This window comes from Clostridium sulfidigenes (genome assembly GCF_052067195.1).
GTDB classification, from domain to species: domain Bacteria; phylum Bacillota; class Clostridia; order Clostridiales; family Clostridiaceae; genus Clostridium_J; species Clostridium_J sulfidigenes.
Genome location: NZ_JBQHQR010000013.1, coordinates 57,672 through 115,342, shown reverse-complemented (window position 1 = coordinate 115,342; position 57,671 = coordinate 57,672). Strand labels below are relative to the sequence as shown.

At 29.2% G+C, this 57,671-nt stretch carries 57 protein-coding genes and 1 other annotated feature (1 of these 58 only partly in view); of the genes, 43 read left to right on the top strand and 14 right to left on the bottom strand.

Annotated elements, in window-relative coordinates; all coding sequences use genetic code 11:
- Window positions 1-79: 79 nt before the first annotated feature.
- From ACTNBA_RS14630 to ACTNBA_RS14540, 19 genes are all read left to right on the top strand, one after another.
- On the top strand, window positions 80-673 hold the full coding sequence (locus ACTNBA_RS14630) for a GNAT family N-acetyltransferase (protein ID WP_441074960.1): 594 nt from the start codon (window positions 80-82) through the stop codon (window positions 671-673).
- A 19-nt stretch (window positions 674-692) separates the two neighbouring features.
- Window positions 693-1,382 (top strand): 5'-methylthioadenosine/adenosylhomocysteine nucleosidase, encoded by a 690-nt coding sequence (locus ACTNBA_RS14625; RefSeq protein WP_441074959.1) that lies wholly within the window; start codon window positions 693-695, stop codon window positions 1,380-1,382.
- Window position 1,383: 1 nt separating this feature from the next.
- Window positions 1,384-2,265 (top strand): aminoglycoside 6-adenylyltransferase, encoded by an 882-nt coding sequence (locus ACTNBA_RS14620; protein WP_441074958.1) that lies wholly within the window; start codon window positions 1,384-1,386, stop codon window positions 2,263-2,265.
- Window positions 2,266-2,485: 220 nt separating this feature from the next.
- Window positions 2,486-3,283: a class I SAM-dependent methyltransferase gene (locus tag ACTNBA_RS14615; RefSeq protein ID WP_441074957.1), complete on the top strand. Its 798-nt coding sequence runs from the start codon at window positions 2,486-2,488 to the stop codon at window positions 3,281-3,283.
- A gap of 30 nt (window positions 3,284-3,313) precedes the next feature.
- Window positions 3,314-3,835: a GNAT family N-acetyltransferase gene (locus ACTNBA_RS14610; RefSeq protein WP_150845741.1), complete on the top strand. Its 522-nt coding sequence runs from the start codon at window positions 3,314-3,316 to the stop codon at window positions 3,833-3,835.
- A gap of 147 nt (window positions 3,836-3,982) precedes the next feature.
- Entirely contained in the window at window positions 3,983-4,240 is a 258-nt protein-coding gene (locus tag ACTNBA_RS14605; RefSeq protein ID WP_441074955.1) for a S66 peptidase family protein, read from the top strand.
- Between the two features lie 47 nt (window positions 4,241-4,287).
- On the top strand, window positions 4,288-5,364 hold the full coding sequence (locus ACTNBA_RS14600; RefSeq protein ID WP_441074954.1) for a hypothetical protein: 1,077 nt from the start codon (window positions 4,288-4,290) through the stop codon (window positions 5,362-5,364).
- A 168-nt stretch (window positions 5,365-5,532) separates the two neighbouring features.
- The gene (gene cutA, locus ACTNBA_RS14595) at window positions 5,533-5,865 is read left to right on the top strand and encodes a divalent cation tolerance protein CutA (protein ID WP_441074953.1); all 333 of its coding nucleotides are present in this window, start codon (window positions 5,533-5,535) and stop codon (window positions 5,863-5,865) included.
- 48 nt (window positions 5,866-5,913) lie between these two features.
- Entirely contained in the window at window positions 5,914-6,411 is a 498-nt protein-coding gene (locus ACTNBA_RS14590) for a GNAT family N-acetyltransferase (protein WP_441074952.1), read from the top strand.
- Window positions 6,412-6,472: 61 nt separating this feature from the next.
- Window positions 6,473-7,012, top strand: a complete 540-nt coding sequence (locus ACTNBA_RS14585; RefSeq protein WP_441074950.1) for a GNAT family N-acetyltransferase — start codon at window positions 6,473-6,475, stop codon at window positions 7,010-7,012.
- Between the two features lie 153 nt (window positions 7,013-7,165).
- Complete coding sequence (locus tag ACTNBA_RS14580) at window positions 7,166-7,699, top strand: GNAT family N-acetyltransferase (RefSeq protein WP_441074949.1); 534 nt, start codon at window positions 7,166-7,168, stop codon at window positions 7,697-7,699.
- Between the two features lie 80 nt (window positions 7,700-7,779).
- Window positions 7,780-8,352, top strand: coding sequence for a GNAT family N-acetyltransferase (locus tag ACTNBA_RS14575; RefSeq protein WP_441074948.1), 573 nt, complete (start codon window positions 7,780-7,782; stop codon window positions 8,350-8,352).
- Between the two features lie 39 nt (window positions 8,353-8,391).
- Window positions 8,392-9,153 (top strand): GNAT family N-acetyltransferase, encoded by a 762-nt coding sequence (locus ACTNBA_RS14570; RefSeq protein ID WP_441074947.1) that lies wholly within the window; start codon window positions 8,392-8,394, stop codon window positions 9,151-9,153.
- Between the two features lie 141 nt (window positions 9,154-9,294).
- Window positions 9,295-9,858, top strand: a complete 564-nt coding sequence (locus tag ACTNBA_RS14565; RefSeq protein WP_441074946.1) for a GNAT family N-acetyltransferase — start codon at window positions 9,295-9,297, stop codon at window positions 9,856-9,858.
- Between the two features lie 24 nt (window positions 9,859-9,882).
- Window positions 9,883-10,404: a GNAT family N-acetyltransferase gene (locus ACTNBA_RS14560; RefSeq protein WP_441074945.1), complete on the top strand. Its 522-nt coding sequence runs from the start codon at window positions 9,883-9,885 to the stop codon at window positions 10,402-10,404.
- A gap of 56 nt (window positions 10,405-10,460) precedes the next feature.
- Entirely contained in the window at window positions 10,461-10,985 is a 525-nt protein-coding gene (locus ACTNBA_RS14555) for a DNA topology modulation protein (RefSeq protein WP_441074944.1), read from the top strand.
- Between the two features lie 30 nt (window positions 10,986-11,015).
- Window positions 11,016-11,771: a nucleoside phosphorylase gene (locus ACTNBA_RS14550; RefSeq protein WP_441074942.1), complete on the top strand. Its 756-nt coding sequence runs from the start codon at window positions 11,016-11,018 to the stop codon at window positions 11,769-11,771.
- Window positions 11,772-11,847: 76 nt separating this feature from the next.
- Complete coding sequence (locus ACTNBA_RS14545; protein ID WP_441074941.1) at window positions 11,848-13,230, top strand: TldD/PmbA family protein; 1,383 nt, start codon at window positions 11,848-11,850, stop codon at window positions 13,228-13,230.
- Window position 13,231: 1 nt separating this feature from the next.
- Complete coding sequence (locus ACTNBA_RS14540) at window positions 13,232-14,527, top strand: metallopeptidase TldD-related protein (RefSeq protein ID WP_441074940.1); 1,296 nt, start codon at window positions 13,232-13,234, stop codon at window positions 14,525-14,527.
- Between the two features lie 57 nt (window positions 14,528-14,584).
- Here the strand turns inward: ACTNBA_RS14540 and ACTNBA_RS14535 are convergent, their stop codons facing one another.
- The 3 genes from ACTNBA_RS14535 to ltaE all read right to left on the bottom strand — a co-directional run bounded on the left by ACTNBA_RS14535 (window position 14,585) and on the right by ltaE (window position 17,101).
- Window positions 14,585-14,719 carry an OadG-related small transporter subunit gene (locus ACTNBA_RS14535; RefSeq protein WP_341349072.1) on the bottom strand — a complete coding sequence of 45 codons (135 nt, stop codon included), beginning with the start codon at window positions 14,717-14,719 and terminating at the stop codon, window positions 14,585-14,587.
- On the bottom strand, window positions 14,719-15,849 hold the full coding sequence (locus ACTNBA_RS14530) for a sodium ion-translocating decarboxylase subunit beta (protein ID WP_441074939.1): 1,131 nt from the start codon (window positions 15,847-15,849) through the stop codon (window positions 14,719-14,721). The genes ACTNBA_RS14535 and ACTNBA_RS14530 overlap by 1 nt, the downstream gene beginning before the upstream one ends.
- Window positions 15,850-16,072: 223 nt before the next feature.
- On the bottom strand, window positions 16,073-17,101 hold the full coding sequence (gene ltaE, locus ACTNBA_RS14525; protein WP_441074937.1) for a low-specificity L-threonine aldolase: 1,029 nt from the start codon (window positions 17,099-17,101) through the stop codon (window positions 16,073-16,075).
- 196 nt (window positions 17,102-17,297) lie between these two features.
- On the opposite strand from ltaE, the gene ACTNBA_RS14520 reads away from it, so the two are divergent.
- From ACTNBA_RS14520 to ACTNBA_RS14510, 3 genes are all read left to right on the top strand, one after another.
- On the top strand, window positions 17,298-17,699 hold the full coding sequence (locus ACTNBA_RS14520) for a hypothetical protein (RefSeq protein WP_441074936.1): 402 nt from the start codon (window positions 17,298-17,300) through the stop codon (window positions 17,697-17,699).
- Window positions 17,700-17,762: 63 nt separating this feature from the next.
- Window positions 17,763-18,722: a ribonuclease Z gene (locus ACTNBA_RS14515; protein WP_441074935.1), complete on the top strand. Its 960-nt coding sequence runs from the start codon at window positions 17,763-17,765 to the stop codon at window positions 18,720-18,722.
- Window positions 18,723-18,869: 147 nt separating this feature from the next.
- A complete protein-coding gene (locus tag ACTNBA_RS14510; protein WP_441074934.1) occupies window positions 18,870-19,973 on the top strand; it encodes a hypothetical protein in 1,104 nt (367 codons plus the stop codon).
- 147 nt (window positions 19,974-20,120) lie between these two features.
- Here ACTNBA_RS14510 and ACTNBA_RS14505 read toward each other — a convergent pair whose 3' ends face one another.
- Window positions 20,121-21,467 carry a Na+/H+ antiporter NhaC family protein gene (locus tag ACTNBA_RS14505; protein ID WP_441074932.1) on the bottom strand — a complete coding sequence of 449 codons (1,347 nt, stop codon included), beginning with the start codon at window positions 21,465-21,467 and terminating at the stop codon, window positions 20,121-20,123.
- A gap of 213 nt (window positions 21,468-21,680) precedes the next feature.
- On the opposite strand from ACTNBA_RS14505, the gene ACTNBA_RS14500 reads away from it, so the two are divergent.
- The 10 genes from ACTNBA_RS14500 (at window position 21,681) to ACTNBA_RS14455 (ending at window position 33,482) form a co-directional block, all read left to right on the top strand.
- Window positions 21,681-22,841 carry a GerMN domain-containing protein gene (locus tag ACTNBA_RS14500; protein WP_441074930.1) on the top strand — a complete coding sequence of 387 codons (1,161 nt, stop codon included), beginning with the start codon at window positions 21,681-21,683 and terminating at the stop codon, window positions 22,839-22,841.
- Window positions 22,842-23,172: 331 nt separating this feature from the next.
- Window positions 23,173-24,609, top strand: coding sequence for a Na+/H+ antiporter NhaC (gene nhaC, locus ACTNBA_RS14495; RefSeq protein ID WP_035135290.1), 1,437 nt, complete (start codon window positions 23,173-23,175; stop codon window positions 24,607-24,609).
- A gap of 16 nt (window positions 24,610-24,625) precedes the next feature.
- Window positions 24,626-25,834: a M20 family metallopeptidase gene (locus ACTNBA_RS14490; RefSeq protein ID WP_441074928.1), complete on the top strand. Its 1,209-nt coding sequence runs from the start codon at window positions 24,626-24,628 to the stop codon at window positions 25,832-25,834.
- 143 nt (window positions 25,835-25,977) lie between these two features.
- Entirely contained in the window at window positions 25,978-27,531 is a 1,554-nt protein-coding gene (locus ACTNBA_RS14485) for an amidohydrolase (protein ID WP_441074927.1), read from the top strand.
- Between the two features lie 17 nt (window positions 27,532-27,548).
- Complete coding sequence (locus ACTNBA_RS14480; RefSeq protein ID WP_441074926.1) at window positions 27,549-28,757, top strand: AfsR/SARP family transcriptional regulator; 1,209 nt, start codon at window positions 27,549-27,551, stop codon at window positions 28,755-28,757.
- Window positions 28,758-28,901: 144 nt separating this feature from the next.
- Window positions 28,902-29,136, top strand: a binding site (T-box leader).
- Window positions 29,137-29,310: 174 nt separating this feature from the next.
- Window positions 29,311-30,600: a dicarboxylate/amino acid:cation symporter gene (locus ACTNBA_RS14475; RefSeq protein WP_441074924.1), complete on the top strand. Its 1,290-nt coding sequence runs from the start codon at window positions 29,311-29,313 to the stop codon at window positions 30,598-30,600.
- A 273-nt stretch (window positions 30,601-30,873) separates the two neighbouring features.
- A complete protein-coding gene (locus ACTNBA_RS14470; RefSeq protein ID WP_150845762.1) occupies window positions 30,874-31,311 on the top strand; it encodes a LytTR family DNA-binding domain-containing protein in 438 nt (145 codons plus the stop codon).
- Between the two features lie 12 nt (window positions 31,312-31,323).
- Complete coding sequence (locus ACTNBA_RS14465) at window positions 31,324-31,770, top strand: hypothetical protein (protein ID WP_441074923.1); 447 nt, start codon at window positions 31,324-31,326, stop codon at window positions 31,768-31,770.
- A 10-nt stretch (window positions 31,771-31,780) separates the two neighbouring features.
- A complete protein-coding gene (locus ACTNBA_RS14460) occupies window positions 31,781-32,668 on the top strand; it encodes an ABC transporter ATP-binding protein (RefSeq protein ID WP_441074921.1) in 888 nt (295 codons plus the stop codon).
- Window position 32,669: 1 nt separating this feature from the next.
- Window positions 32,670-33,482, top strand: coding sequence for a DUF2705 family protein (locus tag ACTNBA_RS14455; protein ID WP_150845765.1), 813 nt, complete (start codon window positions 32,670-32,672; stop codon window positions 33,480-33,482).
- A gap of 226 nt (window positions 33,483-33,708) precedes the next feature.
- Here the strand turns inward: ACTNBA_RS14455 and ACTNBA_RS14450 are convergent, their stop codons facing one another.
- From ACTNBA_RS14450 to ACTNBA_RS14440, 3 genes are read right to left on the bottom strand one after another with little or no spacing between them, the layout of a single operon-like run.
- Complete coding sequence (locus tag ACTNBA_RS14450; RefSeq protein ID WP_441074920.1) at window positions 33,709-34,869, bottom strand: ABC transporter permease; 1,161 nt, start codon at window positions 34,867-34,869, stop codon at window positions 33,709-33,711.
- Window positions 34,856-35,971, bottom strand: a complete 1,116-nt coding sequence (locus ACTNBA_RS14445; protein WP_441074919.1) for an ABC transporter permease — start codon at window positions 35,969-35,971, stop codon at window positions 34,856-34,858. The genes ACTNBA_RS14450 and ACTNBA_RS14445 overlap by 14 nt, the downstream gene beginning before the upstream one ends.
- 14 nt (window positions 35,972-35,985) lie before the next feature.
- On the bottom strand, window positions 35,986-36,918 hold the full coding sequence (locus ACTNBA_RS14440; RefSeq protein WP_441074917.1) for an ABC transporter ATP-binding protein: 933 nt from the start codon (window positions 36,916-36,918) through the stop codon (window positions 35,986-35,988).
- A gap of 153 nt (window positions 36,919-37,071) precedes the next feature.
- Here ACTNBA_RS14440 and ACTNBA_RS14435 point away from each other — a divergent pair, with 153 nt between their 5' ends.
- From ACTNBA_RS14435 to ACTNBA_RS14420, 4 genes are all read left to right on the top strand, one after another.
- Complete coding sequence (locus ACTNBA_RS14435; RefSeq protein ID WP_441074915.1) at window positions 37,072-38,160, top strand: sensor histidine kinase; 1,089 nt, start codon at window positions 37,072-37,074, stop codon at window positions 38,158-38,160.
- Window positions 38,138-38,764, top strand: a complete 627-nt coding sequence (locus ACTNBA_RS14430; RefSeq protein ID WP_441074913.1) for a response regulator — start codon at window positions 38,138-38,140, stop codon at window positions 38,762-38,764. The genes ACTNBA_RS14435 and ACTNBA_RS14430 overlap by 23 nt, the downstream gene beginning before the upstream one ends.
- Before the next feature lie 125 nt (window positions 38,765-38,889).
- The gene (locus ACTNBA_RS14425) at window positions 38,890-39,489 is read left to right on the top strand and encodes a hypothetical protein (protein WP_441074911.1); all 600 of its coding nucleotides are present in this window, start codon (window positions 38,890-38,892) and stop codon (window positions 39,487-39,489) included.
- A gap of 276 nt (window positions 39,490-39,765) precedes the next feature.
- A complete protein-coding gene (locus ACTNBA_RS14420; RefSeq protein WP_441074909.1) occupies window positions 39,766-40,245 on the top strand; it encodes a hypothetical protein in 480 nt (159 codons plus the stop codon).
- Window positions 40,246-40,372: 127 nt separating this feature from the next.
- Here the strand turns inward: ACTNBA_RS14420 and ACTNBA_RS14415 are convergent, their stop codons facing one another.
- The 3 genes from ACTNBA_RS14415 to ACTNBA_RS14405 form a co-directional block, all read right to left on the bottom strand.
- Window positions 40,373-41,749 (bottom strand): MATE family efflux transporter, encoded by a 1,377-nt coding sequence (locus ACTNBA_RS14415; RefSeq protein ID WP_441074908.1) that lies wholly within the window; start codon window positions 41,747-41,749, stop codon window positions 40,373-40,375.
- A gap of 345 nt (window positions 41,750-42,094) precedes the next feature.
- Complete coding sequence (locus ACTNBA_RS14410) at window positions 42,095-44,263, bottom strand: AraC family transcriptional regulator (protein ID WP_441074906.1); 2,169 nt, start codon at window positions 44,261-44,263, stop codon at window positions 42,095-42,097.
- 181 nt (window positions 44,264-44,444) lie between these two features.
- The gene (locus ACTNBA_RS14405) at window positions 44,445-45,596 is read right to left on the bottom strand and encodes a double-cubane-cluster-containing anaerobic reductase (RefSeq protein WP_441074905.1); all 1,152 of its coding nucleotides are present in this window, start codon (window positions 45,594-45,596) and stop codon (window positions 44,445-44,447) included.
- Window positions 45,597-45,828: 232 nt separating this feature from the next.
- Between ACTNBA_RS14405 and ACTNBA_RS14400 the strand changes: the two genes are divergently transcribed.
- Window positions 45,829-47,001 (top strand): MalY/PatB family protein, encoded by a 1,173-nt coding sequence (locus ACTNBA_RS14400; protein ID WP_441074903.1) that lies wholly within the window; start codon window positions 45,829-45,831, stop codon window positions 46,999-47,001.
- Between the two features lie 47 nt (window positions 47,002-47,048).
- Here ACTNBA_RS14400 and ACTNBA_RS14395 read toward each other — a convergent pair whose 3' ends face one another.
- Entirely contained in the window at window positions 47,049-48,521 is a 1,473-nt protein-coding gene (locus tag ACTNBA_RS14395) for a S41 family peptidase (RefSeq protein WP_441074902.1), read from the bottom strand.
- A gap of 247 nt (window positions 48,522-48,768) precedes the next feature.
- Here ACTNBA_RS14395 and ACTNBA_RS14390 point away from each other — a divergent pair, with 247 nt between their 5' ends.
- The 4 genes from ACTNBA_RS14390 to ACTNBA_RS14375 all read left to right on the top strand — a co-directional run bounded on the left by ACTNBA_RS14390 (window position 48,769) and on the right by ACTNBA_RS14375 (window position 53,633).
- Window positions 48,769-49,443 (top strand): response regulator transcription factor, encoded by a 675-nt coding sequence (locus ACTNBA_RS14390; RefSeq protein ID WP_035135324.1) that lies wholly within the window; start codon window positions 48,769-48,771, stop codon window positions 49,441-49,443.
- A 139-nt stretch (window positions 49,444-49,582) separates the two neighbouring features.
- Window positions 49,583-50,593 carry an ATP-binding protein gene (locus ACTNBA_RS14385; protein WP_441074901.1) on the top strand — a complete coding sequence of 337 codons (1,011 nt, stop codon included), beginning with the start codon at window positions 49,583-49,585 and terminating at the stop codon, window positions 50,591-50,593.
- Between the two features lie 273 nt (window positions 50,594-50,866).
- Complete coding sequence (locus ACTNBA_RS14380; RefSeq protein WP_441074900.1) at window positions 50,867-51,634, top strand: ABC transporter ATP-binding protein; 768 nt, start codon at window positions 50,867-50,869, stop codon at window positions 51,632-51,634.
- On the top strand, window positions 51,624-53,633 hold the full coding sequence (locus tag ACTNBA_RS14375) for an FtsX-like permease family protein (protein ID WP_441074987.1): 2,010 nt from the start codon (window positions 51,624-51,626) through the stop codon (window positions 53,631-53,633). The genes ACTNBA_RS14380 and ACTNBA_RS14375 overlap by 11 nt, the downstream gene beginning before the upstream one ends.
- A 185-nt stretch (window positions 53,634-53,818) precedes the next feature.
- Here the strand turns inward: ACTNBA_RS14375 and ACTNBA_RS14370 are convergent, their stop codons facing one another.
- The 3 genes from ACTNBA_RS14370 to ACTNBA_RS14360 all read right to left on the bottom strand — a co-directional run bounded on the left by ACTNBA_RS14370 (window position 53,819) and on the right by ACTNBA_RS14360 (window position 56,446).
- Window positions 53,819-54,481, bottom strand: coding sequence for an ATP-binding cassette domain-containing protein (locus ACTNBA_RS14370; protein ID WP_441074898.1), 663 nt, complete (start codon window positions 54,479-54,481; stop codon window positions 53,819-53,821).
- 16 nt (window positions 54,482-54,497) lie between these two features.
- Entirely contained in the window at window positions 54,498-56,057 is a 1,560-nt protein-coding gene (locus ACTNBA_RS14365) for an ABC transporter permease (RefSeq protein WP_441074897.1), read from the bottom strand.
- Window positions 56,058-56,242: 185 nt separating this feature from the next.
- Window positions 56,243-56,446, bottom strand: a complete 204-nt coding sequence (locus tag ACTNBA_RS14360) for a hypothetical protein (RefSeq protein ID WP_441074896.1) — start codon at window positions 56,444-56,446, stop codon at window positions 56,243-56,245.
- 184 nt (window positions 56,447-56,630) lie between these two features.
- Here ACTNBA_RS14360 and ACTNBA_RS14355 point away from each other — a divergent pair, with 184 nt between their 5' ends.
- Window positions 56,631-57,239 carry a non-canonical purine NTP pyrophosphatase gene (locus ACTNBA_RS14355; protein ID WP_441074895.1) on the top strand — a complete coding sequence of 203 codons (609 nt, stop codon included), beginning with the start codon at window positions 56,631-56,633 and terminating at the stop codon, window positions 57,237-57,239.
- Window positions 57,240-57,256: 17 nt separating this feature from the next.
- A protein-coding gene (locus tag ACTNBA_RS14350) for an NAD-dependent epimerase/dehydratase family protein (RefSeq protein ID WP_441074893.1) crosses the window boundary here: on the top strand, window positions 57,257-57,671 show its 5' portion. 554 nt of this gene lie beyond the right edge of the window; the window shows 415 of its 969 coding nt (coding positions 1-415); the start codon lies at window positions 57,257-57,259; the stop codon falls past the right edge of the window.

Here is a 57,671-nt window from a genome sequence, read left to right as displayed (position 1 = left end):
TGATTATTTACTAGAAGTAATTTTAAAATTATAAGATAGTTCGAACTTGCCTAATTAAAAAAAAGAGGAGTGATACTAAGTGACAAGTCATAATATTATGCATGAAATGAAAATTGACAAGTCGTGCTTTGATATATTTCCAGAATTGGAATCTGATAGATTAATATTTAGAGAGGTAAATCCAGAAGATGTAGAAGAGATATTTAAGATTTATAGTGATCCTGAAGTTGCTAAATATGATTGGTTTACACCCATTAATACTAAAGATGATGCACTATCCATAATAAATCATTACAAAAATGAATTTAAAAATAAAGAAGAGATTACATGGGGTGTGGCAAGAAAGAATGATAATAAAATCATTGGCTATTGTAGCTTAGGGAGCTTTGATGATGCTTCAATAAGAAGCGAGATTGGATATGGCTTTAATCGTGATGAATGGAATAAAGGATATGCAACTGAAGTTATAAAGGTTTTGGTGAAATTCGGATTTGAAGTAATGAACTTTAATAGAATAGAAGCTACTGTAACACTTAGTAATGAAGCTTCTGTAAAAGCTCTAAAAAAAGCAAACTTTGTTCAAGAGGGTATTTTTAGAGAAAGAACCATTATGAAAGGTGAGTTTGTGGATGATATTGTATTAGCTATATTAAAGAAGGATTATTCTAACTAAATAATTAGGGGATGAGTTTTTGAAAATTGGGGTTATTGGACCAACGGAAAATGAAATTATGCCTTTTATTGAGGAGATTTCTAATAAAAAGGTAGAAAGTGTTGCAATGCTAACATTTTATAGTGGTATATACAAAAACAGTGATGTTGTTGCATTGTATTGTGGGGTTTGTAAAGTTAATGCAGCTATTGCAACTCAAATATTAATAGATAAATTCAATGTTACTCATATTATTGTAACAGGGGTAGCAGGAGGAATAGATAATATATTAAATATTGGAGATACTGTTATTTCAACAGAAATAGCATATCATGATGTGGATAAAGGTATCTTGACTGAGTATCATCCATGGATGGAAAGTATATATTTCAAAGCAGACAGTAAACTGATTGAATTATGTAGAGAAATGATAGATAAAAATACATTCACTCAAAAAATATTCTTTGGAAGAATTGTTACTGGAGAAGCCTTTATAAGTGATAATGGTCGTACTGAAATAATTTCTAAATATCATCCACTTTGTGTAGATATGGAAACGGCAAGTATTGCTCATGTGTGTTACGTGAATAATATTCCATTCATAGCAATAAGGTCTATAACAGATACAGAAGATCAGTGTGGGGTAGAAGTATTTGAAAAGAACTGTGTATCAGCATCAAATAACTCAATTAATATGGTTAAAAAAATATTAGAAATGAGGTGGATATAACATGAGAACTGAAAAGGAAATGTTTGATTTAATATTAGGTGTTGCAAATAGAGATAGCCGAATTAGAGCTGTTTATATGAATGGTTCTCGGGCAAACCCTAATGTGAAAAAAGATATTTTTCAGGACTATGACATTGTTTATGTAGTTACTGAAACAGAATCTTTTCTGAGAGATGAAGGATGGACAAGTGTTTTTGGTGAGCCAATTATTTTCCAAGAACCTGATAAGCTTGATAAAATGCAAGGAATAGATGTTGATTTTAAAAATGGTTATACTTATTTAATGCAGTTTACAGATGGAAATAGAATTGACTTGCATATTCAGCCTATGGAAATGCTAATAAAGGAATATGGAAAAGATAAGTTAACTGTTCCTTTACTTGATAAAGACAGCTGTTTACCACAAATACCATCAACAACTGATGAAGATTATTGGGTTAAAAGACCTACCTATGGACAATATTTTAGTCGATGTAATAATTTTTGGTGGGTAGCACCATACTGTGCAAAGGGACTTTGGAGGGAAGAAATTCTATTTACAATAGAAGTAATGAATAGTTATGTACGACAAGAATTATTAACTATGTTATCTTGGAAGGTTGGTATTCAAACAGAATTTAAAGTAAGTATAGGGAAAGCAAATAAATATTTAAAAGAATATTTGGATTTAGATGTATGGACAAGGTTAATGAGTACCTTTAATATGAGTGATTATGATTCCTCTTGGAATGCATTAATTACAACATGCCAGTTATTTGAAGAGATTGCACCTGAAGTAGGTAAAATATTTGGATATGAATATAATTATGAAGAAGCTAAAAGAAGCTTTGAGTTTATAAAGCATATCAAAGAATTACCGAGGGATGCTGCAGAAATATACTAATTATAAGTTAGCCTTGATTTTTAAAATCACAAAGGAGCATAGGAGAATATGATATGTAGATTAGCTAAAGAAGAGGATTTAGAAGTTATCGCAGAAATGAGATGGCAACATGAATATGAAGAGTAAGGCTTTTCAATCAAGAATGAGGTAATGGAGCTAGAACTATAGAAATTTAGGACAAAGAGGGTAGACCCACAATTTTAGGTAAGGTGGTATTTAGATGAAGATAGAGGATATTTCAAAGATAGAACAGGAAGCGGATAGAGTTTCAGCTCTTTATGATATTTTTGATGAAGGTTCAAGATTATCTACAAAGGCAAGGCAAGTGGAGTTTTTAACAACGGTAAGGCAGATTGAAAAAAATCTTAGACCAGGTATGAAAATACTAGATTTAGGAGCTGGAACAGGAGAATATAGCTTGTACTTTGCAAAACGGGGATTTAATGTAACTGCCATTGAGCTAGTTGAAAAACATGTTATGCAAATAAAGGGAAAAGTTGATTCTCAAATGTCCATGGAAGTATTTCAAGGTAATGCAATGGATATATCTATGATTAAAGATAAAACTTATGATATTGTATTATGCTTTGGTCCCTTATATCATTTGTCAAAAATTCAAGATAGGATGAAGTGCATAGCAGAAGTAAAAAGAGTTTGTAAGAAGGATGGAAAGATGTTCTTTGCATTTATATCTAATGACATGGTTATTACTACGGAAACTATGCTCTATGAAGAAGATTTTTTAAAGGGAAATAACTATAATCATGACACCTTTAAAGTTGTAGACTTTCCTTTTGTTTTCCATACAGTAGACCAGTGTAGAAAGCTATTAAGAGAATCTGACTTAAAAATTACGTCAGAGGTTGCTACAGATGGATTAAGTGAACTCTTGGCAGATAAAATAAATAATATGGATGAGGAAAGTTATAGTAAGTGGCTTAACTATCATTATTATTGCTGTGAAAAGCCTGAGTTTTTAGGTACAAGTAACCACCTTTTATTTGTAGCAGAGAAGTAAATATTAAATTCATTGTGAATTGAGGTGTAAATGATGATTGATTTGGTACAGCCAGAACTCTGTCTTGAGGAAAAATTTATTGAAATGTTTAATGACTATAATAAAAATGACGAAGATGTGATTGAGAGAAGGTATTCTAGAGCAAATTATGATTTTAAAAGTTATTTAGATTATCTTAAGAATAGGGAAAAGGGAGTTAATCTAGAAGTGGGACACGTTGCATCATCAGAATGGTGGCTTTTAAATGAAAACAAGGATATTTTAGGAACTGTTAGATTAAGATATGAGCTTAATGAGACAAACTATGAAGAAGGTGGACATATTGGTTATGATATATCACCAAGGTATAGAAGAAAGGGATATGGAAAGTTAATATTAAATTTAATATTGGAAAAAGCAAGGGTGCTAGGACATAGAACAGTTTTAGTAACATGTGACTTTGATAATATTGGTTCTAAAAAGATAATTGAGTACAATGGTGGAAGGTTAGAAAACACTGTAATTTCAAAGGAATCAGGTAAAGAGGTATTAAGATATTGGATAGAACTTTAATTGGAAAGGATTTCTTTTTACCACAGATAGCTATGGAAAAGTATATTATTTAAGATATATATTTAATTGGTATATGATATATGAACTATAGTGATATAAATAATATGAAAGATAAAGTCTACAAGAATTAAAGGAATGAAGTTATTATTGGACTGGAGGAATTTACATGAATTTGATAGAATTTCGGGAATAATCCTTGGAAAACATGAGTTGTTTGACGACTTAAAGACAGGTAAAAAAACATATGAAATATTATTAGAAGTGTTAGGCAATAAAAAATTACCATTCATTGCAGATTTCGATTGCTGTCATACACATCCAATGATGACTCTACCAATAGGATGTGAGATTGAACTTGATGCTACAAACAAGAAAGTAAGTATTATTGAGGAATGGGGCTTATAGGGTATTGCGAATTTAACAATGTTTACTAATTACTGGAGGGAGAATTTATGGAAACATATATAAAAAAGAAATTGCAGGAAAGAAACCATAGAATAATTGAAGCTATTATCAAAAAGGCAGAAAATGTATGTCCAGGCTCCATTGCATTAATAGGAATTGCCGGTTCGTTCCATTCTGGTGATATCTATGAAAAATCCGACTTAGATTTATGTATCGTTATTAATGATGATAGTGGTTGGAAAGTTGCATCGTGCTTTATCATTGAGGATGTAGCTTTTGATATATATTGTACTCCATGGAATAGACTCGAGGAAATGTCAAAATATAATGATCCCTATATTACAAAACTAATAGAGTTAGATATTGTTTACTGTAATGATGAGAAGTACATGCAGAAATATATGAAATTAAGATCAGTTGTTATAAATAAACTAAATGAAGAATATTCAATAGAAAATATTGAGAAGGCTGAAAATTTTGTCAATGAAGCAATGAAAGGATATGGAAATGTAATGCTGAGTAATAAATACGGTGAATGTAGATATGAGGCAGCAAGTATTTTATATTATATTGAGTTTGCTATTTATATGTATAATAAGTCATATGTAAAAAGAGGTGTTAAAAGAGTCCCAGAAGAAATTTCCACAATGAAATACCTTCCCATAGGTTTTAATGAATTATATTGGAATTTAATCAAAGCGGCAAGTATTCAAGAGATTAAAGAATCATCAACAATGTTAATGAAATCACTAAAAGATTTTGCAAAGGAAATGAAGGATAAAGTTATTTCAAAAAAGGTAATCTCCCAAGCTGATATTATTGGCACATATGAAGAAATTTATTCTAATTGGAAGAATAAAATGTATCATGCTGCTGAAAAGGGTGATATCTATTTATCATTGATGACAGCTGCCAGTTGCCAACAATTCTATGACGAAATGTATAGTAAATACGATATTGCTAGAGCAGACCTAATGAAAAATATCACTCCAGATAACTTAGCTTTATCAGCAGAAGAATTTGATAATTCAATGGAAGAATATAAAAAGAACTATGAAACACTTGGTGTGGAGATTAAATGTTACAAAAATTTGGATGAATTTGAAAAAATGTATTTAGGGTAATCAATGATTTTAATTAGAATAGTAGCAGTTCATGATACTAATAATATTACCTAGCCGTATATTCAATATTAAAGAATGAGTGGAACAATGAAGCATTGGAATCTATATAATTTGATTATCTAAGAATTAAATTAATAAAATAGCAAGAATAGAAGAGGTATTATGTTTATGGAATTTAAAGAAGTAAAAATCGAAATATATGTTCCAGAAGAATATGTAATAGAATTAAGAGATGAACTTAATAAAGTGAATGTTTGCAAAATTGGAAACTATGATAATGTTATCTCGATAACAAATGTTAGAGGATATTGGAGACCTTTAGAAGGTTCAAATCCTTTTAATGGTGAAGTAGGTAAAGTATGCGAGGGTCAGGAATGTAAGATTGAGATAAGATGTAAAAAAGAATATGTTATGAATGCTATTAAAGTTATTAAAAAAATTCATCCATATGAAGAACCACTAATTAATATTATTCCAATTATAAATGAATTATTTGAATAAAAAATAATTCATTTAAATTAGATGGATAAAGGTTATAGGAGGAGTTTTATGGTTGAGCTGCGTTATCCAATAATAGAAGATGCTGAGGATTTCTTTAGAATACTTACCGAAGGAAAGTTTGAATTTTATTATTCAACAATTACCGGAAGTATTGAATTGGAGAGAGAATGGATTAAGAGACGAGAGTATAAAAGAGAAAATAATCTTGAGTATAATTATTCAATTATTCATGAAGATGCTGTGATTGGTGGATGTAATATAAAAATATTTCAAGATAGTCCTCACGTTGGAGAAATAGGTTATTTTATAGATAGAAATTTTTTTAATAGGGGCATTGCAACCGAAGTTGTGAAGGAGTTAGAAAATATTGCTTTTAATGATTTGAAGTTAATAAGACTGGAAATTCGTATGGATCCACGAAATAAAGCAAGTGAAAGAGTGGCAATAAAGAATAACTTTAAAAAAGAAGGCTTATTAAAAAAGGTTATGAAGTTTGAGAATAACTATTATGATAATTTGCTCTATGCAAAAATAAATGAAGAATAACCAAAGGAGAGATTAAAAGAAAAGATTCAATTGTAATAAATTTAAAGGAGAAAATAAAATCATGAAAATATGCTTTGAAGAATTTAAAGATGAAATTGATATTCTTATAGGATTTTTAACATCAGATACTTGGGAATTTTATGGAACACCGAACCAAAATCCTGAAAGAATTAGAGAGAGCTATGAAAAACATTATTATACTGGGGATGACTGCAAAACATTTTGGGTTATTCTAGATGAGGGTATAAAAGTGGGAATGATAAGAATTTATGATTTACAAGATGATAGCCCGTTGTTTGACATAAAAATTTTGAGCAAGTATAAAGGTATGGGAATTGGGACAATTACAGTGAAGTGGCTTGTTGATTATATATTTAATAATTACTCTGATAAGGAAAGGATAGAGGGAAATACAAGGCAGGATAATTATGCAATGAGATGTGTATTCCATAAGTGCGGTTTTGTTAAAGAGGCACACTATCGAAAGGCATGGGGAAGTAAAAATGGAAAACTATATGATGCAATTGGTTATGGTATTACAAGAGAAGATTGGCAAAATGGAAAAACTACCCCAGTAAATTGGAATGACTTTAAGTGTTAATCATATAAATAAACAAAATTCTTATTTGACGGATTATAAAGATGTAGTAGTACAAAAATAAAATAGATAAATTTTAGTTAAGCTTATTCACTTATTGTACAAGTTTAACTAAAGATAATGATGAGAATTACAATAAAGAAAGAAGATTTTAAAATGATAAATATTAGTATAGAAACAGAAAATCTAATTATAAGACCATTTTTACCATACGATGCAAAGGATGCAGTATATTATAGTCAACAACCCAATGTGTCTTACTGGCTGTCTGATATGGTTTTGCATAATGAGTCAGAAGCACTTTCTTGGATAAATTGGCTAAATGAAAAGTTTAATATAAATGAGCCTTTTATAATATTGGCAATTGAATATAAGGTGGAGCATAAATGCATTGGTGTTGTGGGAGTTCATGCAAAAGCTGAAATAGATAATGAAGTTGAGATTTTATATGGTATTTCTGATAGCTACCAAGGGAATGGATATGCAACAGAAGCAGCTAAAGCGCTAATTCAGTGGGTTTTTGAAAATACTGAATTAAAGTCTTTAACTGCAATCGTAAAGCCAGAGAACACTTCATCTAAAACTGTGATTAATAAACTTGGATTTAATTATGTTGACGACAGAGTAGTACTATATGATGGTGAAATGTGTAAGTTTAATTATTATAAATTATATAATAGTCATTCATAATAATTATACTTTATATATTATGGTAGTAAAACAATACTAAAGGAAAGTAAAGGAACTTAAATTAAAAAGGGGAAATTTATATGTTGACACATAAGGGGACACAAACAATAAATACAGATAGGCTTTTACTGAGAAAGCTTGAAATTGAAGATTCCAATGACATGTTTAAAAACTGGGCAACAGATAGTGAAGTAACAAAATTTTTATCTTGGAAGCCCCATGATAATGTAGAAGAAACTAAAGAAATTATAAAACAGTGGACTTTGGAATATGAAAATGATGATAACTATAATTGGGCTATTGTGTTAAAAGATATTAGAGAAGTTATAGGTGAAATTTCTTTGGTGAGAATAAATGAAAAACATTATTCCTGTGAAGTAGGATATTGTATGTCAAGAAAATATTGGAATATGGGCATAATGACTGAAGCATTGAAGGCTGTGATTGATTATTTATTTTCTGAAATTAGATTTAATAGAATAGTAGCACTTCATGATACTAAAAATGGTGCATCAGGAAAGGTAATGAATAAAAGTGGAATGAAGTATGAAGGAACATTAAGACAAGCTAGTTTCAGTGAGAAAAGAGGCTTTTATGATTTAGCGATATATGCCATATTAAAAGATGAATGGAATAGTGAAAGTAGAAGTTAAAATAGAGAAAGTTCTATGAATATAAAGGAGAATATTGATATGTATACAAAAAATGAAATTATAGAAATTGCTAAGGCTCAGTTAGCTCTGGATTATAACTGTGAGGTATCTGATTTTGAAAAAGAAGTAAATACAATAGTTGAGAATAAACTTGTTGAAGGTAGAAGAATTTATGATAATGATGGATGTGCTCTAAAAATACTATGTTTTGGAAACAAAGCAATTATTAGTACAACCCTTACATTGATACCATGGTTTGAAGAAAAATTTATTAATGCAAGTGCGGCATGGCTATTTGAATATCCTAAACTTAGGGCTATTGATAAAAAGTTACAGGAGGTTGGACATGAGATAGCAGATGCTCACCATTATTATCTACCAAATCCTGATGTGCAAGAGATGGATAAACCTATTTATGATATAAAATGGTATGAGCAAGAAGAAATTTTGAAGTTTGAGGGTGATAAGAGATTTGGAGAAGCTTTTTTATTTGATAAAAATCATCCAGATATGCTTGCAGTTTCTGCTTGGGATGGAAATGAAATAATTGGCATGGCGGGTGCAAGTGCAGATAGTAAAACTATGTGGCAAATAGGTATTGATATTCTGCCAGAGTATAGAGGTAAGAGAATAGGAACAACCTTAGTTAAACTTCTAAAGAATGAAATTTTAAAGAGAGGAAAGGTTCCTTTTTATGGAACGGCGGAATCCCATTTTCACTCACAAAATATTGCTATAAATTCAGGATTTTTCCCAGCATGGGCAGAACTTTATTCGAAAAGTAATTCTAAGGAAAGTTAGTGATATTAAACTATATAAGGAATGTGGTTTTGATCACTTAAACATGATACAGCTTAGAAAAAATTATGATAAATCCTTAGATAAGAATGAGCACATAGAAGTTTTAGGTTTTGATTTTATAAAGTATTAAAGGAGATATTTATGATAGAGGGAAAAGGTGTAATTATAAGGCAACTTGAAATAGGTGATGAAGAATTTTTATATAAATGGTGGAATGATGGAAGCTTTATGTCTCATGCTGCCTTAGTCTATGGTACTTTAGAGAGTAAGACTTCAATAAGAAATAGTATAGAGAAGGAAGTCTTAAATTCACAGTTATATGCTGCAAGTAAAAGATTTATAATCTGTAAAAAGGATGGAATGACTCCTATAGGGGAGATGAATTATTGTGGCTGGGATAAAAGAGAACAAAAATGCGAATTTGGAATAAAGATTTGGAAGGAAGAGCAAGGAAAGGGCTATGGAAAGGATGCTTTAAGTCATTTTATAGATTTTATGTTTAGATTTTTAAATTTAAATAAGATTGAACTTACGAGCATGATAGATAATAAACGCGCTCACAGTTTATATAGAGCTTTAGGCTTCAAAGAAATTGGAATTATAAGGGAAGGGTTCTTTGATAGTAGAACAGGAAAGTTTTCAGATGTAATGTACATGGATTTATTGAAAAGGGAATGGATTGATATTAGAGAAGAAGTATTGTAACAGATACATCAGAAGGAGATAATTATGATTTTAAACCAAGTTATAGGAATTGAAACTGAGAGATTAATTATTAGAACAATGTCACTTAGACTTATAACAGAAGTCTTAAATAATGATATAAATGCATATGATCATATAGGTGTAAATTTTAATGAAGAATGGCCAAGCTCCGATATAATGCCTGCGTTACCAATATTTAAGGCTCAGCTAGAAAAGAAACTTCCTGATGGATATGGACCTTGGATTTTTATTGATAAGGCTGACAATACCATAATTGGTGATGGTGGATTTAAAGGCTGTCCAAATGAGATTGGAGAAATTGAAATTGGTTATAACATAGTTGAAAGCAAAAGAATGCTTGGGTATGGCTATGAAGCAGTTAATGCTTTGATAGAATGGGCATTTTCTCAGGAATCTGTGAAGGTAATTACGGCAGAATGCTTAAGAGATAATATGCCCTCTATTAATTTATTAAATAAGGTCGGAATGACTAAGGTTAGAGATGATGAAGAATTGGTTTATTTATCCTTAGATAAGGGCATTTAATAGTATAGTGCTTATCATGGAATAAATTATTAAGGATAAGGAGAATATCGATAAATATGAATAAGATTGCTGTAATAGGTAGTGGTGGTTCAGGTAAATCTACATTTTCACGTAAGTTAGGAAACATATTAAATCTTCCTGTATATCATCTAGATACTATGTATTGGAACCCGGGTTGGATAGAGACGCCAAAGGGTAAATGGGAGAGTGTAGTAAGAGAATTAGCTGATAATGATCAATGGATTATAGATGGAAACTATAGATCGACTATGGATATAAGGTTAAACTCAGCAGATACAATAATATTTCTTAATATGTCAACTCTACTTTGCACCTATAGAATTATAAAGAGAAGATTTATGTTCAAAGGGAAAAAGAGACCTGATATGACAGAGGGATGTGAAGAAAAGCTAGATTTAGAGTTTGTTAAATGGGTATTGAAATTCAATAAAAATGAAAGACCTAAGGTTTTGGAAAAGCTCAAAAACTATGAAAATAAAAAGAAGATAATAGTGCTTGAGAATCCAAGAGAAGTAGATGAGCTTCTTAGGAATTTAAAAGAAAATCAGAATGGTGAGTAAAGTTGATAAGAGTGTAAAGGAGATGGAAAAATGAGTATAATTCACAGTTTTGATGAAAGTATGGAGGCCATAATAAATCCAAAGGAAGTAGTAGGGAGAATTGAAGGTTTTCCTAAAGTAGTAATAGCCACTTTTTCTCATAAAGTAATGGAGGTTTTTTCAAAGTTAGAAGGTGTAGTTCAAGTAGGAGTTATAAGGTCAGTAAATGGTGACGTAATTATTTATAAGATGAATTACAAGGGTAAGGAGATAGGATTTTATATGACTCCAGTAGGAGGCTCCTTTGCAACAGGTACCCTTGAAGAAATTATAGCTATGGGAGCAGAGAAGGTTATAGTATATGGCTCTTGTGGTTCATTAGATAAAAATATTACAGCTGGACATTTAATTGTTCCAACTGATGCATATAGAGATGAAGGGGTAAGTTATCACTATATGAAGCCAAGTGATTATGTAACTATTGAAAAGGCTGATAAATTGGCAAGTATATTAAATGATTTAAAAATTCCCTATGTTAAAGGAAAGATTTGGACAACTGATGCAATTTATAGAGAAACCATAGGAAATATGCAAAAAAGAAAGGCTGAAGGATGTATTGCTGTGGATATGGAATGTGCATCACTAGCAGCTATGTGCAAGTTTAGAGGAGTAGAGTTTTTTCAATTTCTATACTCAGCAGATAACTTAGATAGTGAAAAGTGGGAAAAAAGAATTCTTGGTAATTTAGACTTAAGTGAAAGAGAAAGATATATGATGATAGCCTTTGAAATTGCAAGTAATATATAAAATCATTTTAAAATAAATGTAATTAATGTATAATAATAACAAGGGAGTGTAAATGCTCATTTTAGGGGGGAAGTTTATGATTATATCAAATTTCAGTAAATATTCTAATTTGCTAAAGGGGTATACGGAACTGCGATGCCAAGAAAATTCATCCATAGGTATAATGATGACAAATGGCAATTTGATTCAGAATATTAGATCATCTTCTAGTGGTATTTCTGCAAGAGTAAATGTAAATGGAGCATGGGGATTTGCTTCTAATTCTAATATTAAGGATGAAAGTATTAGACAAGTACTAAATATTGCAAGACAAAATGGGGAATTTTTAAATTCTAAGTCAGTGAGTAGGCATATAGAGTTAATAACTTCAAACTATTCTATAGAAAAATCATTTGCTACAAAGAAGGTAAGATTAACTCAAAAGCAGTTAATAGAATTTACTAAAGAGATAGATAATTATATTATAAAAAAATATAGTAATTTAGTTAGCAGAAGTATAAGAATTAATGAATTAAATATGGAAAAAAGTCTTATTACATCTTCAGGAGCTGAATTATATTCATTTTTACCAAGAGCAAATATAATGATAGAATTAGTGGTTAATGATAATAATGGTGTACCTGTTGAATTGTATGAAATTATAAGTGGATTGGGTCAATTTGAAGATAAATTTTTAAAACCAGATGATCTATATGAAAAAATAGATAAGACTTATGAAAGACTAAGAGAAAAGGCTGAGGGAGTATATGCAAGTGGTGGATTAAAAGAGTGTATATTGGCTACAGATTTAGCTGGTATCCTTGCCCATGAAGCAGTTGGACACACTACAGAGGCAGACGTTGTACTAGCTGGCTCTATAGCAAATGAATATATGGGCAAAGAGGTAGCTAGTCCGTTAATTACTTTAGTGGATTATGCTAATACGGCATTTGGTGATACATGTCTAGTACCTATATATATAGATGATGAAGGAACTAAGGCAGAGGATGTAACTATAATAGATAAGGGCATTTTAAAGGGATATATGCATAATAAAGAAAGTGCAAATAGGTTTAATGTAGCACCAACGGGAAATGCAAGAGCCTATGAGTTTTCAGATGAGCCTATAATAAGAATGCGAAACACTTGTATCCTTCCAGGAACGAATAAACTTGAAGAAATGATTGCTTCTGTAGAGGATGGATACTATCTAATGAATCCTGGTAATGGTCAAGCTGATGCTACTAGTGAGTTTATGTTTGGAGTAACTATGGGCTATGAAATAAAGAATGGAAAGCTAGGTAAAGCCATAAAGGATACCACTATATCAGGAGTGGCCTTTGATATGTTAAAGACTGTTACCATGGTATCTGATGACCTTTCATGGTCAAATAGTGGAATGTGTGGTAAGAAACAACCTATAACTGTAGGTATGGGTGGACCTGCAATAAAATGTAGTGTAAATATAGGGGGAAAATAGTATGGAAAATAGAGAAATAGCCTTATATTGTATTGATAATATAGTGAAGCAAGGGGCGGATAAGTCTCAATGCATTCTTAAAAGTAATAAAAAATATGAGTTGAATTTTGGAAATGAAGATATAACTCTTTTAAGAACAACTATTGATACTAACATAGATTTAGTAGCTATAAAGGATGATAAAAAATCTACTATAACCTTAAATAAACTAGAAGAAGAAGCAATAAATACAAAAATTAAAGAGTTAATGGAGATGTGTGAATCAGCAGAGAGTGATCAGTGTAATGATATTGCAGAAGAGCAACCTAAAGAGGAATTTAGTAGTGGAGCTAGTGAGCCAGACTTAGATAAGATGTATGAATTTACAAGTGTGTTTTTAAAGAAACTAAAGGAAGAGTTTCCGCAGGTTAAGTTTGTGGATGGAACTACCTTAGAATTCAATAGTAGTGAAACTAATTTTTTAAATTCTAATGGTGTAGACTTTAAAATAGTAGAAGGAATATATAGAGTTGACATAGGGTTCTTGGCAAAGGAGGGTGAAAAATCTACATCTTTTACAGGTTTTGGTTATTTATTTAATGAATTACCTTTAGATTTTATGGAGTATGCTGATGTTAGACAAAGATTTAAGGATATAGTTAGTCAACTTAATTGCGAGAGAATGAAGGATAAATTTATTGGAGATATAATTTTAACTCCAGAGTTAGTAGTAGAAATGCTATATTACTATAATATAAATTTTCTTGGAGATAGATCACTAATTGGTGGTACAAGTATTTTAAAGGATAAATTAAATGAGAAGGTTGCTGATCATAATTTTACGGTTAAATGCATGCCATTATGTGATGAGATAGCTAATAAAAACTTCATAACTGCAGATGGATATAAAACAGAGAATATAAGTATCATAGAAAATGGGATATTAAAGTCATTTATTATAGGATTATATGCTGCAAAGAAAATTGGAAAGCCAGTTACTAAAACTGACTTTAATATAGTTGTGGATAATGGAGATAAATCCATAGAAGATATAATAAAATCGACTAAAAAAGGAATAATTCTAGGAAGATTTTCAGGAGATATGCCAGCATCAAATGGAGATTTTTCAGGAGTAGCTAAAAATAGTTTTTATGTTGAAAATGGAGAAATTAAGTATGCCATAACTGAAACTATGATAACTTCAAATTTAAAGGATATGTTTAATAATATAGAAGAAATCTCTATAGAAACTTTAAATACTGGAGAATCTATAACTCCTTGGATGAAGATTAAGGGTGTAACTATTTCAGGAAATTAAAATCATAAAAGCTCTATGACTGAAGACTTTTAGTCATAGAGCTTTGCTATATATTGTTTATTCTTCACCTTTAAATATGGAGCCTAATCCTTTAATAGCTAAAAATATTATAAGCATTACTACAAAGATTCCGCCCATACCTTTACCCATTACAATTAAACTTTCCATGAATGCCTCTATATTTATATTCATTACATGCCACCTCCGATTAAGAAGAGAACTAATCCACCAGCTATAACAGATCCTATTTGTCCAGATACGTTAGCTGCAACTGCATGCATTAATAAGAAGTTTTGCGGATCTTCTTTTTGACCCATTTTTTGGATTACTCTAGCGGACATAGGAAATGCTGATATTCCAGCTGCTCCAACCATTGGATTAATTTTATCCTTTGCAAATAGATTTATAAATTTAGCAAATAAAACTCCACCAATAGTGTCAAATATGAAGGCAATTAGACCAAGACCTATAATCATAAAGGTTTGAGAGGTTACAAAGAATTCAGCTTTCATCTTAGAAGCTATAGTAATTCCTAAAAGTAAGGTTACTAAGTTAGCTAATTCATTTTGTGCAGTGCTGGATAACCTTTCTAAAACACCACATTCTCTAATTAGGTTACCAAACATTAAGAAACCTATTAAAGCTACAGAGGTTGGTGCAATAAGACCAGCAATAACAGTAACTATTATTGGAAATAATATCTTTGTAGTTTTAGAAACAGATTTAGGATTGTACTTCATTTTTATCTGTCTCTCTTTTTTAGTAGTTACTAGCTTGATAGCAGCTGGTTGAATAATTGGTACTAAAGACATATAAGAATAGGCGGCCACGGTTATGGGTCCTATGTAGTTGCTTTTAAAATAGTTTGCAACAAAGATAGAAGTAGGTCCATCAGCAGCTCCTATAATTCCGATGGAAGCTGCATCTTTTAATGAAAATCCTATTAGTGCCGCTAAAGAAATGGTAAAGAATATACCAAACTGAGCTGCAGCGCCAAATAAAAGCATTTTCGGATTTGTAAGCAATGGACCAAAGTCGATCATAGCTCCAATACCTATGAATAAAATAAGTGGAAATAGCTCATTAGCTATACCCATATTAAATAAATTGTCTATTATTCCGATTTCTTCATGACCATTAATAAGTTGAGTTACAGCTCCAGAGAGTGGTAAGTTTACAAGAATAGCACCAAACCCCATTGGTAGTAAAAGTGCCGGTTCAAAACCTTTTTTAATAGCAAGCCATATTAGCCCTGCACCTATACCCCACATTATTAGTTGTTGCCAGGTGACGGACATTATGCCCTTCAGTAGAAATTCCATGATTAATCCTCCCATATAAGTTAAATATTTTGCCATTGTAGTTAGTGAGTGTAATTATAATAAAATAGTATTCCCCAATATATTTATTACAACAACATAATTTTACTACAACGTATACATAATTTCTATAATTGTATTTATATAACATAAAAATAACCTAGGTTATAGTTAAAAGTGAATAGAATAAGCACTTAACCTACAACCTTAGGTTAAAATATAATCATTAAGTAGTTAAGTAATCTTTTAGTGTTTTTATAATAAAATCTATGTTTTCATAACTAATCCAGTAGTGAGTAACAAATCTCATTAATCCATCTTCTATATCACAAACCTTTATGCCTCTTTCTAAAAGGTATTGAACTAAGTCTTGAGAATTTATAGAAGTAGGTAGTTCAAAGAATACCATATTTATGTGTAGGTTATCTTCCATTACTTTAAATCCAGGAAGTTTTACTAGTTCTTTAGATAAGTATACAGCTTTCTCATGATCTACTTTTAGGTTTTCTCTCATATCTTTTAATGCCACAAGCCCAGCAGCAGTTATTACACCACACTGTCTTAAACCACCACCCATTAGTTTTCTATATTTTCTAGCTCTATCAATAAATTCTTTGCTACCTGCTAAAATAGATCCTACAGGAGAGCAAAGTCCTTTTGATAAGCAGAACATTACTGTATCTACATTTTTAGTGATTTCCTTTACATCAACATCAAGATAAGCAGCTGCATTAAATAATCTTGCACCATCTAGATGAATAGGTAAATTATATTTATTAGCAACTTTTCGTATTTCAGCCATATTTTCTAGAGAAATAACTCTTCCATTTGAATGAGAATTTTCAAGACATATTAAGGCTGTATCAGGATAATGGATATCTTCTTCCTTTCTTATGGTTGCTTCTATTTCACTAGGTGAAAGTTCACCCTTATTGCTATTTAAGGTTCTAAGTTGAACTCCAGCAATAATTGATGCTGCTCCAACTTCATGACAAACTATATGACAGTCATTTCCTAGAATAACCTCATTCCCTTGTCTACAGTGAGTAAGTAATGAAAGTTGGTTCCCAAAGGTTCCACTAGGAACAAATAGTGCAGCTTCTTTGCCTACAAGTTCTGCAGCATATTTTTCAAGTTCTACAGTAGTCTCATCATCTCCATATACATCATCACCTACAGTAGCTTCATACATAGCCTTTCTCATAGCTTCCGTTGGTTCTGTTACGGTGTCACTTCTTAAATCGATAAATTTCATACATATCCCCCCTACGTCATAATTAAATTGTACTATGAGAGGGATTAAAAGTCTAGAATATCTCATGGTATTTCAGATAAGAGAGAATTATAGAAAAATTTTCAAATTATATAATTATTTTCATATAACATATATAATATTAGTATGAATTATAAATTTTTGATACAGAGTTATATTAAAAAGGGGTTGAATTTAAATGAAATCTGCTACAAAGGATCGATTACAATTATTGCTTATAGGTATCTGTTTTTTATTAATGTTATTAGGGGTTAGATATATAATTGGGAGCAATATTGAGGCAATATCTTATATAGGTATGGTGAAGATTGTAAGAGAAAATGATGAAGAATCTATAACCATATATAAGAAGTATAATAATGCTTATGGATACAAAATAAAAGAACAAGATAAGTTTTTATTAAAGTATGAAAGTGGATATAATAAAAGTAATTTAGAAACATTAATGCTAACAGAGGAACAGTACAATGAATTAGTAGAAGGAGAATACTATTGGTTTAAAGTAAAGAATTATGATCCAGAGAAAGATAATAGTGGTGTTGTTAAAAAAATTTATACTAGTAATCCTAGGGCGAAATAAGTTAAAGGCTTTTGAAAATGTTGTTAACTAGATTTTAAATTATGGGTATAACGGAGGAAAACAATGATAGATGTATGTTTATTAGGCTGTGGAGGCTCTATGCCAATGCCGGAAAGAAATCTTTCGGCCACTTTAATTAATTATAAAGGGAGAAAGATACTTATAGATTGTGGTGAAGGGACTCAGGTTTCTATGAAGATGGTGGCATGGGGGTTTAAGTCCATTGATATTATATGTATTACCCATACCCATGGAGATCATATCATAGGACTTCCAGGGCTTCTTTCAACTATAGGTAATAGTGGTAGAACTGAGCCTTTAACTATAATTGGTCCTGAGGGAATTACTAGGGTTGTAAATGGTCTAAGGGTTGTTGCAGAATATTTACCCTATGAGGTAAATATTATAGAAGACCCTTCAAAGGTAGAGCTTAATGTATCAAAGGATGGGATACATGTGGCAGAGAATAATGAGCATAGAAAAATTCATAGTAGTGAAATAATATTAAATGCTATAGATGTAGAACATTCATCACCTTGCAAGGGATATAGTTTTTATTTTAAAAGGGAAAGAAAGTTTAATGTAGAAAAGGCTATGGCAAATAACATTTCTAAAAGTCTATGGAGTAAGCTACAAAGGCAGGAAGAAGTAACTTTTGAAGGGAAAACATATACTGGAGATATGGTATTAGGAGATGAGAGAAGAGGAGTTAAGATTAGTTTAATAACTGATAGCAGACCAATGGATTCAATGGTAGAATTCATTGCAGAAAGTGATTTGTTTATCTGTGAAGGTACCTATGGTAAGGATGAGGATATAGACAAGGCTATCAAAAATAAGCATATGATTTTTAGAGAATCTGCCACTCTAGCTAAGGAAGGGAGAGTTAAAGAGCTTATATTAACTCATTTTAGTCCTATTATGGGAGAACCAGCACAGTTTATAGATAATGCTAAAGAGATATTTGATAATAGTGTCATAGGAGAAGATAGGATGGTTAGGACATTAACTTATATGGACTAAAAAGAATTATCCATTAAATTTATAGCATTATAACTCTATATATTGTAAAATGTAGAGTATACTGTTATATTGCGTAAAGATAAACTGTAAATATGAGTAAGTTAAAATTGATGTAAATGTAGTTTTAATTATTGCTGGAGGTCTAAAATGGATAATATTATTAATAATGATAAAATTAAAGATAAACCTAAAAATTATAAAAAGGAGTACTTAATAGGGATATGTATTTTAATAGGATTTATATTTCTTCAATTATTTGTTTCAGGATTTCATGATATTTATGATGATTCACCAGTGTTCTGGATTATACTTATGATATGTGGTATTGGGTTTCATAGGAAGAATTGGAAGGAATATATGATATTGATTTTTCCAATATTAAATTATTTTATATTTAGATTTTTTTATATTTATATTCCTAACTATATTATAATTTTTATAGTATTATCAGTTTTAACTATTTTTTATGCAGTTAAAGAGAATTCCGATAAAAAGAAAATAAAGATTGCTTTAGTTATAGTTCTAGGTATATTGTTATTTTCCACAAACTACTATGTTTATTCTAATCGAATAATAAAGGATGGAAATTTAGAGGCAGAAATAAAACGTTCACAGGAAATAAAAAAGCCTGCCTTTCTTTCTTTAAAACAAGGTGAATTAGATGAAATAGAAAGTATTTGGATTAGTACTGTTAGCAAGGTAAAGAGCTTAAATGGTATTGAGCATATGAATTACCTTAATACACTTTTTATAGATGATGAAGGTTTTATTATGGATTATAGGCCTCTTTTGCAATGCAAAAATCTAAAACGAATGTCTATCTGGTATGGATATCTAAATAAATTAGGAGAGCTTGATACTTTTGGAAAATTAGAAGACTTAGAAATTGTTTTTCCTAAGAAAGGTTCTTTAGAAGAGATGCCATATTTTCCAAATGTAAAAAAACTTGATATTCAGACTAAGAAGCCTACTAGCCTTTTAGGTTTGAAAAATTTCCCAGAAGTTGAGAAGTTTTCACTATCTGTTACAGGGATTCCCAATTTGGAGGGTATAGAAAACCTTACTAATTTAAAAGAAATTACACTACATGATAAAGTTATTGAGAATTATGATAAATTGCTTAGTATACCTACATTGAAGAAAATATCATTATATTCACCACTTAATGTTAATGAAGAGCTTATAAAAACAGCCAAAGCTAAAGGCATAGAAATTGAGATTATGGAAGAATCTAAGATAATATCTGAATAAATTTAAATGATATGTAAGATGAATTTATGAATAATAAATACTAATAATAATTATAATAAATACCTATGGACTAAAACACTGTTGTGTGCCTAGTCCATAGGTATTGTTTTGTTAAAAAAAACTATGTTATATAAGTTTTTTATTAAGTTATTTTTCAATATTATATGTCATAAAATTAAATTCTTTATGACTTTTTAAATATGTAGACATTAGGCTTATTAGTGGTAATAAAATCAAATAAAAAGAGAATAAAATAGCTCTTGCATCTACACCTAAAGTGGTTAAAGGTACTAATACAGCTACATTCCAAGGTATTAATGGAGCTATTACAATAGCTGAATTTTCTAGATCAAGTGCCAAATGTTCTTTATCATAACCTAGTCTAATATAGGTATCATTCATAGTCATTTTTGTAAGCATTACTGCCAATACTTGAGTACAGCCAACCATGGAACTAATGATACTAGTTATTATAGTAGTGAGAAATAAAGTATAAGGTCTTTTTATTTTATTTAAATATTCTTCTATAAAATCTAGCATATTAGCCCCTTGAAATATTCCGGTAAGTGCTGAAGAGAGAAATACTATAAAGGCTAACTTTATCATTGATATTATACCTCCACCCTTTATGATGCTGTAAAGAGGGTTATCAATAGGTAATTGGAAACCAAAGATGGCAGTTTTAATAATTTCACTACAGGTAGCATGTTGAAAAATGAATGATATAATAGCAGCTACAGTCATACTGACAAACATAGAAATTTTCACTTCAATTTTAAAGAATGATAGTACAATTATAATTAATGCAGGAAGCAATGCTATTATATTTATATTAAAAGTTTCAGTTAGCTGAGATAATATATCTGAGTTACTATAATTTACAGGCATGAATAAGGATAAAATTAAATATAAACCTAGAGATATAATTAAGGGCATTAAAGAAGTTGTAGTCATTCTCTTAATATTATCGTAGAGATTGGTATTTGTAATCGATGCAACTAGATTTGCACTGGAAGACATAGGTGATGCTCTATCTCCAAGATATGCACCAGAAAGAATTGCTCCAGCTATTATAAGGGTATTACCACCACCAGCTCTAGCCATTACTATCAAAGAAATACCTACAGTACCAATGGTACCAAAGGAAGTTCCAAGGAGCATGGATATAAAAGCTGACAAAATAAATGCGCTTACAGCAAAGAAGCTTGGATGAATAAGATTAATTCCATAATAAACAATTGAAGGAACTGTACCAGAAATCATCCAAAGAGAAACGATTGCTCCTATTAGAATAAATATCTTTAATACCCCTAAGGATTCTTTACCTCCTTCAATTAAATATCTAAATCCATCCCTAATAGAGACACCTCTTTTTATTGCTATAATAAAGAATATACATAGTACAATGAATAAAGATATAACAGTATCTATATTTCTAATTACTCCTGTTATAAATATAATTGTAGAAATGATTAGCCCTAAAATTACGTCCATAATAATCCCCCATATAAATAAATTTCACTTATATATTATCTTTAATATTATGAATTTACAATATAAAAAGAGATAAATTTATAGTCTACTGATTTTTAAAATATAGTAAATTTAGAAGCTGGGATTCTATGGAATAAATTTATTTTTATTTCATGGGATTATTTGGATATATTTACGTATATTATATAGAGAATATTTTAGGAAGTGATTGTTGTGAGAAGAAAAGTGATTCTTGTAATAATTTTTACAGTAGCAGTTTTTCTTACTGGTTGTGGTAATAAAAATAGTGAAGAAAATAAGAATATTAATGCTGATATTAATATAAATACTAATAATGTTGTAACTAACAACACTGATAATACCTTAAAAGAAGAAAAAAATACAGATTCTAAAGAAACTACTAAAGAGAATAGCACTACTAAACTAGAGGAAAGTAATAATAACCATAAGTCAAGTTATAGTATAGATGACTATTTTAAATTTAAGGAAAATGTAAAATACAATTATGCTGGTACAAATTCAGAGTATGCAGAATATGTTACCTACGTTGATTATATAAATGGCAATAAGGTTCAACTAAGAAGTAATAATGGAGGAACAGAAACGGTCACAGTTTTACAAAATAATAATGGAGAAATTGCAAAAATATTTCAAAGAAATGAGTGTTATTATAGAGAAAATTTCACCAACAAACCATATAACGTAAGTGAAGTATTACTAAAGGAACCACTAGTGGTAGGTACTACATGGAAATTATCAGATGGAAGTAAAAGATATATTTCAAAGTTAGATGTAAAGATTTCAATAGGCAGTGGAGATTGTAGTGCTCTTGAAGTTACCACAGAAAATACAAATGGCCAAATTGATTTACAGTATTACGCTGTTAACAAGGGGTTAATCAAATCTATTTATGATATTAAAACTATGAAAGTTACTTCAACTTTAAAAAGTATAGAAGAGAATATGAGATTAAATCAAAGTATAAGATGTTATTATCCAGATGAAAATTATAAAATTCATTATGAAGATAAGAATCTTACTTTTTCCACTAATGATATAACTAAAATTGCTATTCAAAAATTATTTAAGAACTTTCCAGGAAATAACAAGGGCCAATTGTTAGGGAAAAATGTAACTATAAATAGTTTATATTTAAATGATGATGGTATGGTATATATAGATTTTAGCAGTAATTTTGTAAAAGAAATGAATGCAGGCTCAGGATTTGAAAGTGCTATCTTAGAGAGCATTGTAAATACTATAGGAAAATACTACGGAGTTAATAAAGTTTATATCACTATAGATAATAAGCCTTATAGTTCAGGTCATATAGTAAAAGCTAAGGGTGAATATTTTAAAGTAACATGTGAATAAGTTAGGAAAAATTTTTATAAAAAATGTGTTGAATATTAAAATGATATAAAAGCTATTTAAAAAGTAGTATATTAGATAAACAATTTCATTAAAAGATTACTCAATGGTATCTTTTAGGTGGAATTGTTTATTTTATGTAAAATATAATAACAACAGAAAAACCAACAATAGACACATAAATACAATAATTTATTATAAAAAGAAAATGAATTTAATAAATTAAGAAAATTTATTTGTTTCTAAAACATTATATAAAACAGTAGAATAAACATAGAAAAGTTAAGATGATATTAAGATAATTATTATATAAATTAAGGGGGATATAAAGACAATGAAAACGAATAACATTTCTCAGGAAAAACGACCTAGCTTTGGAGCAGCAATATTTATAATTCTTTTCTTATGTGTTGCAATGGCTTTACAAATTTTTGTTTTTAAACAAAACTATGCTACTCATATTACACTTATCATAGTAACAGCTGTTGCTGCAGTAGTAGCATTAATATCTGGGTTTACATGGAAAGATATTGAAGATGGGATTGTATATGGATGTAATATTGCATTAGTACCAATGCTTATACTTATGCTTGTAGGAGTTCTTATTGCTACATGGATTGCAGCCGGAACTATACCAACTCTTATATATTATGGGTTAAAAATAATATCTCCATCATTCTTTCTAGTTACATCAGCATTAGTTTGTTCTATAGCTTCAGTTTCAACAGGAAGCAGTTACACTACAGGAGCTACCTTTGGAGTTGCATTCATGGGAATAGGAATGGGACTAGGAATTCCAGCACCATTAACAGCAGGTGCAGTAATTTCAGGAGCTATTTTTGGTGATAAAATGTCTCCATTGTCAGATTCTACAAATCTGGCAGCTGGTGTGGCAGAAGCTAACCTTTTTGATCATATTAAATCTATGTGTTATACTACAGGACCGGCTTTTATAATATCATTAGTGCTTTATGCATTTATAGGATTTCAATTTAAAGCGGATGCTATAGATGCTTCACAAATTAATATTATACTTAACGGATTGAAAGATAACTTTACATTAAATCCATTAATGTTAATTCCACCAATTATAGTTGTTATTTTAGCAGTAAAAAAAGTTTCTGGACTTGCAGTAATGGTTATAGCATCTATTGTGGGATTAATATTTGCTGTGATATTTCAGGGGTTTGGAATTGGAGAAATGCTTGGATTTATGAATGATGGATTCATATCTAGCACGGGAATTGCAGAGATCGATGCACTTCTAAGCCGAGGAGGACTTCAAAGCATGATGTGGACAATATCACTAGGATTTATTGGAATAAGTTTTGGTGGACTACTAGAAAAAACTAAAGTTTTAGGTGTTTTATTAGAAAAGATGTCAGGGCTAGTTAGTAAACAGGGAGGATTAATCACTACACATGTTATTTCATCTATTGCAGTTAATTTATTCTCTGCAAGTCAATATATAGCATTAATAATTCCAGGAAGAATGCTTGTACCTGCTTATAAAAAACTTAAAATTCTTCCTCAAGTTTGTTCAAGAACTTGTGAAGATTCTGCAACGGTTACTTCACCATTGGTTCCATGGGGATTATGCGGGGTATATTTTTCAGGAGTTTTAGGGGTCTCTACCATTGAATATATACCTTATGTATTTTTAGCATTACTTTGTCCTTTAATTACAATTATATATGCATATACTGATAAATTTGTATTTAAAGAAGGCGACATAAAATCTTCAAGTACTTATGAAAATAAATCTGTATAGTTAGGGGTATATACTTATGAAAAGAACAGCAATTGATTATATAAATAAAGAAAGTGTTACGTGTCTTTTAAAAACACTTGTTAATATTCCGAGTCCTTACTTTCATGAAAAGGAAATTATGGATACTGTTTATACCTGGCTAGAAGAGCATAACCTAAGCCCACAATTTCATCACTACAATGAAAAGAAAATTACTCAATTTCAAGGACTAAATGTTATAGGTGCTATTAAGGGGAAAAAACATGGACCTAAAGTTTATTTCAATGGACATATAGATACTGTAAATCAGTGTAATGGATGGGATACAGATCCATTTAAAGCTGTAATTAAAGAGGGAAAGCTTTATGGATTAGGAGCTTTAGACATGAAATCCGGAGTAGTAGCTATAATGCTTGCCCTTGAAGCTTTCAAGTCACTTCATAATGACTTTAGTGGAGAAATTGTTTATTCAATTGTTTCTGATGAAGAAGGACCATATGGATTAGGTACAGATGCAGTTATAAGGGATGGTATTACAGATAATGTTGATGTGGCAATAGTAACAGAACCTAGTAGTGGATTTTGTAAGAAACCTTTTCCATGTGTTTGTTTAGGGGCAAGAGGTGGATTCAATTATATTGTAACTTTAAAGGGAAAATCATCGCATGCAGCAAATCCTGAAAGAGGAATAAATGCATTAGTCGATTCTGCAAAATTAATGATAGAGCTTGAAAAGTCATCTCTTATTGAAGATGAAAAGTTAGGTAAGGGTTCAATATGTATTTTAGGATGCAATAGCAAAAATGAAGCTTGTAGTGTACCAGATGAAGCATCTTTTACAGTATTTAGACATGTAGTTAATGGCGAGGATGAAGATTATGTTAAGAAAGAATTATTTAATGCTGTAGGAAGATCTGGTATTAGTTCTAAGGTTGAATATTCATTAAGAGAACATCCCAATGAAGAGACTAAGGGGTTTCTTCCATATACTATTGATGAAAATAACTCATATGTTGAAAAATTCATAGAAAGCGTAGAGGAAGCTTCTAAGAAGAAGTGCACTATTGACTATTTTAAAAGTATAGGAGATTTTAATTATGTAGGTTCAAGATTAAAGGTTCCAACTATAATATTTGGTCCTGATGGAGGTAACTATCATACAAGTAATGAATATGTGATAATAGATACTGTAACAGAAACAGCTTTGTCTATTTACAATTATTTATGTAACCTTCTATGTAATTAGAATTCTGTAGATTGTTAAAAGATTTTAAGGAGAGGTAACGTTAAAAGTTTTATTAAAACATTTTAGCGGCCTCTTTTAAATATGTATTAATAAAATTATAAGTGTTATAATGGGGTATATAATGAAAATTCGAGGTTGTTAATATGGCTGACTTAATTTTATATAATGGGAATATAATAACTTTTTCAGAGATGCAATGCTTTCAGTGGATTGCAATTAAAAATAAAATGATAACACAAATGGGATTTGAAGAAGATTACTTACATATAGCAGATAATAACACAGAGCTAATAGATTTAAAAGGAATGACTGTGCTTCCAGGATTTTATGATAGCCATGTTCATCTTGTTCAAACGGGATTGAATTCTATCAGTGTTGATTTAAGCAATGCTACAAGTTTTGATGAAATTTTTAAGCTTATTAAGAAATGTTGTGATACTGCACCAAAGGATACCTTAGTTAGAGCAACAGGTCTAGATGAAACTAAACTTAAAGAGAAGAGACTTCCAACAAGATATGAAATTGATAAAGTTTCTCCAGATCATCCAGTTTGGATAAATAGAAAAGAGTATCATACTAGTATTTTAAATTCCTTAGCATTACACAAATTTACTATACCTTTAAATCTTAAAGGTGTAGTAAAGAATGAAGCTAATATTCCAACTGGTGTCCTTACCCATACTGCGAATGCATTAGTTAGAAAGCAGATATTGGAAAGTATTAGTAATAAAGCGCGATTTTCTGCAGTAAATAATACTTTAAAAAGTGCTATTGCGAAAGGTGTAACTACAATTAATGCTATGGAGGGGGGATATACTTTCCATGATAAGGATGCAGAGTTTATTTTTGATACAAAGGATGATTATCCAATAGATATCATATTATTTTATCAAACTATTAATGTGGATAAGGTGATGGAGAAAAAATTAAATAGGATTGGTGGAAGTATTTTTTTAGATGGATCTTTTGGTTCAAGAACAGCAGCGTTATGTGAACCATATGAGGATGATGTTACCAAATCAGGTATACTATATTATACCCAAGAAGAATTAAATGCATTTGTATTGAAATGCTATGAAAATAATATTCAGTTAGGTACTCATGCTATAGGTGAATTAGCTATTGAGCAAATAATTTCTGCCCATGAATTTGCAAATAGTATATATCCAAATAGAAATCTTCGTCATAGAATAGAGCATTTTGAACTTCCATCTAATGAACATATTAACCGTGCAAAAAAGTTAGGATTGATTGCATCTGTTCAACCTACCTATGAATATTTTTGGGGGGGAAAAGGGAAGATGTATGAGAAGCGATTGGGAAAAGAACGAACTAGAAAGACCAATCCATATAGAACTATGATTCGTGGTAATCTTATAGTTTGTGGAGGTTCTGATAGTGATGTAACTCCAATTGATCCATTATTAGGTATTTATTCTGCAGTAAATCATCCTAATGAAAATGAGAGAATAACTGTGTTAGAAGCTATAAAGATTTTTACTATTAATAGTGCCTATGCAGTATTTGAAGAGGATAAAAAGGGATCTATAGAAGTAGGAAAGTATGCTGATTTAGTTATATTAGATAAAAATCCCCTTAGTATAGATACCAAGGAAATTAACGATATAGATGTTGTGGCAACTATTAAAGAAGGTAATATACTATATGAATGCGGACTTAGACCGGATACTTATTAGTTAGTAGGTGATAAATATTGAGTAGAGTTCATATATATCTTTTAGGTGAAGTAGATATCAAAGTAGATGGTGTAAGTGTAACCGATAAGCTTAGCAACAAGGCAATAGGATTGCTTTCCTTTTTATGCACTAATAAAGGTAAAAAATTTACTAGAGATAGGCTTTGTACATTTTTCTGGAATAATACAACTATTGAAAATGCTAGATATAATCTAAGATATAGTCTTTGGGTATTACGTAAAATATTTAATCGAGGGGATTGTGATTTATTTATTAGTTCAAAGGATAGTTGTATGATAAATCCAGAATTTGATTATTATATAGATGTTCTACATATTAATTATATAATGGAAAATTGTACACGTGAAGAAAATCCTATATTATCTTTAGAAAAATGTAAGGATATTTATAATGGTGAATTTCTTCAAGGTTTTTATTTGAAGAATTGTCCTGATTTTAATGATTGGATTTTCTTTGAGAGAGAAAAATATCAGGAGTGTTATAGCACATTGTTATTTAAATTATCTAAGCTATATTCAGAAAATAGTATGTATAATGATTCTATTATAGTATTAAATGAAGTACTAAAACTTAATCCCTATAGAGAAGATATTTATTTGGAATTAATGAATTTACATATACAAACTAATGATATACAAGCTGCTTTAAAGGAGTATAAGAAATGCGAGTATATTTTAAGAGAAGAGTTAAACATACGTCCTAGTGAAGAAGTTATAAACTATTACAAAAACATCATTTGTAATAGTGAAAATACAAAAACAAATTTTTATAGGGTAGATAAAATTAAGGTGAATAATGTTAAAAAAACTAGTATAATTGTACAGTGTTATCCTATAAATAAGATTAAATATTTTGGTATAGCATGTATAGTGGAAAAAATTATGCAGAGGTATTCAATTGAGCAGTTAATGGATTTAGATGAGTTTATTCTAAAGGATCTGTTAAGAATACAGCCAAAAGTTTTGTTAATAAATAAAAATCTAAGAATTGAAGATAATTTAAACCATTATAACGAAGAGAATAGAATTTATTTTTCTTTCGAAAGTTTACTTTTATATATTGAGAAAGTTTATCCTATAGAAATTCATATTAAAAATGTTAGTAATATTGATTATGTATCGCACAATATACTTAAATTATTTAGTTTAAAAAACCCAGAATGTAAAATAAAAATCTTAGTAGATGGTAATAAAATTATATTATAGATAGAATCAAAATAAGACTTTAACAAGAAGAATAAAATGAGTATTATCAGATATATTTAAATCTATAGGAAAAAATTTCATGAATAAAAGGTGTTGACTATTAAATTAAAATAGGATACTATAATAACAGTTAAATATGAATTTACAAATGCAACGAAAAGGGAAAGTAATTAGTATAAGTTATTACAGAGAGGGTTAATTTGCTGAGATAACCTATAATAAGTATTAGTGAAGTGCCCCTTGGAGCAGAAAAGCCGAAGCAAGTAGGTTTTTATGGGAACTCCCATTACAGAGTTAGGGTATGTAGTACCTAAAATGAGATAGATATTTTTATATCTAATAAGAGTGGAACCGCGGAAGTATACCTTCTGCCTCTGTATATTACAGGGGCAGAAGGTTTTTTGTTCTATAAGTTTATGGGTAAAATTAGTAGCTTATAGAATTTTGCTGGCCAGCAAAGAACAAATAAAATAAGGAAGCTCTACTAAAATGCTTATAAGTAAATTCAAAATTACTAAATAAAATAAAATAAAAAATAAAAGGAGATTTTAAAATGAATATAAATTTAATATTAGCAGTAATACTATCATTACTAGCAGTGTTTACCATATATGCAGTTGAAGAAAAGACTAATAAATTTACTTATACTACATTAACAGCACTTGCTTTAGGAGTTATTTTAGGAGCGATATTTAAAGAAAACATTTTGTTTTTAGATATAGTTGGAAAAGGCTATATGTCCTTAATTAAAATGATAGTTGTACCTTTAGTTATGGTTTCACTAATTACAAGTATAGTTAGACTAAAGAATTTAGATACATTAAAGTCTATAGGAATTAAAACACTAGGAATTTTATTAGGAACTACAGGTATAGCAGCAGCTATAGGAATTGTCGTAGCTAAGGTATTTAACTTAGGACAAGGATTAACTTTTCCGGGAGCAGAAGACTTTGTAGCTAGGGAAATACCTACATTTACTCAAGTGCTAGTGGACATGCTACCATCAAATCCAATAGCAGCTATAGTAGATAATAGAATAATTCCCATAGTTATATTCTCACTATTTGTAGCTATAGCTTTAGTTACAGAAGATAATATAAATCCAACTAAAGCAAAACCTTTTAAAGATTTTGTGTTATCAGCTCATACTATAGTATCAAGAATAACTCAAATAGTATTAAAATTTATACCTTATGGAGTTTTTGCTTTAATTGCAAAGGCTGTAGCAAGCAATGGATTAGAAACTATTAAATCCTTAATATGGGTTATTGCGGCAGTTTATATAGCAGCTATACTTCAGTTTATAGTGGTTTATACTCCACTTATCGCTTTTGTAGCGAAGAAAAATCCTTTAAAATTCTTCAAGGGAATCTTCCCAGCTCAAACAATGGCTTTTACAAGTCAAAGTAGCTATGGAACACTACCAGTAACTATAAAATCTTTAGTTGAAGGAGCTGGAGTTTCTGAAAATATAGCTAGCTTTGTAGCACCTCTTGGATCGACTATAGGAATGAATGGTTGTGGAGGATTATATCCAGCTATAGTAGCTATATTTGTTGCTAATGTATTTAATGTGGATATGACAATTTACTCATATGCTTTAATAGTCTTAACTACTATAGTATCTTCAATAGGTATTGCAGGAGTTCCAGGTTCAGCAACTATGTCTACAACAGTAGTATTAGCAACATTAGGATTACCTATAGAAGGTATGGCAATGATAATTGCCGTTGATTCTATAATTGATATGATGAGAACAGCAACTAATGTTACAGGCTCTGCAGTGGCAGCTTTAGTAGTAGATGAAACAGAAAAGAGAAAAGTTGCCAAAAAGAACAAATAGTAAACGAATATATCATTATAATATTTAAACACATTTTAACAGTGAGTTAAACTAAATTCTGAAAACAAATAATAATAAATTCAAAATAACTTCATCCTAAAGATAATTAGCTTTAGGATGAAGTTTTTTATATGCAACTTAGCATAGGATTTATGCAGCTTAGAAGGATATGATTGTCTTAATAAATTTTAAAGAATATACTTAAATTATAGATTATAGATAATTTGAATTTTTTAACTGGTTAAAGAATTTGAATAGAAAGGAAGGCGTTAAATGAAGATTATAATAAATGAAGTTGAAGATATTGAAGATGTAGAAATAGTAATTAACTGCAAAACAATAGATGAAAATGTGACAAGAATTATATCTAAACTTAAAGCCTTAGAAGAAAAAATAACAGGGAATAAGGATGGAAAGATATTTATTCTAGATACAAATGAGATATTTTACTTTGAGTCAGTTGATAAGAAAACCTTTATTTATATGGATAAGGAGGTTTTCCAGACACATTTAAGACTCTATGAATTAGAAGAAAGACTTAAAAATACAGATTTTTTTAGAGCTTCTAAATCTACTATTATAAATCTGCGAAAGGTAAAAAATATAGTCCCTATGTTTGGAGGACGAATAGAGATACTTCTAGATAATGATGAAAAATTAGTAGTTTCAAGACAGTATGTACCTATCTTAAAAAATAAATTAGATTTATAGGAGGAGTATTGTATGAAAGAATTTTTTAAGAACACATTAGAAATAAAGATAATAACATGTATGTTCTTTACATCTCAGGTTGTTATTTATACTCTTATTGCTCCTTTTTTAGGAGAAAAAAGTATTCATTTAAGTTTAATATGGCAGATGATATTTATATCTATAATTTTAACTATTCTCCAATATGTTATATATGCATCTAATATATTTATGAAGGTAAAGACTTGGATTAAGATAAGTATTCATTATTTGTTGCTTGTTTTTATAGGTTATATATTAGCTATAATCTTTAATTGGTTTGACTTAAGTAGCGGTAATAATTTTACTATTGCATTAAGTATATTTACTGTATGTTTTATTTCCTTTACTGGGTCTATTGCATTATACAATAAGGTTTCAGGAGAAAGATTTAATGAAAAATTGAAACTGTATAAAGGTTCAAAATTTGATGATAAATAGGGGGATAGTAATGAATATAATTGAAACTAACAAATTAACAAAGAGTTATGGAAAAAATCGAGGAATAGTAGATGTGAACTTGCAGGTTAAAGAAGGAGAAATTTTTGGATTTGTAGGTCCAAATGGAGCAGGAAAATCTACTACTATTAGAACTCTTTTAAATTTTAATTTTCCGACTTCAGGGTATGGAACAATTCTTGGAAAGGATATAGTTAAAGAAAGTAGTGAAATAAAAAAGTATATTGGGTATGTACCTAGTGAAGTAAAGTTTTATGATGAATCAAAGGTTAAAGATATTATAAGATATGCTGAGAGTTTTTACGAAAATACTAATAAGGAAGATACTGATGAACTATGTAAAGAACTAGAGCTAGAGTTAGAGAAAAAAATGAGTGAATTGAGTCTTGGAAACAAGAAAAAGGTAGCTATAGTACAAGCACTTATTCATAATCCTAAGCTTTTAATTCTTGATGAACCTACTAATGGACTAGATCCACTTATACAAAAAAAACTTTTCAATATACTAGAAAAACAGAGAGCTAAGGGAACTACAATATTCTTATCTTCTCATAATTTAGTTGAAGTTGAAAATTTATGTGATAGAGTTGCAGTAATAAAAGATGGAAAGATTATTGATGTTATTGAAATAGATAAGCTTGCCAGAAAAACGGGAGTAAAAATTACCTTAAAAGCTGAGGGTATAGATAATAAGAAGGTTGAAGAGTTTAAGGGAGAGATTATAGAAAATAATAAAGGTGAAATAACTTTTAGTTTTATAGGAGATATTGATAAATTAATTAAAGAAATTGCTAAGTTTAATGTGGAGAAGTTGCTTATAGGTGAGCATACTTTAGAGGATACATTTATGGATTATTATAAGAGGGAAGGGGAGAATTAGGATGAATATATTCAAGTTTGAGTTTAGAAGACTATTAAAATCTGCCATTATTTGGTCTGTGGTATGTGTAGGACTAGTAATAATGTTTATGGCATTATTCCCTAGCATGAAGGATAGTGGAATGCAAGAAATTGTTGCTACAAAATTAGATGCTTTGCCACCAGCACTATTAGAGGCTTTTAATCTTGAAGATGCTGTAGATTTTGGAAACATTTCAGATTATTTAGCCTATGCAATTCAATATATATCTATGGCAGCTGGAATATATGGAATAATTCTTGGAATATCTGCTTTAGTAAAAGAAGAAAGTGAAGGTACCATTGAGTTTTTATATTCTAAGCCAATTACAAGAAATAAAATAGTAACTTCAAAATTAGTTTCCTCTGCAATTATATTTTATCTATTTATTGTTATAGTTGGAGTTGTAACTATGGGAATTTCTATGGCTGTAAAGCCAGAAGATGTAGACACTATGACACTATTAATGGATATAAAAACTTTATTTATAGGAATGGCTTTTCTCGGATATATATTTATGGCCATAGGATTTTTATTATCGGTTATAATAAAATCTAGCAAACAAGGGACATCCATTGCACTAGGAGTATTCTTTACAACTTATATATTTGGAATTATAGGGAAGATGAAAGATGAACTAGAAGGATTTTTATATTTATCACCCTTTGATTATGTAGTTCCAGCTAAGCTGCTCAAGGATGGGTTTGAAGTGAAATATGTACTTTTAGGATTAGGAATAATTGCTATATCTATTGTAACTACTTATGCTATTTATAATAAAAAGGATTTAGCCTAAACAGAGTTCTTAGCTTCTTCGAAGCTTTACTAACAGAATTCTTAGTATCAATTTATTTGATACTTAGAATTCGTTGTCCTTTAGGGGAAATCGTTATCCAGGGACGTAGCAGATCTTCGCACCCACTTTGAAGAAAGATGGGAGTATTAGAGCTGGTAGTCATCGGATAAACTTATATAAATAAATACCTAGCACTTTAATTAAAGAGCTAGGTATTTATTTTCATTTAATATTTAGTTCTTCTTTGTTTCATGATAACTAAACCTACTCCTAAGAAAGCTACTGAAAAAGCTAACATTATTAACATTTCAAATAGGAGTGGAGTGAGAGTATCCATATTAAATGTTGATAGGGCATTAAGTTTATCATTTACATTTATAAACCAATATACTGGATTAAATATAGCAGTACTTTTTACTGTTTCGCTGAGAAGCTGCTGAGGAACAAAGGCTCCTCCTAAGAAGCAACAACCTAAAGACACAAGGTTAGAAATTGGGCCTATGGAATTTTTAGTAGATATATTGCTAATTAAAAAGCTAAGGCATAAACACGTTATTGTAAATATTAGAGAATTTATACCATGTAACACTCCACTAAAAGAAAACATGTCTTTAGGATACATTACTATTGCTAGTGCCATGAATATAGTCCAAGTAGATAATGCTAAAACCATATCTCCTAAAAATATCTGCATGTTGAAGTTATAGGAATTAATAGGTGAGCATAAATTTCTCCTTTTTAAGTCTGGAGAATTGAAAATATTTGATACTATAGATATTCCAAGTATTAACATACATAGCATAGGATAAGCTAAATAGTTAAAGTAATAGGTAACGCTACTTTTAGTATCTTCTTTATTATCCTTTGCTAAAGTAACTTCTGTATCTATAGATAAATCTTTATTTACTAGATCACTTATTTTTTCAAAGTTTAAGTTCTTAGTATTATCAATGTAAACTTTGGTTGTATTAAGATAATTATTTATCATTGATTTTATAAAAATACTACTGGAAGAGTTAGGTATACTTTGAGTTTCTAAAGTATAGGAATTATCTTGAAGAAAGCTATCTTCAAATCCTTTTGGGATGGTGATTACAATTTCTGCTTCTCTAAAAAATAATGCATCTCTTATTCCTTCATCGGTAGTTTTAATTTTTACCAATTTAGAATTTTCTTCAATGTAGGCTTCTAAATTATTTGAAAGAGGAGAATTATCATTATTTAAAACTGCGACTTTACATTTTTCAGTTTCAAAAGAGGTTGAATCTGTAGAATTCCCAACATTACTAAAAATAATTGTCATAAATATAAATATAGCCATATAAAGCAGTAAAGAGGAAAGGGCACTTTTTTTTACTATTCTAAAATACTGTTTAAATACTTGCATACTTTTGCCTCCTTAAAACTAGATAAGTAACTATTGAGAATATAACTCCATACAAGGATAGAAGACCTAGATTAAGAAAATATCTATCATAGGTACTATAATAGTATAATGAATAAAATCCGTCAGTAATTAAGTTAACAGGATTTATATAGGATAAGATAGGAAATTTATCTTGAATGAAGTATTTAATCTGAACTGCCATCATTCCAGACAAAAAAGAGCAGACCATTGTAAATGCCAGTAAAATTCCTTCCTTTACGCTAGCTTTTTTATTAATTAAAGAACTTACCATGGCACCCAAAGTTATTCCATTAAAACAGCCTACAAAGCAAAGTAAAATTACATAACCTATGGAGTTACCAAAGTCTATTTTTAATATTTGAGAAATATAAAGTATAACTATTAGGACTGTTGAAAAATAAAATAATAAAGTAGCACTTATTGCAGCTAAAAAGGTTTTTATTTTATTCACAGGAGCTATATTAATTCTTGCTGCTCTTTGAGATTGATTTCCTTGGATGTTTATAACATCAGTACAACCAGGGGTTGAACCTAGAATGCAAGTCATAGCTAAAAGGGTATAAAAATAAATTACAACAACGTTTGTAGAACTATTCAATTCTTTATCTTTAGTGTAGTTATTATAAAGAGCAATATTATTCATAAAATCTTCATTCATAATACTTGGGTTTATGGATACTAAATTTGATATAGTGGAATACTTTTGACTATAACTATCTACAAAGGTTTTTATTATGGACTCGTTAATACCAGACTTTGCAACAGTTATTTCAATATTACTTACAAAGGTTATATATCCTGAAATTTTACCTTTAGAAAGCAATTCTTTCGCACTATTCTCATCAGTACTTTCTATATTAAATAAATCACTTTCCTTCATAGCTGTAGAAAAGCTTTCAGGTATATTACTATTACTTACAAGAGCAATATTAACTTTCTCAAACTCTTCACCGGTGAGTATATTTGAAAAGGCTAAATTGAAAATGGTAGCTAATGCAATTGGAAATAATAAGGTCCAAAAGACACTTAATTTATCTCTAAAACGACATTTAAGTTGATACTTAAAAATATGCCAAAACATTCTATATTCCTCCTTTAATCTCTAAGTTCTTTACCTGTAATTTCCAAGAATACATCATTTAAGGTAGGTTGCTCTGAGTAAATTTTCCCATAACTTATTTTATTATCTCCAATATAACTAACAATGTCCCCAAGAGAACTATGTCCACTTTTTGTTCTAATATTTAGTAAATTATTCTTATAGCCTACTGATATAACATTAGGGAGAGCATTTATATTTTTTATATGATTTTCATTTAAATCAAAGGCCTCAATAGTTATTTTCTCACCTAAATCAATAATTGACTTTAGTTCTTCCTTTGTGCCCTTAGCAATGACTTTACCCTTGTCCATAATAGCGATTGAAGTACAAAGCTGTTCAATTTCTTCCATGTAGTGCGAGGTATATATAATTGTGGCTCCTTCAGCATTTAATTTTTTTATTCCCTCTAAAATGTGATTTCTACTTTGAGGGTCAACAGCTACCGTTGGCTCGTCTAAAATGATTAGTTTTGGATTATGAGCTATACCACAAGCAATGTTTAATCTTCTAAGAAGTCCTCCACTTAACTTTTTAGGAATAAATTTTTTGTAATCTGAAAGACCAACAAAATCAATAGCTCTCTCCACAAGTACTTTTCGTTCCTTCTTATTGGTTACATATAATCCACAGAAATAATCAATGTTTTCATACACTGTTAATTCATCAAAGACGGCTACATTCTGCATGACGATTCCAATATCTTTTTTTACTTTATAAGTTGTTGGAGTCATTTCCTCTCCTAGGATTTCAATAGTCCCTTTATCATATTTAAGTAGAGATAGCATACAGTTTATAGTAGTAGTTTTACCAGAACCATTTGGACCTAAAAGACCAAATATTTCACCTTTTTTAATATCCAAATTTAAGTGATCTAAAGCAATTAGTTCACCATATCTTTTTACTAGGTTTTCTATTTTTACAATCATAGTTAATACTCCTTACTTTATTTAGTTTATACTTATAGTTTATTAGAGAATCTCTTTGTAGGTAAGTGCTATTTGTCATTAATATTACATTACATTTGTCACATTAAGAAATTTGTATATGTTATTATAGATATATAAAGTGAGGGAGTATAGATGAATAATATATTAAATAAAATTATTTTGCTTATAGGTTCGGCATTATTACTTATAGAAAATTATAGTATAGAAAAATCAATATTACCAATCTTGGTAACAGTTGCAATAACTTGTTTTCTAGAATATTTTAGCAAGGATAAATTAAATGTAATAGTATTAATAGTATATAGTATCCTTTGCATTGTATATCCTGAATTTCTCATGGGTATTCCTATAATATTTTATGATACTATTTTTTCAAAGTATAAATATATATTCATCTTAACTTTAATTCCGTATCTTATGAATATACATAAATATTCACATATTATTAGTATAATGATTCTTGGACTTCTTATTACTTCAGCAATCTTGAAGTTTAATACTGTGAAATATGAAAAATTGCATGATAAATTTATAAAACAAAGAGATGATTTAACTGAGATATCTATAGTATTGGAAGAGAAGGTAAAGGAATTACAATATAAACAAGATTTTGAAGTTAATTTTGCAACATTAAAGGAGAGAAATCGTATTTCAAGAGAAATTCATGATAATGTAGGACACCTTTTAACTAGCTCTATATTGCAAATTGGTGCTATTATGGTAGTTACTAAAGAGGAGCAAACAAAAAGACTTTTAGAGGACATTAAATCTACCTTGGACCAAGGTATGGATTCTATTAGAAGTAGTATTCATAATTTACATGAAGATTCTATTGACTTATATGTACAACTTTCAAAGCTTATAAATGAATTTAAGTTTTGTAAGGCTACTTTAAATTATGAGTTTTCTTCTAATCCTGATGTTAAGGTTAAATATGCTATTATTGCTATTGTAAAAGAGGCACTATCTAATATAATAAAACATTCAAATGCTACTACAGTAACTGTAAGTTTGTATGAACATCCAAAATTATATCAAGTTATTATTTTAGATGATGGAAGTAAAAAGAAGGCAAGTATGGATGGTGGAATGGGATTACAAAGCATTGAAAAGAGGGTAAATAGTTTAAATGGTATTGTAAATTTTGATAGTTCAAAAGGGTTTAAAATATTTATTTCTATTATGAAGGAGGGGTACTATGAGAATAATTATTATAGATGATGATAAGCTTATAGCAGCATCATTAAAGACAATCATAGAGACATCAAGTGATATAAAAGTTATATCCCTTGGATATAGTGGTGAAGAAGCTATAGAGCTGTATAATAAGTATACTCCAGATATATTACTTATGGATATTCGTATGGGGGGAATGTCAGGGCTAGAGGCTGCACAGAAAATTTTAAAATCTCATAATGAGGGGAGAATATTATTTTTAACCACTTTTGAGGATGAGGAATATATTATAACTGCATTAAAAGTTGGTGCTAAGGGATATATTTTAAAACAACATTTTGAAAGCATAGTACCTGCTTTAAAGGCAGTAGAACTTGGACAAAGTGTTTTTGGACAAGAAATTATATCTAAAATTCCTACCATGTTAAATAGTACTGAAAATAAAAAAGATATATCAAAGTATGATTTAATTGATAGAGACATTGAAATAATCACTTTAGTTTCTAAAGGACTTTCCAATAAAGAAATATCAGCAAAATTATTTTTGAGTGAAGGTACAATAAGAAACTATATAAGTAGTATTTTAGAAAAATTAAATCTTAGAGATAGAACACAACTTGCGATATTTTATTTTAACAATATAAAGTAAAGAATTTTTGTATTTAACTTTTGTATGTTGGAGAAAGAAAAGAAATAATAGGAAAACCAATATAAGAATAATAACTGTGTATATGCTTATACTATAATCATAAAAATGTGCACAGGAGGTTTATTATGAAAAAAATAGCGCTTTTAATTGCAACAATAGCATTAACCACAGGACTTGTAGGATGTACTAATAATGACACTGCAGGTAATAAAGGAAATACGGGTAGTGAAGTTGCTCAAAATCAAACTGAAAATGGTACAGCAAATAGTGAAAATACAACCTTAGATGGTAATGGAACTAATGATAGTGGAGTTTTAGGCATTAATGACAAGAATAGTAATGACAATACACTCTTCGGTATTGATTTAACCAACAATAATTATTCTAATGGTATATATCGTGGTTCATATATAGATGAGGATGAATTAACAGTTGAATTTACTTTAGCTAATAATCAAATTAAGGATATTAAATTTATAGCATTATCTAATAATGATGATAATTATTTAGAAGATAGTAATTTCAAGAATGTGAAAAATCATTACGAAGCTTTGATAAACTATTTAAAGGATAAAGATATAAGACAAAGCCTTAATGATTTATATAACCCTTCTTCTATAGTTAAGGATATGGATCAAAAAGTTGAAGTAGGTAAGGTAACATCAGCTATACATGATGCTTTAAATAGAGGTGTATATTCTACTACTAATGGTACTAATAAATAATATAATAGATTTGCAATAAAAATGGACTGTCTCAAAAAGAATCACTAAACTTTACATTAAGGTTTAGCTTATTTTGAGATAGTTTTTTAGTTTAATGATATTAAAGTGCTATTCATAAAAAGATAGAGTAACATAGAAATGTTATATACATATAATATATTAGCAGAATAAAATCAAGGATAAAAAATTATTCGAAAAGTACAGATGATATTAAATATATAAACAAAGGAAGTACTGTAATTAAAACAAAATATATTAGTGTATGAGGTGTAATATATGAATACAATTGAAAATGAATTAAAATATGTGACAAATGAAAATTCTGATTCCATAGAACTAGAGACAAATCTAATTCAAGAACAGAGTAAAGAGCCAGGACCACAAGGCACACCTCCTAAATATGGGACAGATCAAATGTTAAATCCTTGCGAATGCCCACAAGATTTTGGACAAGTAAAAATAATAGATGCTGAAACTAAATGCAGAATAGTTAAATTTTCTATTAAAGTTAAGAATCTTTGTAGAGGCAAAGAATATTTAGTTGCTGTAGTATTATATAAGTGGGTTTGGGTTTGGCCTCATAAATGGGTTAGAGTACCTATGGCAGAAGATTGCAAAATTGCCAAATTTACTGGATGCGACAATTGTGGAGAAGATATAGTTTATTTTAAATTAGCTATTAAAGAACCTTTATGCTCTGGACAATATATAGGCTTTGATGTTACTGGAAACTATATAAATTCTTGTAAATTATAGTTTTGAAATATTATTAGGTAACTTTATTAAAATAATAGGAGCTAAGATTGTCATCCTAGTACCTAACTTATAATTATTATGTAAAAACTCCTTAGAATATAACTTTCTAAGGAGTAAATTTTTTTTATTAAGCTGTTACGGTTTTTGTAGTTTCTTCCTTTTGGTCTTTTCTCCAAGTGCTATTTAATAAATAAAAAGATGTTACTGCAGAAATTAAATCTGAAGCAGGATATGCTATCCATGCACCTATGGTACCAAAAATATTCACAAAAACTATAGCTAAAGGAATGAATACTATTAACTGTCTAAATAAAGATAATCTAAATCCTTTTTTAGCTTCATCAATTGCTTGATAGTAGTATATACCTATATAATATAAACCAACTAAAGGAAGTAGGAATATACATATTCTAAGGGCCTTAACAGCCTCAGGTAATAACTTTGCATCAGTTAAAAACAAGCCTATCATTTTTGGAGCAAAATACATAATAAATACTCCAAATATTAAAGAGATTATTGTCACAGTTTTTATAGATGCTTTAACTGTATTTTTAACTCTATCAAAGTTTCTTGCACCAAAGTTAAAGGCTACAATTGGCTGCATAGCAGAACTTATACCAATTATTGCAATAAACATAAACATAGATATTTTAGTAATAACACCTACTATTATTATAGCTTCATTACCACCTCTAGAAATTAATAAGTTATTTAAAACTACAGAAACTATTGCATCTGATATTTCAATAACAAAGGTTGAAAATCCCACAGCAATTAATCCTTTAATTAATGTAATATCTATATTTGGTAGAATATTATTTATTGAAAGTTTAATTTTAAAGTGTTTAGTTACATCTTTAAACTTGTATAGAACAAAAATTAAGCCTACAAATTGAGAAACTACAGTAGCAATAGCTGCACCAGCTATACCTATATTTAAATGAGCTACTAATATGTAGTCAACTACAATATTTAGAAGTGCACCGATACTGTTAGCATAAAGTCCTATTTTAGAGTTTCCTAAGGCTGTCATTACTTGAGAGCATACTATAGTTAATCCTTGAAATATTGCTCCTATAAAAATTATAGATATATAATCATTAGTTAGTCCAAAAGTGACATCACTTGCACCAAGTTTATATAATAATCCACCTCTAAATAAGAATAAAAGTAGAGGGATTATTGTTAAAGATACTATTGTAATAGATATTGAATTAATTATTGTGGATTTAATCTTTTCAGGTTGTTTTTCACCGGAATATCTTGAAACGTAGGTTGAAGCTCCTACACCAATTAAGAAAGCGATTGCTATAAGAAAACGTTGAATTGGAAATGCAACTGTTAAGGCACCGATAGCATTAGGACCAATATATCTACCAACAAAAACTGTGTCTACCATGTTATAGAGTTCTGCTACTAGCAAAGAAAAAATTGCAGGTATGGCAAATTTAAATAATACTCTGTATGTTCTTCCATCCGAAAATATTTTAGGGTTAATTCCCATTGTCTCACCTCATTTATTTGAAAATTCTGCATATTTTTCTTGAGTTTATTTTATAAAAACTTCTCTTTATTTTTTATAGAAAAATACGTTTTGTCTTCATGTTTAATTTAATATTATAATATTTTATCTTATATTAATATTATAGTTGAAAACAATTAAATAAACATTCACTTAAGTGTCCATCAAAAAGTACTATTCTGCCCAAATAGTCATTGGTTAAAAATAGGAAAAAGCACAAAAGCACCTTAATTAGGATGCTTTTGTACTTAAAATCAATATATTTTATACATAACATAATATATTTTAACTGAAAGTAGACATATATTCATATAAATTGAGGTAAAATTAATTAATCTTAATAGGCTTCTGAACTTCATTAATTATAACTAATGTAGCTCCATAGGTTTTTAAGGTAACTAAAATATTTATAACTGTACTCTTCTTAAAGTATTTAAATCTAATATTAGGATAAGAAGCTTTATGAAGAATACCATTTTCATCTTTGTTAAGTCTAGTTGGTCTCCCCATATCAATCCAATAGTTATAGGATGAACCAATCTTTTCATTTATTTCATAAGTAGTTACATTAATATCTGAATGAATATTAGTTATATTAAGAGAAAGTTTTTTCGAAGTCGCATTTTTTATACCTCTAAGCTTTGAAAAACTTGCCATAGAAATTAAATCATTGATTTTATCATGATAAGTATAAAGTAAAATCTCATATTGATTGTTAGTTTTAGTAACTACATATCCATCACCTTTAGCTACTAATGTATTACCTAATTTATTTAAAAGTGAATAGGCATAAAAGGCAGGTTTTTTTATTCCCTTATCATTTATAAGACCAGGATAACCAAAGAATAGTTCATTGGTTATATTTACTTGCTTATCAAGGACGTCAAAGGCCCTTATAAAGCTTAAATCTCCCTTATGATTTACTACATTATCAATAATAAATGGAATCATATAGGCTGTATCATATATATTATTTACTTCATTATTTATCATAAAAGGTTCTTCTTCAAAATCTAATTTATTGTAAATTAATATTTCTTCAATTGAAGTCCTCAAATTTTCAGGAAAGGTAGAGGAAAATTCAAATCTAAAATTTTTGTAATTAAGAGTTTCTATTGCACTGAAATATTCCATGAAGGATAGAAGAATATTTTTAAAATCTTCATGTATATCTATAGAATTTTTAAGGGGTAATATATTTTTAGAGGCAACTTCATAGCTTTCATCGTTAATGTCATTTATATGTTCTTCATAGGTGCTATCCATATCTAAAACAATTATAGGCACTATATCTAAAAATTCTATAAACTCTAGTACATCCTTTGCTCTATTCCAGTTATGAAATTTAGAGCCAGGGAAAATAGCCATATCAGTACTAAATAAATTTAGGATCCGTCCATATTCAAAATCCATTTCCCTTTGAAGTTCTTCTAGTGTATCTTTATTGTCTTCAATTAAAAGGTCAAAGGCATCACCAATGGTTATAATTCTATTAAAATTCTTATCAAATTCACCTATACAATTTTCCATATTAATATTTAACTGATGAATTTTGTCCTCATAGTTAAACCTATCGTAGTCCTCCAGATAATATATTACCTCATCTAGACTTTCTTCTAAAGGATGAGTTATATATTTAGTCAACTTTTCTAGGACTTCAGGAGTAGATTTATATTTTTTTCTAAATTGTAAAGGCGTAAGCTTATAGTGAAGTTTAAAGTGCTTATTAAAGTATCTAGTATGAGAAAAACCAATTTCCTCAGAAATTTCAGATAGTGTCATATCTGTATCTAAAATTAATTTTATAGATTCTTCAACTCTAATAAGATTTAGAAAATCAGTAAAGGAATATCCTGTAGCATATTTTATTTCTCTTGATAAATAATGAGTACTTAGATATTCGTTACTAGATATATCTTTAAGAGTTATATTGTTTTGATAATTATTATAAATATATTTCGATATACTATGATATCTTTGAAGTTGATCTTTATTTTCTTTAAGCTCTTGTTTTTCATGAATTAAATAGTTGAAGTTGTTTATAAGATGATAAAGAAGTTTTACAAGGATATCTTCAATTTCTTCATCATAATTATCTTGTTTTTGCACTGTTTCACAAAGGACTTGACAAAGAAATACTCTTAAATCTTCATACTCTTCACCTAATTGCGAAGCCTTACTAGAAGAGTTGGTATAAAAAAACATATTCTCAATATCGTTATAGTACTTTTGAAAAAAGTAGGGATCTATTTGAAATATGAGTACTTTATTGTCAGGATCATCACTTTCAATGCTATGAACTTCATCTATATTTATAATTTCAATTTGATTTTCACTTATTATATATTTTTCAGTATTTATATATAGATTGATTGTGCCTTTTATAACATAAAGAATTTCGATGCAATAATGCCAATGGATTGGATAGTTTTTAATGGTATTAAAAGAAATAGATATAGGCATGTTTGCAGAATAATTAATATATTGTCTATGCATTATAAACTCTCCTTGCCAGTTTCTTTAGTATTAATAGTATTATAGCATCAATTAGAAAAAACATGCTAGAGGAATAAAGGAGAGAAAGTGGGAAAACCTCAAGAAATTATTTTTCTTGAGGTTTTTGGATTTTATTATGAACTTTCATAGATAATTTTTACCTAAGCAATATTTTAAGGCTCTATAACATTTCTATAAAAGCTGCCATTCTAGTGTTAAGTTGTCCAATGTCAGCAGTAGAATAATCTGTTTCTATACTGATGTAAGGTATTTTTTTAGTGTTATTAACAAATCTTTTAATTTGCAATGTTTCTACGCTATATGTATGACAAGCTTGAAGTACTACATCCACCACTGCATCAACTTTATATTCATCTATCATTCTATTAAGTAGATCTGTACGGTTAGGATTAGGTGTCATACAAGAACATCCAATATTTAAGTATTTACGAGCAATAGCATCATAGATATCAGGATTATTTTCATCTACTAATTCATCGATAGCTTTAGCACCAGTACAGTTTTCAAAAGCCACGACATGAGCTCCATTATCTTCTATTGCTTTTATAACTTTTTCTGTAGCTCCACCAATAGGACATCCAGTTATAAGAATACGAGGTTTCTTTTCATATTTTTTTTCTACTTCATATTCACCCTTAATTTTCTCACTTAGGGCATATATTTCTTTTGGTACCTCTGCTTTATCAAATTTAAATGTAGTACCATAAAGAACTTTAAACATATCTTGTCCTAATATCGCTGGTGGATCAAGTTTTCCAAGACCGTAGAAGGCTTTAAGAGCTTTTCTTTCTTCATTTTTTAATTTAATGGCCTTTTTAATATTTTCATCACTTATAGTAGTTTCAAATTGTTTTTCTAAAACTTCTTTAAATTTTATTACTTCTTTCTTCCAAAGCTTTAAACCTTCTTCACTTTGAGAGTTTGGTAGTTCCATAACATGAACAGGCTTAAACTCACTTAAATATTCATACATTTTTTTCTTTCCATCACAAGTAGTTTCACCTACAACTAAATCAGAAAAGTAAAAGAATGGACATTTATCTGTTTTTGCAAATCCATAACTTGATTTGATAAGTGGACATAGATTACGCGGTAATTCTTTTTCAGCTTCTGCAATTGTCTCATCAGACATAGAACAAAGAGATACAACACTTGCACCCATGGCAAGAGGTAATTCCTGTGGCATATAAGTACAAAATACTCCTACTAAAGGTATATTTTCATCTTTAAGTTTTTTGGCTGCAATAAAGGAGTTTCTCCTAGCCTCTGCAAAGTCTTCAAATATTTCAGGTAGTTCTTTTCTTATTTTCATTTTAATTCTCCTATCATTTTACGTGGTTATTTAAAAATAATCTATCTAATAAGATTATACATAGAAATTATGTAATATTATGAATTATAGTGTTATTTTATACATTTACATCTATCTATAGAATGTTATAATACTACATTGATAAAAATAGTGATAAAATTATATTGTATATAGTAGTTTAAGTAGTAAAAATTATTATTAATTTATTAGGATTTTATAGGAGGTAGGGAAAATGAAATACAGTTTTGATGAAAAAGTGGACAGGATAGGCAGTAACTGTTTAAAGTGGGACTTAATAAATAGAACATATAATGATAGTGAAATTATACCTCTATGGGTAGCAGATATGGATTTTAAAGTGCCAGAAGAAATAGGAGATGCTATAAGAAAAAGGTTAGAACATCCTATTTTTGGATATTCCCTTACACCACCATCATACTATAAAGCTGCTACAAATTGGTTTGATAAAAGATTTCAATGGAAAGTTGAAAAGGGATGGATGAAGTTTGCTCCGGGAGTTGTACCAGGTCTTAAAACTATAGTTGCTGCTTACACAAAACCAGGAGATGAAATTATAATTCAAACGCCGGTATATCATCCTTTTTATAGTATTATAAAAAATAATGGGTGTCAGGTTGTAGAAAATCCCTTAACTTGTAAAGATGGTAGATATGAAATGGACTTTGATAACTTAGAAAAGATAATTACTAAAAAAACTAAGATGATAATTCTTTGTAGTCCTCATAATCCAGTAGGAAGAGTATGGACTGTAGAAGAATTAAAAATGGTTGGAGAAATATGTATAAAGAATAATGTACTAGTGGTAGTAGATGAAATTCATGCAGATATAGTTTATAAACCTAATATACATACAGTATTTGCATCTATCAATGAAGAATTTGCTGATAATTCTATAATATGCACAGCACCAAATAAAACCTTTAATATTGCAGGGTTTAAAACTGCAAATATAATTATTAAAAATGAAAAATTAAGAAATCAATATATATTGCAAATGGAAAAAGACTGTATAGAAGGAGCAACTACTTTAGGTGCAGTAGCACAAGAAGCAGCGTATACTAGTGGAGAAGAATGGTATCAAGGTCTTATGGAATATTTAGCAGGAAATATAGACTTTACTTTAGAATTCTTTGATAAAAGAATTCCTAAAATTAAGATTAGAAAACCAGAAGGAACCTATTTATTGTGGCTTGATTGCTCAGGATTAAATATGAAGCCAGAAGAATTAAGTAAATTCTTCCTTAAAAAGTGTAAAGTATGGTTAAATGATGGTAGCATGTTTGGACATGATGGAGCTATGTTTCAAAGAATGAATATAGGAACTAGTAGGGTTGTTCTTCAAGAAGCTTTAGAAAGAATAGAAAGAGAAGTAAATAAATTATAGGTTTATAATAGGAGGTTGCCTAAAAAATCAGGCAACCTCTTAAATAGTTACTTTAAATTATAATTTTCAATAAGTTTTAGAGTTAGTTCTAAAGCATCTTCTCCATTTACCCATATATCAGGTTTGATACCTTCACCTTCCTTAAAGAACTTTTCATCATATAGCCTTAACCAGTTTCCATAGGAAAATTCAATATGGGAATTTGGAAGGTAACCCAGTTCTACATTAGAACTTTCAAGAGTACCATGAGTATTAGTACCAACTACTACAATATTTTCAAAATCCTTTAGATGCTCTACAAAGAATTCAGCAGCTGAGGAGGTTTTTTTATCTGTAAGAACAAAGATAGTATTTAAATTTTTATTAAGCTCTTTTTTAGATTTAGGTATATGTTCATAATAATAAGCATGAATTTTTTCAAGTTGTAAAGTTTTTAGGTCCTTATGAAAGGTGTTAAAATCGTAGTAGGAGGGGGCATCCTTAGATCTTCCATAAAGAAGTAGAAAAAGACCCTTCCCTTGAGATGAAACTCCAAAATATTCATTTATCCAGTTTAAAGCGGTCAATATATCACCACCATTATTACCACGTAAATCTAATATACTTACAGGAGAACCCTTTACTTTAGAAGCAGTATTAATGAAATCTATTCCTTCTAAACCTATATTGTAGGGAACTTCTCTGGAAGATATTATAGGAACATCATCTATAGTTGTGTAGTCTAAAGGTGAAATAGACTCATCTGAAAAAGTATTTGATAATTTCAGTTCAATATCTTTAGTATATTCTGATTCACCTCTATAAAAAACAACATTTAAGTTCCTTGAAGCTTGTCCAGAATATTTTGCTAAAACACCTAAATTGTATAATAGCTTACCTTCAGTATTTATTGAAAGATATAAATAATTTTCGATGTTTTCATCTTTATTTATAGATTTAATGTAGTAAAGAACACCTCCATATTCTACATAATAGCCTATTCTGTTTTTGAAAATTCCTAGAGTTGAATTTGTATAATATCTAGAGGTATTTTCTAAGTCAAAGCCATTGTTACCTATATAAAAATGTCTATCAGGAATAAAAGCAAGATTATCTTTTAAGGTTTTTGTTAGTTCAGCTACATTAATTACATCATTATCACCAATAAAACTTAAAACTGATTCCTTAGCCTGTAAAAATAATTTATCACTACCATAATAATTATATGGTGCGTAGCTAGATTTCAAAGCTTTAAAATATAGTTCTACATCATAAATAGCTTCTTTTCTGGTTATAGCAGTAGGAGATATTACGTGAGGTGTTGAAAATAGTAGAGCGTGTTCTTTAGCAGTTAGTATATCTTCATTTGGAATTTCGGATATAAATTCTCTAATATTTAATTTAGATATGGGGATATTTAAATTTTTATGATTTATCTTTTCTAAAGCTTTTTCAAAGGAAATATCTTTTTTATAATAAGGTAAATAAATTAAAATTAAACCTAAAATTATAATAAAAAGAATTTTAAAAGTTTTTTTCAAATTAAAATCCACCTCCCTATAATTCTATTAAATAAGGTTATTATACCATAAAATGTAAAAAAATAAAGACTTTATGAATAAAAATAAAACAAATTAATAATTGACTGCCTTTTAGTTACACTATGTTTTGGTTATAATGTTATTAATAAGAATTGGAAAAGTATTTCAACTAGTTTTAGTATAGATAAATCTTAATTTTACATTAATGTAAACATATAATATAAAAAATAATTTTGGGAGTGATAAAGTGGCAAAGATCATTATAATAGAGGATACAGAAACTATTAGGCAGGAGCTTGCAACATTTTTAAATAGATATGGATATGAGGTCATAGCACCTACTAATTTTGAAAATATAATATCTATTATTGAAAAAGAAGAGCCCAATCTCATACTCTTAGATATAAACTTACCTGTATTTGATGGATTCTACATTTGTAGAGAAGTGAGGAAAACTTCTCAAGTACCTATAATTGTGGTTACAAGTAGAGATAGTGATATGGATGAGCTAATGAGTATGAATTTAGGAGCAGATGACTTTATAACTAAGCCTTATAATACACAAATACTTTTAGCAAGGATAAATTCAGTACTAAAGAGAGTAAATCAAGGGAATGAAGGGAATCAAGAAATATTAGTATATAATGATTTAAAGTTAAATCTATCTAATGGAACCATAAACTGTGGAGATAATGCTTTAGAAATCACTAAAAACGAATTAAAAGTTCTTTATTACCTTATAAAGAATAAAGGAAACATTGTATCTAGGGAGGATCTAATGGATTATCTATGGAAGTCTAATTTGTTTGTAGATGATAACACTTTGTCAGTTAATGTGACAAGACTTAGAAAAAAATTAGAGGAAATTGGAATTAAAGATGTTATAGAAACAAGAAGGGGACTTGGATATATAATGCCATAAATATATAAATATTTATGTAGAGAACTATTTATACATAAAACTATTTAAATATGGAAAAATAAAACTATTTAAATAGTTGTTCTGTTTATGCGGGTTTGAAGGAGTTTTCTACTATAAGTAGTAGAGAGGAATAGATAAAATGAAAGTTAGGGATTATCTTAAATCAAGAATTGGCTTTTTAATAATTAATGGAGTCCTATTTATGATTTTTGTATCTATTTTAATATTTTTAAATGTAGGGAGTGGACTAATATTTTTATCTTTCATATTATGGTTTACTCCATTAAGTACATATTTAACCCTTGAAGTTATTAAACATAAGAAATTTCTAGACAATATTACAGGAACTAAAGATAGCTTGGATAAAAAGTATTTGCTTCCAGAGGTTATGGAAAAGCCAGATTTTTTAGAAGGTGAAATAGTTTATCAAGTTCTTAAGGAATGTAATAAAAATATGCATGAAAATGTAAAAAAGTATGAATGTACCCAAAAAGAATATAGAGAATACATAGAAATGTGGGTTCATGAAGTAAAGACGCCTATTGCTTCTGCTAGACTTATTATAGATAATAACGAAAGTACTGTAACAAATAAAATTGGACATGAATTGAAGAAGGTAGAAGATTTCATAGAACAAGTCCTTTATTACTCAAAGAGCAACGATGTAAGTAAGGACTATATTATAAGAGAATTTAATTTAGAAGAAGCTGTTATGGAGGTTTTGAGAAAGAATTCTAGAGATTTCATAAATAAAAAGATATCTTTAGAGATAGGAGATATGGGAGGTAAAATTTTCAGTGATATAAAATGGGTGGAGTTTATTTTAAATCAAGTTTTAGGAAACGCCATAAAGTATTCTAAGGAATCAAATGGGATAATAAAAATATATTCAACTTCTACAGAAAATAAAATAACTTTAACTATAGAAGATAATGGTGTTGGAATTTCAGAAAGAGACATTTTTAGGGTTTTTGAAAAAGGTTTTACTGGGGATAATGGAAGAAAGTTTGGTAAATCCACAGGAATGGGGTTATATCTGTGTAAAAAACTTTGTAATAGACTTGGATTGGGGATAAGTATTGAGTCAAAGTTAGAATATGGAACTAAGGTGTATATAAATTTTCCTCTAGGAAGATTTACTAGTTTCTAATAATAGCTAAAATAAACTGATTGGATAAAAATTAATCTCAATCAGTTTTTTTATGGTAAACATTTGATTACATTGTACTTATACCTAGGGCTTCAATAGTTTCATAAACAGGGCTACTCCTAAGTTTATAGATTAACTTTTAGACTTTCATTATTATCTTACGAAAATGAAAGATTAATGACATGAAATTAAATACAACATACTTTTAGAAAAATATATAATAAGCTCATAAAGTTAAGGCAAAACTTAAAATGTATTTTAGGAGGATGAATTATGGAAAATGTCTTAAAAGTTGAAAATATAGAAAAATATTATGGTGGAAAGGGAAATGTGACTAAGGCTATTGATAATATAAGTTTTGAGGTAGAGAAGGGGGAGTTCCTTGGAATAATGGGACCTTCTGGAAGTGGTAAAACTACACTTTTAAATTGTATATCTACCATTGACACAGTGACTACAGGAAATATAATTATAAATAATAAAGATATAACTAGTCTTAAGAATAATGATATTGAAAAGTTTAGAAGAGATGAGCTTGGATTTATATTTCAAGATTTTAATCTTTTAGATACATTAACTGCTTATGAAAATATTGCATTGGCACTTACTATACAAGATGTAAAACCTAAAAGTATAGATGGAAGAATTAAAGCAGTAGCAAACAAATTAGGTATAAGTGAAATTTTAAATAAATATCCTTATGAAATGTCTGGTGGTCAAAAACAAAGAGTTGCTTCAGCTAGAGCTATCGTTACTAATCCATCACTAATTTTAGCTGATGAACCAACAGGAGCATTAGATTCTAAGTCCTCTAGATTATTACTAGACTCCTTTGAGAAATTAAACGAAGAACTAGAAGCTACTATACTCATGGTCACACATGATGCGTTTACAGCTAGTTATGCTCATAGGATTTTATTTATAAAAGATGGAAAAGTATTTAATGAACTAATTAGAGGAAATGATAGTAGAAAAGAATTCTTTAATAGAATTATTGAGGTAGTGACATTACTTGGAGGTGACAGTGGAGATGTATTCTAAAATTGCATTAAATAATGTAAAGAAAAGTTTTAAAGACTATACCATATATTTTTTAACTTTAACCTTTGCCGTTTGTATATTTTATAGCTTTAACTCTATAGAATCACAAAAGGCAATGTTTGAAATAAGTAAGAAGGAAGCTAGTTTTATAGATATGTTAACTACAGTTATTTCTTGGGTATCTGTATTTGTGTCAGTAATTTTGGGTGGACTCATTGTTTATGCAAATAACTTTATGATAAAACGAAGAAAAAAAGAACTTGGTGTATATATGACATTGGGTATGAGTAAAAGAAAAATCTCAAGTATTTTAGTGTCTGAATCTTTTTTCATAGGCCTTATGTCTTTAGTAGCAGGGTTAATCTTTGGTATAGTTTTATCACAAGGATTATCTCTTTTTACAGCGAAGTTATTTCAGGTAGGCATGAGTGAATACAAATTTGTATTTTCACAAAATGCTGCTGTAAAGACTATAGCTTATTTTGGAATAATGTTTTTACTTATAATGATATTTAATACCTTTGTAATTTCAAAATACAAACTTATAGATATGATAAATGCTAATAAGAAAAGTGAAAATATAAAGATTAAAAATCCTATAGTATCAATTATTATTTTTATTTTAGGAGTAGGAATACTTATAACTGCTTATAAGTTTATAATAGAAGTGGGATTAGACATAACTGATTCTAGATTTACTATTTCGATAATACTGGGGATTCTAGGAACTATATTATTTTATTATGGATTAGCTGGATTTATATTGTATGTAATCAAGAATAGTAAAAATATATACCTTAAAAAACTAAATATATTTGTTACTAGACAGATAAGTAGTAAAATTAACACAAATTTTGTATCTATAACAGTTATATGTTTAATGCTCTTTATAACTATTTCTATATTATCTACGGGATTGAGTTTTAAAAATTCTTTAGAAAGTAGTCTTAAGGATACAGTACCCTTTGATGTCTCAGCTAGAATTATAAATTTTAAAGGTTCGGAAAACAAAACTATAGAACAGGCCATTAAAGAATTAGGGTTCAATTTCACAGATAAAGAAAAGTATGTAGTATTACAAGAGTATAGACTAGAAGAAAGTTATGGTGATATATTAAGAGGATATGGTAAAGAAGATAAATTTCTTGATAACGATTATAGTAACATGTCAGCTCTAAAAATAAGTGATTATAATAAACTAAGAGAGTTAAATGGACAAAGTTCAATAGACTTAAAAGAAGATGAAGTATTAATAACCTCTAACTTTAGTAAATTAGTGCCTTTAGTTAAAAGCTATATGAAGGAAAATACAGTAATTAAAATAAATAATATAAACTATAATATAAAAAATCAAGAGCTTATTACAGAAGCTTATGAAAGCACAGGCTTTGCTAATAATTTCTTTACAGTAATACTTCCAGATAAAGCTTTAGAAAACCTTAAACCCTATGACTCTATATTAAATTGTAACTTTGTAGGTGAAGATAGAGAAAAACGAGAATCAGAAATAGGAGAAATATTCAAAAATAGCAGAGATGAAAATGCTTCGGGTAAAGACTTTATAATATTAGGTGATACTAAGACTGGCATATACAGTATGACAAAAGGAGCTACTACCACAATTTTATATATAGGTATATATATTGGGATTGTATTCTTAATTTCTAGTGCGGCAGTCCTTGCTCTTCAACAATTATCAGAAGCTAGTGAGAGCATTGATAGATATAAAGCTCTAAGAAGGATTGGAGCTTCAAGAAACATGATAAATAAAACCATATTTATTCAAACTTTAATATACTTTGCAATGCCATTAGTATTAGCTATAATTCACTCCATAGTTGGAATTAGTGTAGCTAATGAATTTATATCTCTTTACGGCAATGCAGAGATAGGGGCTTCAGCCACTATAACAGCACTACTGATAATAGCTATATATGGAGGCTATTTCTACGCCACCTATATAGGCTATAAGAATGTAACTAACACTCCAAATCTATGATTTGGCTAAGTGTTAGTTACTCCAGCGAATGAAATGAGTCGGAGTTTCATTATTCCCACTCCAAATCTATGATTTGGCTAAGTGTAGTAAGTTAAAAGATTAGTGGGAGTGAAAAGTTTATTTAAGGTGATTTAAATAATTTAAAATAGATATAAGATAATGGTTATCTTATATCTATTTTTTATTTAGGCTATGCTATTTTTATTTTTAGAAGAAAGTTCATAAACTACATCACACATGTTAGCAACAGCAGGAGAATGGGTAACTAAAATTATACATTTACCTTGTTCATGAGCTAGCTTTTGAAAAATTTTAACGATACTACTTTCTGTTTCACCATCAAGGTTACCTGTTGGCTCATCTGCCAGTATTACAGCAGGGTCATAGGAAAGAACTCTAGCGATGGCTACACGTTGTTGTTCACCACCAGAAAGTTCTAACACTCTACGGGTAGCAGTAGCTTCATCTAACCCTACACTATTTAAAATTTCTAGTGCCTTTTCTTTTTTATTTATAATTTTTTTACTTGATATGTCAATCGAGAGAATAACATTTTCAATGGCAGTTAAATGAAGTAGTAAGTTAAAGCTTTGAAAGATAACTCCAACTAGATTACTTCTATATTTAAAAGAATCCATTTCACTTATATCTTTTCCATCAAATAAGATGGAGCCTTCAGTTGGTTTAGCTAGTCCAGAAAGAAGAGATAAAAGAGTGGTTTTACCTGCTCCAGACTTTCCGATGATGGAGTAAACTGTATTATCTTTAAACTCATAATTCATATTGCTTATAATTTCACGTTCCTTATTATAGGAATAACATAGATCTTTTAGTATAAAAGAACTCATAATAACACTCTCCTTTTTAAGTCCGATTGCTTAATATTTTTAATGGTTCATATCTAAGGATAGATATTACTGCTGTTGCACTAGATATAAGAGTAAGTAGAATACCTAATCCTAGTAGTTGTAGTAAAACTACCATATCTATACTTGCTGTTATATTATCAATATAGCTAATGGGTGTTTTACCAGCTGATTGTATTGCACCAGGAGCTCTATTTCCTGACATTTTACCTTGAAAATCACCACCAAAATTATCTTTAGTTGCTTCATTGGTAGTTTCCACTGAAGCAATTTGATTTTCGAGGAGCTTATTTGCAATAGGTACAGAAATTGTAGCTCCAATACAAACACTTATTGCTATGGATACGAATGACACAGCGAAAGCTTCAGTTATAAATTGAGTTGCAATTTTAAGCTTATTCATACCTATGGCAGCTAGTACACCAATTTCATATTTTCTTTCCCTTACAGCAAACACATTAAAAATAATTAGGATGGCACCACCTATACCTAAAACAACTAAAAGGAAGTACAATGAGTAATTACTTAAGTTATTTAGTGGTATCATACTTTGTTCATAAGAATTAACATCTTGAGATGAAATCGTATAAAGAGTATCATCTAAACCAAGGGTTATGACATCGCTTTTAAAGGCCTCATAGTTTTCAATATTAGAAAATACATAAGTTCCATTTTCTTGACTACGCAATGCTGTAGAAGTTTCGATACCAGTTGTTTCATCAGTGCTAGTAGTTGCACTTGATTTAGAAGTTTCAATGACTGAATTTAATGAGTTAAAGCTTACATAGATTTGATTTGCAGGGTCAGATGAAGGGGAGAAGCCCATCATATTGGCATGTTGATAAGTAGAAGCTTCACTATTGTTATATATACCACATATAGTTAATGAGATAGTTTCTTCTTCATTGTTAGGATTTACTAAGGTTATAGTATCTCCTACATTTAATTCATTAAGAAGAGCTAATTCATCACTAATAATACACTGAGGTTCTGATGAATCTATATTAAACACAGTTCCGTCAGTAATTTTTTTTGTACCACTTTTGAAATCTGTCATTGCATCGTGAGAACTGTATCCTATCACAGTAAGGTCACCCTGTGATCCCATCTTACCAAAGTCTCTACTACCACTTTCTTTATTAGATGGTACTCCATTTGGAGGATTAGAAGTATTTTCATTTGTCTCAGAGGTATCAACAGGAGATAAGTCATCATTACCATTCAAAGAAGAGGTTAGAGTATAATAAAAATCAGATACATATTTAGAATCTGCATAAGTCTGCATTTCCTCTAAAGATAAATTTTGTGAATTTTGAAGAGCTTTTTGCTTATCACTTTCTCCATTTTCTGCATTTTTCATTAAAGCTTGTCTATTGACAGATATGTTAGCAGTGATTTCTAAGGAATCTAGAGAAGTTTCTCTAGCTGTTTCTGCACTTTTTCTAATACTAAGGGAAATACAAGCAGAAACAGAAATAATTGTTGTTATGGTTATAATTAAAATAGTTCTGACTTTTGCTCGTGTAATACTTTTTAAAGCATTTTTTAAGATATACATAATAAATAATCTTCCTTTCTAAATCGTTTTAAACATGTGCTTATGTAATTAATTATGCAATGGATACCTTAAAATAATCTTAAAAAATATAATAAAACAAGTTCTTATATTCTAAATTAATTGTTAGAACATAAGAACTTTTTTAAAAAAATATATAAATTTAATTTTATGAAATTTGTTAAAAGCTATTTTGTAAGATCTTCATAATTTTCTATATAAAACATTACACTGCCGCAATTAGGGCATACTGCAGCTTTAGGTACTTCAGATACACTACTAAAGAGTCTTTTTCCCTTTCTTTTGATTCTAATTCCATACAGAGCGCCTTCTACATTGAAACTACAATTATCTACCATTTCACAGTTGCATTGATTACATATTCTCTTCAATTTTAGCTTCACTCTATTCTTGAAAAATTATTAGTCTAGTAAGGATTTTAACTAATATAAAATTTATTTATATTAAAACAATATTACATTAATTATATACTTATACAAATTAATCCTGTAAAATAATATTATAACATAGATACTTAGATAAATGTAAAAAATTGCATAAAAGAAGGTTGATGGAATGAGATTATTATATGGTACATCAAATCCTGCGAAGTTAAAGCACATGAAAGAGATGTTACAAGGATTAGATGTAGAGATAGTTGGATTAAATGAAATTAAGATGGGAGTGGGAGAAATAGATGAGAGTGGTAATGATCCTTTAGAAAATGCAAGAATTAAAGCCTTAGCTTATTATAAGCTAGTAAATATGCCTATTTTCTCTTGTGATTCAGGTTTGTACATAGAGGGAATAGATGAGAAAAGACAACCAGGTGTACATGTAAAAAGAGTAAATGGAAAGCAGCTTAAGGATGAAGAGATGATAGAGTACTACGGAAATATTGCCAAGGAATTAGGGGGAAGTGCTAAAGCAAAGTATAAAAACGCTATATGCTTTATTCAAGATGAAGGAAGAATTTTTGAGTCTATGGGAGATGAACTAGGCTCAGAGGAATTTATTCTAACATCTATTCCTCATAAAAATAGAAATAAAGGCTTTCCTTTAGATTCCATATCTATTGATGAGAAATCAGGAAAATATTATATGGATATTGAAGATGAAGAAAGTTATGAAGAAAGGGTGGGAGATGGGTTTAGAAAGTTTTTTATAAAAGCTTTAAATTTATAGATGTAGAGGTGGAGAAAATGAAAAAAGTCTTAGTTCTTGGAGGAAGCTATTTTATAGGAAAAGCCATTGTAGAAGCTTTATTAGGTTCTCAGAAAGATTATGAAATTTACACCTTAAATAGAGGAAGCAGAAAAAACGAAGATAAAAGAATTACTAATATAATTTGTGACAGAGAAGATTTAAATGAAATGAAAAAATGTCTTAGTGAGCATGAATTTAATTATATAATTGATGTATCTGGACTTAATGTAAATCAATTAGAAATTCTTCATGAAGCCTTAAATTATGAGAAGTTAGAGAAATATATTTTTATTAGTTCAAGTGCTGTCTATGATGTAGAAAATTATAAAATTCCATTCAAAGAATCATTTATGCTAGGAAAAAATAAATATTGGGGAGATTATGGAACAAACAAAATAGAGTGTGAAGAGT

Bases quoted from the DNA above. Each gene is read 5' to 3' on its own strand.
- ACTNBA_RS14620 (WP_441074958.1), top strand. From the start codon at position 1,384: ATGAGAACTGAAAAGGAAATGTTTGATTTAATATTAGGTGTTGCAAAT.
- ACTNBA_RS14615 (WP_441074957.1), top strand. From the start codon at position 2,486: ATGAAGATAGAGGATATTTCAAAGATAGAACAGGAAGCGGATAGAGTT.
- ACTNBA_RS14610 (WP_150845741.1), top strand. From the start codon at position 3,314: ATGATGATTGATTTGGTACAGCCAGAACTCTGTCTTGAGGAAAAATTT.
- ACTNBA_RS14600 (WP_441074954.1), top strand. From the start codon at position 4,288: ATGGAAACATATATAAAAAAGAAATTGCAGGAAAGAAACCATAGAATA.
- cutA (WP_441074953.1), top strand. From the start codon at position 5,533: ATGGAATTTAAAGAAGTAAAAATCGAAATATATGTTCCAGAAGAATAT.
- ACTNBA_RS14590 (WP_441074952.1), top strand. From the start codon at position 5,914: ATGGTTGAGCTGCGTTATCCAATAATAGAAGATGCTGAGGATTTCTTT.
- ACTNBA_RS14585 (WP_441074950.1), top strand. From the start codon at position 6,473: ATGAAAATATGCTTTGAAGAATTTAAAGATGAAATTGATATTCTTATA.
- ACTNBA_RS14580 (WP_441074949.1), top strand. From the start codon at position 7,166: ATGATAAATATTAGTATAGAAACAGAAAATCTAATTATAAGACCATTT.
- ACTNBA_RS14575 (WP_441074948.1), top strand. From the start codon at position 7,780: ATGTTGACACATAAGGGGACACAAACAATAAATACAGATAGGCTTTTA.
- ACTNBA_RS14570 (WP_441074947.1), top strand. From the start codon at position 8,392: ATGTATACAAAAAATGAAATTATAGAAATTGCTAAGGCTCAGTTAGCT.
- ACTNBA_RS14565 (WP_441074946.1), top strand. From the start codon at position 9,295: ATGATAGAGGGAAAAGGTGTAATTATAAGGCAACTTGAAATAGGTGAT.
- ACTNBA_RS14560 (WP_441074945.1), top strand. From the start codon at position 9,883: ATGATTTTAAACCAAGTTATAGGAATTGAAACTGAGAGATTAATTATT.
- ACTNBA_RS14555 (WP_441074944.1), top strand. From the start codon at position 10,461: ATGAATAAGATTGCTGTAATAGGTAGTGGTGGTTCAGGTAAATCTACA.
- ACTNBA_RS14550 (WP_441074942.1), top strand. From the start codon at position 11,016: ATGAGTATAATTCACAGTTTTGATGAAAGTATGGAGGCCATAATAAAT.
- ACTNBA_RS14545 (WP_441074941.1), top strand. From the start codon at position 11,848: ATGATTATATCAAATTTCAGTAAATATTCTAATTTGCTAAAGGGGTAT.
- ACTNBA_RS14540 (WP_441074940.1), top strand. From the start codon at position 13,232: ATGGAAAATAGAGAAATAGCCTTATATTGTATTGATAATATAGTGAAG.
- ACTNBA_RS14535 (WP_341349072.1), bottom strand. From the start codon at position 14,719: ATGAATATAAATATAGAGGCATTCATGGAAAGTTTAATTGTAATGGGT.
- ACTNBA_RS14530 (WP_441074939.1), bottom strand. From the start codon at position 15,849: ATGGAATTTCTACTGAAGGGCATAATGTCCGTCACCTGGCAACAACTA.
- ltaE (WP_441074937.1), bottom strand. From the start codon at position 17,101: ATGAAATTTATCGATTTAAGAAGTGACACCGTAACAGAACCAACGGAA.
- ACTNBA_RS14520 (WP_441074936.1), top strand. From the start codon at position 17,298: ATGAAATCTGCTACAAAGGATCGATTACAATTATTGCTTATAGGTATC.
- ACTNBA_RS14515 (WP_441074935.1), top strand. From the start codon at position 17,763: ATGATAGATGTATGTTTATTAGGCTGTGGAGGCTCTATGCCAATGCCG.
- ACTNBA_RS14510 (WP_441074934.1), top strand. From the start codon at position 18,870: ATGGATAATATTATTAATAATGATAAAATTAAAGATAAACCTAAAAAT.
- ACTNBA_RS14505 (WP_441074932.1), bottom strand. From the start codon at position 21,467: ATGGACGTAATTTTAGGGCTAATCATTTCTACAATTATATTTATAACA.
- nhaC (WP_035135290.1), top strand. From the start codon at position 23,173: ATGAAAACGAATAACATTTCTCAGGAAAAACGACCTAGCTTTGGAGCA.
- ACTNBA_RS14490 (WP_441074928.1), top strand. From the start codon at position 24,626: ATGAAAAGAACAGCAATTGATTATATAAATAAAGAAAGTGTTACGTGT.
- ACTNBA_RS14485 (WP_441074927.1), top strand. From the start codon at position 25,978: ATGGCTGACTTAATTTTATATAATGGGAATATAATAACTTTTTCAGAG.
- ACTNBA_RS14475 (WP_441074924.1), top strand. From the start codon at position 29,311: ATGAATATAAATTTAATATTAGCAGTAATACTATCATTACTAGCAGTG.
- ACTNBA_RS14470 (WP_150845762.1), top strand. From the start codon at position 30,874: ATGAAGATTATAATAAATGAAGTTGAAGATATTGAAGATGTAGAAATA.
- ACTNBA_RS14465 (WP_441074923.1), top strand. From the start codon at position 31,324: ATGAAAGAATTTTTTAAGAACACATTAGAAATAAAGATAATAACATGT.
- ACTNBA_RS14460 (WP_441074921.1), top strand. From the start codon at position 31,781: ATGAATATAATTGAAACTAACAAATTAACAAAGAGTTATGGAAAAAAT.
- ACTNBA_RS14455 (WP_150845765.1), top strand. From the start codon at position 32,670: ATGAATATATTCAAGTTTGAGTTTAGAAGACTATTAAAATCTGCCATT.
- ACTNBA_RS14450 (WP_441074920.1), bottom strand. From the start codon at position 34,869: ATGCAAGTATTTAAACAGTATTTTAGAATAGTAAAAAAAAGTGCCCTT.
- ACTNBA_RS14445 (WP_441074919.1), bottom strand. From the start codon at position 35,971: ATGTTTTGGCATATTTTTAAGTATCAACTTAAATGTCGTTTTAGAGAT.
- ACTNBA_RS14440 (WP_441074917.1), bottom strand. From the start codon at position 36,918: ATGATTGTAAAAATAGAAAACCTAGTAAAAAGATATGGTGAACTAATT.
- ACTNBA_RS14435 (WP_441074915.1), top strand. From the start codon at position 37,072: ATGAATAATATATTAAATAAAATTATTTTGCTTATAGGTTCGGCATTA.
- ACTNBA_RS14430 (WP_441074913.1), top strand. From the start codon at position 38,138: ATGAGAATAATTATTATAGATGATGATAAGCTTATAGCAGCATCATTA.
- ACTNBA_RS14425 (WP_441074911.1), top strand. From the start codon at position 38,890: ATGAAAAAAATAGCGCTTTTAATTGCAACAATAGCATTAACCACAGGA.
- ACTNBA_RS14420 (WP_441074909.1), top strand. From the start codon at position 39,766: ATGAATACAATTGAAAATGAATTAAAATATGTGACAAATGAAAATTCT.
- ACTNBA_RS14415 (WP_441074908.1), bottom strand. From the start codon at position 41,749: ATGGGAATTAACCCTAAAATATTTTCGGATGGAAGAACATACAGAGTA.
- ACTNBA_RS14410 (WP_441074906.1), bottom strand. From the start codon at position 44,263: ATGCATAGACAATATATTAATTATTCTGCAAACATGCCTATATCTATT.
- ACTNBA_RS14405 (WP_441074905.1), bottom strand. From the start codon at position 45,596: ATGAAAATAAGAAAAGAACTACCTGAAATATTTGAAGACTTTGCAGAG.
- ACTNBA_RS14400 (WP_441074903.1), top strand. From the start codon at position 45,829: ATGAAATACAGTTTTGATGAAAAAGTGGACAGGATAGGCAGTAACTGT.
- ACTNBA_RS14385 (WP_441074901.1), top strand. From the start codon at position 49,583: ATGAAAGTTAGGGATTATCTTAAATCAAGAATTGGCTTTTTAATAATT.
- ACTNBA_RS14380 (WP_441074900.1), top strand. From the start codon at position 50,867: ATGGAAAATGTCTTAAAAGTTGAAAATATAGAAAAATATTATGGTGGA.
- ACTNBA_RS14375 (WP_441074987.1), top strand. From the start codon at position 51,624: ATGTATTCTAAAATTGCATTAAATAATGTAAAGAAAAGTTTTAAAGAC.
- ACTNBA_RS14370 (WP_441074898.1), bottom strand. From the start codon at position 54,481: ATGAGTTCTTTTATACTAAAAGATCTATGTTATTCCTATAATAAGGAA.
- ACTNBA_RS14365 (WP_441074897.1), bottom strand. From the start codon at position 56,057: ATGTATATCTTAAAAAATGCTTTAAAAAGTATTACACGAGCAAAAGTC.
- ACTNBA_RS14355 (WP_441074895.1), top strand. From the start codon at position 56,631: ATGAGATTATTATATGGTACATCAAATCCTGCGAAGTTAAAGCACATG.